The sequence below is a fragment of the Kitasatospora sp. NPDC004669 genome, from assembly GCF_040609455.1.
Taxonomy (GTDB): domain Bacteria; phylum Actinomycetota; class Actinomycetes; order Streptomycetales; family Streptomycetaceae; genus Kitasatospora.
Window position 1 is genome coordinate 77,589 of the sequence record NZ_JBEXKB010000015.1, and the last position, 41,382, is coordinate 118,970.

At 72.8% G+C, this 41,382-nt stretch carries 35 protein-coding genes, 3 pseudogenes and 1 riboswitch (1 of these 39 cut by a window edge); of the genes and pseudogenes, 17 read left to right on the forward strand and 21 right to left on the reverse strand.

The genetic code is table 11. The annotated features are described in order from the left end of the window. The 4 genes from ABZW30_RS15470 to ABZW30_RS15485 all read left to right on the forward strand — a co-directional run. On the forward strand, positions 1 to 194 hold the 3' portion of the coding sequence (locus ABZW30_RS15470; RefSeq protein ID WP_355671594.1) for a universal stress protein. 655 nt of this gene lie to the left of the window's left edge; the window shows 194 of its 849 coding nt (coding positions 656-849); the start codon falls outside the window, past its left edge; it ends in the stop codon at positions 192 to 194. A 104-nt stretch (positions 195 to 298) separates the two neighbouring features. Beyond that, the gene (locus ABZW30_RS15475; RefSeq protein ID WP_355671595.1) at positions 299 to 772 is read left to right on the forward strand and encodes a nucleoside deaminase; all 474 of its coding nucleotides are present in this window, start codon (positions 299 to 301) and stop codon (positions 770 to 772) included. Positions 773 to 966: 194 nt separating this feature from the next. Further along, positions 967 to 2,007 (forward strand): zinc-dependent alcohol dehydrogenase family protein, encoded by a 1,041-nt coding sequence (locus ABZW30_RS15480; protein WP_355671596.1) that lies wholly within the window; start codon positions 967 to 969, stop codon positions 2,005 to 2,007. Positions 2,008 to 2,163: 156 nt separating this feature from the next. Continuing rightward, positions 2,164 to 3,219, forward strand: coding sequence for an NAD-dependent epimerase/dehydratase family protein (locus tag ABZW30_RS15485; protein ID WP_355671597.1), 1,056 nt, complete (start codon positions 2,164 to 2,166; stop codon positions 3,217 to 3,219). A 58-nt stretch (positions 3,220 to 3,277) separates the two neighbouring features. On the opposite strand, the gene ABZW30_RS15490 is transcribed toward ABZW30_RS15485, so the two are convergent. Both ABZW30_RS15490 and ABZW30_RS15495 read right to left on the reverse strand, forming a co-directional pair. Next, on the reverse strand, positions 3,278 to 4,435 hold the full coding sequence (locus ABZW30_RS15490) for a HAMP domain-containing sensor histidine kinase (protein WP_355671598.1): 1,158 nt from the start codon (positions 4,433 to 4,435) through the stop codon (positions 3,278 to 3,280). Further along, positions 4,432 to 5,187, reverse strand: coding sequence for a response regulator transcription factor (locus tag ABZW30_RS15495; protein WP_355671599.1), 756 nt, complete (start codon positions 5,185 to 5,187; stop codon positions 4,432 to 4,434). Before ABZW30_RS15495 ends, ABZW30_RS15490 begins: the two co-directional genes overlap by 4 nt. Positions 5,188 to 5,346: 159 nt before the next feature. On the opposite strand from ABZW30_RS15495, the pseudogene ABZW30_RS15500 reads away from it, so the two are divergent. The 4 genes and pseudogenes from ABZW30_RS15500 to ABZW30_RS15515 all read left to right on the forward strand — a co-directional run. After that, a pseudogene (locus tag ABZW30_RS15500) lies at positions 5,347 to 6,024 on the forward strand (glycosyltransferase family 2 protein); the annotation flags it as partial. A 135-nt stretch (positions 6,025 to 6,159) separates the two neighbouring features. After that, positions 6,160 to 6,687: a DUF2064 domain-containing protein gene (locus ABZW30_RS15505; RefSeq protein ID WP_355671678.1), complete on the forward strand. Its 528-nt coding sequence runs from the start codon at positions 6,160 to 6,162 to the stop codon at positions 6,685 to 6,687. Further along, on the forward strand, positions 6,684 to 7,337 hold the full coding sequence (locus ABZW30_RS15510; protein WP_355671600.1) for a class I SAM-dependent methyltransferase: 654 nt from the start codon (positions 6,684 to 6,686) through the stop codon (positions 7,335 to 7,337). Before ABZW30_RS15505 ends, ABZW30_RS15510 begins: the two co-directional genes overlap by 4 nt. An 80-nt stretch (positions 7,338 to 7,417) precedes the next feature. Then, positions 7,418 to 7,600 (forward strand): hypothetical protein, encoded by a 183-nt coding sequence (locus ABZW30_RS15515; RefSeq protein ID WP_355671601.1) that lies wholly within the window; start codon positions 7,418 to 7,420, stop codon positions 7,598 to 7,600. Here the strand turns inward: ABZW30_RS15515 and ABZW30_RS15520 are convergent. The 8 genes from ABZW30_RS15520 to ABZW30_RS15555 form a co-directional block, all read right to left on the reverse strand. Beyond that, the gene (locus ABZW30_RS15520; RefSeq protein WP_355671602.1) at positions 7,558 to 8,202 is read right to left on the reverse strand and encodes a cytochrome b/b6 domain-containing protein; all 645 of its coding nucleotides are present in this window, start codon (positions 8,200 to 8,202) and stop codon (positions 7,558 to 7,560) included. The two genes, ABZW30_RS15515 and ABZW30_RS15520, sit on opposite strands and share 43 nt — an antisense overlap. Then, positions 8,186 to 8,899 (reverse strand): molybdopterin-dependent oxidoreductase, encoded by a 714-nt coding sequence (locus tag ABZW30_RS15525; RefSeq protein ID WP_355671603.1) that lies wholly within the window; start codon positions 8,897 to 8,899, stop codon positions 8,186 to 8,188. Before ABZW30_RS15525 ends, ABZW30_RS15520 begins: the two co-directional genes overlap by 17 nt. A 52-nt stretch (positions 8,900 to 8,951) precedes the next feature. Next, entirely contained in the window at positions 8,952 to 10,319 is a 1,368-nt protein-coding gene (locus ABZW30_RS15530; protein WP_355671604.1) for a glycosyltransferase 87 family protein, read from the reverse strand. An 11-nt stretch (positions 10,320 to 10,330) separates the two neighbouring features. Beyond that, positions 10,331 to 11,185: an S-methyl-5'-thioadenosine phosphorylase gene (locus ABZW30_RS15535; protein WP_355671605.1), complete on the reverse strand. Its 855-nt coding sequence runs from the start codon at positions 11,183 to 11,185 to the stop codon at positions 10,331 to 10,333. 162 nt (positions 11,186 to 11,347) lie between these two features. Next, the gene (locus ABZW30_RS15540; RefSeq protein ID WP_355671606.1) at positions 11,348 to 12,160 is read right to left on the reverse strand and encodes an ABC transporter permease; all 813 of its coding nucleotides are present in this window, start codon (positions 12,158 to 12,160) and stop codon (positions 11,348 to 11,350) included. 13 nt (positions 12,161 to 12,173) lie between these two features. Further along, positions 12,174 to 13,058: an ABC transporter permease gene (locus ABZW30_RS15545; RefSeq protein WP_355671607.1), complete on the reverse strand. Its 885-nt coding sequence runs from the start codon at positions 13,056 to 13,058 to the stop codon at positions 12,174 to 12,176. Positions 13,059 to 13,231: 173 nt separating this feature from the next. Beyond that, a complete protein-coding gene (locus ABZW30_RS15550) occupies positions 13,232 to 14,425 on the reverse strand; it encodes an ABC transporter substrate-binding protein (protein ID WP_355671608.1) in 1,194 nt (397 codons plus the stop codon). Positions 14,426 to 14,483: 58 nt separating this feature from the next. Next, positions 14,484 to 15,545 carry an ABC transporter ATP-binding protein gene (locus ABZW30_RS15555; RefSeq protein ID WP_355671609.1) on the reverse strand — a complete coding sequence of 354 codons (1,062 nt, stop codon included), beginning with the start codon at positions 15,543 to 15,545 and terminating at the stop codon, positions 14,484 to 14,486. Between the two features lie 169 nt (positions 15,546 to 15,714). On the opposite strand from ABZW30_RS15555, the gene ABZW30_RS15560 reads away from it, so the two are divergent. Beyond that, entirely contained in the window at positions 15,715 to 17,244 is a 1,530-nt protein-coding gene (locus tag ABZW30_RS15560; RefSeq protein WP_355671610.1) for a PucR family transcriptional regulator ligand-binding domain-containing protein, read from the forward strand. 44 nt (positions 17,245 to 17,288) lie between these two features. On the opposite strand, the gene ABZW30_RS15565 is transcribed toward ABZW30_RS15560, so the two are convergent. Together ABZW30_RS15565 and ABZW30_RS15570 are read right to left on the reverse strand one after the other, a co-directional pair. Beyond that, the gene (locus ABZW30_RS15565) at positions 17,289 to 18,002 is read right to left on the reverse strand and encodes an IclR family transcriptional regulator (protein WP_355671611.1); all 714 of its coding nucleotides are present in this window, start codon (positions 18,000 to 18,002) and stop codon (positions 17,289 to 17,291) included. A 198-nt stretch (positions 18,003 to 18,200) separates the two neighbouring features. Further along, positions 18,201 to 18,343, reverse strand: a riboswitch (SAM riboswitch). 180 nt (positions 18,344 to 18,523) lie between these two features. After that, positions 18,524 to 20,368: a glycoside hydrolase family 15 protein gene (locus ABZW30_RS15570; protein WP_355671612.1), complete on the reverse strand. Its 1,845-nt coding sequence runs from the start codon at positions 20,366 to 20,368 to the stop codon at positions 18,524 to 18,526. 446 nt (positions 20,369 to 20,814) lie between these two features. Here ABZW30_RS15570 and dnaE point away from each other — a divergent pair, with 446 nt between their 5' ends. Then, positions 20,815 to 24,381: a DNA polymerase III subunit alpha gene (dnaE, locus tag ABZW30_RS15575; RefSeq protein WP_355671613.1), complete on the forward strand. Its 3,567-nt coding sequence runs from the start codon at positions 20,815 to 20,817 to the stop codon at positions 24,379 to 24,381. Positions 24,382 to 24,502: 121 nt separating this feature from the next. On the opposite strand, the gene ABZW30_RS15580 is transcribed toward dnaE, so the two are convergent. After that, a complete protein-coding gene (locus ABZW30_RS15580) occupies positions 24,503 to 25,582 on the reverse strand; it encodes an inosamine-phosphate amidinotransferase 1 (protein ID WP_355671614.1) in 1,080 nt (359 codons plus the stop codon). A 449-nt stretch (positions 25,583 to 26,031) separates the two neighbouring features. Further along, entirely contained in the window at positions 26,032 to 27,858 is a 1,827-nt protein-coding gene (locus ABZW30_RS15585) for a hypothetical protein (RefSeq protein WP_355671615.1), read from the reverse strand. Between the two features lie 244 nt (positions 27,859 to 28,102). Here ABZW30_RS15585 and ABZW30_RS15590 point away from each other — a divergent pair, with 244 nt between their 5' ends. From ABZW30_RS15590 to ABZW30_RS15600, 3 genes are read left to right on the forward strand one after another with little or no spacing between them, the layout of a single operon-like run. Next, positions 28,103 to 28,996 (forward strand): CoA ester lyase, encoded by an 894-nt coding sequence (locus ABZW30_RS15590; protein ID WP_355671616.1) that lies wholly within the window; start codon positions 28,103 to 28,105, stop codon positions 28,994 to 28,996. Positions 28,997 to 28,998: 2 nt separating this feature from the next. After that, complete coding sequence (locus ABZW30_RS15595; protein ID WP_355671617.1) at positions 28,999 to 30,231, forward strand: aminotransferase class I/II-fold pyridoxal phosphate-dependent enzyme; 1,233 nt, start codon at positions 28,999 to 29,001, stop codon at positions 30,229 to 30,231. A gap of 20 nt (positions 30,232 to 30,251) precedes the next feature. Further along, a complete protein-coding gene (locus tag ABZW30_RS15600; RefSeq protein ID WP_355671618.1) occupies positions 30,252 to 30,782 on the forward strand; it encodes a MaoC family dehydratase in 531 nt (176 codons plus the stop codon). A gap of 51 nt (positions 30,783 to 30,833) precedes the next feature. Here ABZW30_RS15600 and ABZW30_RS15605 read toward each other — a convergent pair whose 3' ends face one another. Together ABZW30_RS15605 and ABZW30_RS15610 are read right to left on the reverse strand one after the other, a co-directional pair. After that, positions 30,834 to 31,805 (reverse strand): zinc-binding dehydrogenase, encoded by a 972-nt coding sequence (locus tag ABZW30_RS15605; RefSeq protein ID WP_355671619.1) that lies wholly within the window; start codon positions 31,803 to 31,805, stop codon positions 30,834 to 30,836. After that, positions 31,802 to 33,127 (reverse strand): peptide ligase PGM1-related protein, encoded by a 1,326-nt coding sequence (locus ABZW30_RS15610; protein WP_355671620.1) that lies wholly within the window; start codon positions 33,125 to 33,127, stop codon positions 31,802 to 31,804. Before ABZW30_RS15610 ends, ABZW30_RS15605 begins: the two co-directional genes overlap by 4 nt. A 63-nt stretch (positions 33,128 to 33,190) precedes the next feature. On the opposite strand from ABZW30_RS15610, the pseudogene ABZW30_RS15615 reads away from it, so the two are divergent. Further along, positions 33,191 to 33,574 (forward strand): annotated as a pseudogene (locus ABZW30_RS15615) (RNA-guided endonuclease TnpB family protein); the annotation flags it as partial. A gap of 330 nt (positions 33,575 to 33,904) precedes the next feature. Here the strand turns inward: ABZW30_RS15615 and ABZW30_RS15620 are convergent. The 4 genes and pseudogenes from ABZW30_RS15620 to ABZW30_RS15635 form a co-directional block, all read right to left on the reverse strand. Beyond that, positions 33,905 to 34,045: pseudogene (locus ABZW30_RS15620) on the reverse strand (aldo/keto reductase); the annotation flags it as partial. Positions 34,046 to 34,104: 59 nt separating this feature from the next. Further along, the gene (locus ABZW30_RS15625) at positions 34,105 to 34,524 is read right to left on the reverse strand and encodes a TOBE domain-containing protein (protein WP_355671621.1); all 420 of its coding nucleotides are present in this window, start codon (positions 34,522 to 34,524) and stop codon (positions 34,105 to 34,107) included. A 376-nt stretch (positions 34,525 to 34,900) separates the two neighbouring features. Continuing rightward, the gene (locus ABZW30_RS15630; protein WP_355671622.1) at positions 34,901 to 35,488 is read right to left on the reverse strand and encodes a protoglobin domain-containing protein; all 588 of its coding nucleotides are present in this window, start codon (positions 35,486 to 35,488) and stop codon (positions 34,901 to 34,903) included. Between the two features lie 126 nt (positions 35,489 to 35,614). Continuing rightward, positions 35,615 to 36,235 carry a MarR family winged helix-turn-helix transcriptional regulator gene (locus ABZW30_RS15635; protein ID WP_355671623.1) on the reverse strand — a complete coding sequence of 207 codons (621 nt, stop codon included), beginning with the start codon at positions 36,233 to 36,235 and terminating at the stop codon, positions 35,615 to 35,617. Positions 36,236 to 36,430: 195 nt separating this feature from the next. Between ABZW30_RS15635 and ABZW30_RS15640 the strand changes: the two genes are divergently transcribed. Both ABZW30_RS15640 and ABZW30_RS15645 read left to right on the forward strand, forming a co-directional pair. Beyond that, on the forward strand, positions 36,431 to 36,877 hold the full coding sequence (locus ABZW30_RS15640; protein WP_355671624.1) for a DUF4231 domain-containing protein: 447 nt from the start codon (positions 36,431 to 36,433) through the stop codon (positions 36,875 to 36,877). Between the two features lie 341 nt (positions 36,878 to 37,218). Then, positions 37,219 to 38,793, forward strand: a complete 1,575-nt coding sequence (locus ABZW30_RS15645; protein ID WP_355671625.1) for a sialidase family protein — start codon at positions 37,219 to 37,221, stop codon at positions 38,791 to 38,793. A gap of 31 nt (positions 38,794 to 38,824) precedes the next feature. Here ABZW30_RS15645 and ABZW30_RS15650 read toward each other — a convergent pair whose 3' ends face one another. Beyond that, entirely contained in the window at positions 38,825 to 39,976 is a 1,152-nt protein-coding gene (locus tag ABZW30_RS15650) for a citrate synthase/methylcitrate synthase (protein ID WP_355671626.1), read from the reverse strand. A gap of 139 nt (positions 39,977 to 40,115) precedes the next feature. Between ABZW30_RS15650 and ABZW30_RS15655 the strand changes: the two genes are divergently transcribed. Beyond that, positions 40,116 to 41,327 (forward strand): citrate synthase, encoded by a 1,212-nt coding sequence (locus ABZW30_RS15655; protein WP_355671627.1) that lies wholly within the window; start codon positions 40,116 to 40,118, stop codon positions 41,325 to 41,327. Positions 41,328 to 41,382 lie beyond the last annotated feature (55 nt).

Sequence of the window (41,382 nt, forward strand, 5' to 3'; positions counted from 1 at the left end):
AGGTGGAGGTGACGGACGAGCTGGTGCGGGGCAAGCCCGCGGTCACGCTGGTGGACGCGGCGGCGACGGCCCGGCTGCTCGTGGTCGGCCGCCGCACCCGGCACGCACCGCTGCGCCACCATCACCTCGGTCCGGTGGCACACGCGGTGATCCACCATGTGCGCTGCCCGGTCGCCGTCGTACCGTACGGCTGATCCAGAGGGAGGCGAGATCCCGTCCGCTACCCACGGCTGTTCGGCCCACCCTGGACGTCATACGTTTGACCTCCCTGTTTCGGCCCACCCCTGAGGAGTACGTCATGGCCGATCACACCCGCGCCCACCTGCTCGCGGCCATCGATCTCGCGGCCTCCGCCCGAGCGCACGGCAACCACCCCTTCGGCGCGCTGCTGACCGACCCCGACGGGAGCGTCCTGCTCACGGCCGAGAACACCGTGCTCACGGACCACGACGTCACCGCCCACGCGGAGACCAACCTGGTCCGACAGGCCTCCCGCGCCCTGGCCCCGGCACAGCTCGCCAAGGCCACCCTGTACTCCAGCACCGAGCCCTGCGCGATGTGCGCCGGCGCGATCTTCTGGAGCGGCATCCGCCGGGTGGTCTACGCGCTCGCCGCGACCGACCTGAACGCCATCGCCGGCGCGGACCCGGAGGAGCCGGTGCTCCACCTGCCGTGCCGCCAGGTCTTCGCGGCCGGCGGCAGCTCCGTGGAGGTCTCCGGGCCGCACCTGTTCGAGGAGGCCGCCGCGGTGCACACGGGGTACTGGAGCTGACCGGCCGAGCCGTCCGGGCAGCACCGTGGCCCGGTGCCCGGTACGGTGCCGGGCACCGGGCACCGGGCACCGGTCAGGCGAGGTGCCGCGCCCCGGGGCGTACGGCGACGGCGGAGCACGCCTGGGAGCCAGCGCCGACGACGGCACCGGCGCAGGCTGGAAGTAGCGAACCGGCGGACAGGCGGGAGCCCGCGATGGACACGACGCGACAGACGCCGGACGAGACCGGGGCATGGGTGGTCGCCCGCCCCGGCCCGGTCGGTACGGCGGGCCCGGGGCCGTTGCTCTGGGAGCGCCGGCCGCTGGCCGGGCCGGGGCCCGGGGAGATCCTGGTGGAGGTGGAGGCCTGCGGGGTGTGCCGCACGGACCTGCACCTGGCGGAGGGGGACCTCGTCCCCAGGACGCCGAGGTGCACGCCCGGGCACGAGGTGGTCGGCCTCGTCCGGGCGGCCGGATCCGGGGTCGAGGGATTCGCGGTCGGGGACCGGGCCGGGGTGGCCTGGCTGGCCCACACCTGCGGCAGCTGCACGTACTGCCGCACCGGGAGGGAGAACCTCTGCCCGGGCTCCCGCTACACCGGCTGGGACCGGCACGGCGGCTACGGCGAGCACGTGCTCGCCGACGCCCGGTTCGCCTACCGGCTGCCCGAGGGCCCGCCCGCCGAGGAACTCGCCCCGCTGCTGTGCGCCGGGATCATCGGCTACCGGGCCCTGGAGCGGGCCGACCTCCCGCAGGGCGGGCTCCTGGGCATCTACGGCTTCGGCGCGTCCGCGCACCTGACCGCCCAGATCGCCCTGGCCCGGGGCGCGCGGGTGGCCGTGTTCACCCGGGGTGCGGAGGCCCGACGGCTGGCCCTGGAGCTCGGTGCCGGTTTCGCGGGCGATTCCTACGACCCCGCCCCGGAGCCGCTGGACGCCGCCATCCTGTTCGCCCCGGCCGGCGAACTGGTGCCGGTCGCCCTCGCGGCACTGGACCGCGGTGGCACGCTCGCGGTGGCCGGCATCCACCTCAGCGACATCCCGGCGCTCGACTACCAGCGGCACCTGTTCCAGGAGCGCACGCTGCGCAGCGTCACCGCCAACACCCGGGCCGACGGCCGGGCGTACCTGGCGGAGGCGGCCCGGACCCGCCCGGCCGTGCATGTGCGCCGTTACCCGCTGCGGCAGGCAGACACGGCGCTCGCGGACCTCGCCGCCGACCGGGTGACCGGGGTCGCGGTGCTCGTCGCGGAGTGACGGAGCGACGGAGCGACGGAGCGACGGAGCGACGGAGCGACGGAGCTACCGAGTGACGCAGGAGCGGTGCCCGTCGGCTCCCCGTGTCTTACCGAAGCATGACGCGCCGACCGCTTCGGCCGGTCGGCCCGCCGCCGGGCGGTAGCGTCGCCGGTCATGAGGATTCTGGTCACCGGCGGCGCCGGGTTCATCGGTTCGGCGGTCGTACGGTCTCTGACGGCTGCGGGCCACGAGGTCCGGGTCCTGGACGCACTGCTGCCCGCCGTCCACCCCTCCGGGGCCGTGCCCGCCCTGCCGGCCGGCGTGGACTTCCGGCAGGGCGACGTGCGGGACGCCGTGGCGGTCGGGCAGGCGCTGGCCGGGGTGGACGCGGTCTGCCACCAGGCGGCGATGGTGGGCCTGGGGCTGGACCTCGACGACGCGCCCGCCTACGCGGGCTGCAACGACCTGGGCACGGCGGTCCTGCTCGCGGCGATGGCCCGCTCGGGCGTGCGGAGCCTGGTGCTCGCCGGGTCGATGGTGGTCTACGGGGAGGGCCGGTACCGCTGCCCGGTGCACGGCGACGTCTCGCCCGGTCCGCGCCGCCCGGACGCGCTGGACACCGGACGCTTCGAGCCGCCCTGCCCGCAGTGCGGCGCCGAGCTGCGCCCCGGGCTGGTGGCGGAGGACGCGCCGGCCGACCCGCGCAACGTGTACGCCGCCACCAAGCTGGCCCAGGAGCACCTGGCCGGCGCCTGGGCCCGCGCCTGCGGGGGCCGCGTCATGACGCTGCGCTACCACAACGTCTACGGGCCGGGGATGCCGCGCGACACCCCGTACGCCGGGGTGGCCTCGCTGTTCCGCTCGGCGCTGGCCCGGGGCGAGGCGCCGCGGGTGTTCGAGGACGGCGGGCAGCGCCGGGACTTCGTCCACGTCCAGGACGTCGCGGCAGCCAACCTCGCCGCGCTGGCCGCGGTCGCAGGCGGGCCGCCGGGCAGCTCCCGGGCGTACAACACCGGCAGCGGCGAGGTCCACACGGTCGGCGAGATGGCCGAGGCGCTGGCCGCCGCGTACGGCGGCCCGGCGCCGGTGGTGACCGGCGAGTACCGACTCGGCGACGTCCGGCACATCACCGCGGACTCCTCCCGGTTGCGCGAGGAGCTCGGCTGGCGGGCCCGGGTGGCCTTCGCGGAGGGCATGGTGGAGTTCGCGGCGGCGCCGCAACGCGTGTGACGTCGGGTCCGGGAGATCGGCTCCGGGCGGTCGACTCCGGTCGGTCGACTCCGGCCGGTCAGCTCCGGGCAGCCGGGAGGACGATCTCGAAGCAGCAGCCCCCGGCGGTGTTGCTGACCCGGGCACGGCCGGCGTGGGCCTCCACGATGCCACGGACGATGGCCAGCCCGAGTCCGGCACCGCTGCCCCCGCCGTCACCCCGCTCCCCCGGGGCGCCCGGGTCGGCCGGGCGGGGTGTGCGGGCGGGGCTGCCGCGCCAGCCCGTCTCGAACACCCGGGGCAGGTCCTGCTCCGGGATGCCGCCGCAGCCGTCGGTGACCGAGAGGACCACCTCGTCCGCCTCCCGACGGGCGGAGACGGCCACCACGCCGTCCTCGGGGGTCGAGCGGATCGCGTTGACCAGGAGGTTGCCGAGCACCCGGGTGATCTCCCCGCTGTCCACCTCGACGGGTTCGGCGGCGACCTGTCGGCCCTCCAGCCGGACGCCGCGCTGTCGGGCCAGCGGGTGGGCCCCGGCCAGCGCGTCGTCGACGAGGTCGTAGACGGACACCCGGGACAGCGACAGGGCCAACGCCCCCGCCTGGATGCGGGAGAGCTCGAACAGGTCGTCCACCATCCCGGTCAGCCGCTCGACCTCGGTGCGCATCCGCTGCAGGTACTGCTGGGGATGCTCGGCGACGCCGTCCTCCAGCGCCTCCGCCATGGCGCGCAGGCCCGCGAGCGGGGTGCGCAGGTCGTGCGAGATCCAGGCGATCAACTCCCGCCGGGAGCCGTCCAGGGCCTGGGCGCGGGCCCTGGACTCGGCCAACCGGGCGCTGGTGGCGGCGAGTTCCGCGCTGAGCTGGGCCAGCTCCAGGCCGAGCGGGGGCTCGGGCGCGGTGAACCCGGTGTCGCTGCCCACCGTCCGGGCGGCCGCGGTCAGCGCCCTTCCCCCGGCCGCGACCTGACGTCCGAGCAGTGCGGCGGTCGCCAGCGACACCACCGAGGCCATCGCCAGCACCGTGATCACCACCCCGAGGTCGTGCCGGGACAGGAACATCGCCTGGGCGACGGCGAAGGTCCCGGAGGTGACCGCCAGCACGGTGACGGCGGCGACGCAGAACAGCGACAGCGCGAGCGAGCGACGGCGCAGCAGCCGGACGGCCGCCCAGCCGAGCAGGCCCGCCCCGCCCGCGCCGAGCGCGGCGAACAGGGCGATCAGCAGCAGGTCCTTCACGCCGGGCCGCCCTGCTCCCCCGTCGCCGGGTCGTAGCGGTAGCCGACACCCCAGACGGTGGTGATCAGCGCCGGCGCGGCGGGGTCGTGCTCGACCTTCTCGCGCAGTCGGCGGATGTGGACGGTGACCGTGGAGAGGTCGCCGAAGTCCCAGCCCCACACGCGCTCCATCAGATCCTGCCGGGAGAACACCGTCTGCGGGTGCCGCAGGAGGAACGCCAGCAGGTCGAACTCCCGGAGCGTCAGGAGCAGTTCACGCCCGCCGCGGTGCGCCCGGCGGGCCTGCGGGTCGAGCGCGATGTCACCGGAGACCAGCTGCCCGGCGGGAGGCTGCGCGGGCGCGGACGCCCGGGAGCGGCGCAGCACCGACTGGACCCGCAGGACGAGTTCGCGCGGGCTGAACGGCTTGGTGACGTAGTCGTCCGCGCCCAGTTCCAGGCCCAGGATGCGGTCGGTCTCGTCGCCCTTGGCGGTGAGCAGCACCACGGGCAGGTCGGCGCCGTCCCCGCCGGTACGCAGCCTGCGCAGGATCTCCAGGCCGTCGATGCCGGGGAGCATGAGGTCCAGGACCAGCAGGTCCGGGCGGTGGGTACGGGCCAGGGCGAGCCCCTTCGGGCCGTCGGCGGCGCGGTCGACGTGGTGACCGGCCCGGGTGAGGTAGCCGGCGACCACCTCGGCCACGGTCGGGTCGTCGTCGATCACCAGGATGCGGCCGGGACGGGGTGGTCCGGCGGTGGCGGGGCTCTCGTTCACCTCGCCGAGGATACGAGGCGGCGACCGCGGCCGGGGCGCGCCGGGGGCCACGTCCGAATTCCGTAAGATCCCCCGGACGGTCCCGGCCGCGCGGACGTAGCACTTCCGTAAGGGCGCGGTTCGGCCCCGGTGGTACCCGCCACGGTTAGCGTGACCGGCGTGACTCCTTCCCTCCCCCCTCTTCCGATCGCCGACGTCGTCCTGCCGTGCCTCGACGAGTCCGCCGCCCTGCCGTGGGTGCTCGACCGGATCCCGGACGGCTGGCGGGCGATCGTGGTGGACAACGGCTCCCAGGACGGCTCCGCCGAGCTCGCCCGCTCGCTGGGCGCGACCGTGGTCGTGGAACCGCGGCGCGGCTTCGGCGCCGCCTGCCACGCCGGGCTGCGCGCCGCCACCGCCGACCTGGTCTGCTTCATGGACTGCGACGGTTCGCTCGACCCCGCCCAGCTCCCCCGGGTCACCGGCCCGGTGCTGGCCGGCGTCGCCGATCTGGTGCTCGGCCGCCGCCGGCCGGCCACCGCCGGCGCCTGGCCGCTGCACGCCCGACTCGCCAACACCGTCCTCGCCCGCGGGCTGCGGGCCCGCACCGGCGCTCCGCTGCACGACCTCGGACCGATGCGGGCCGCCCGCCGCGAGCGCCTGCTGGCCTTGGGCCTGGGCGACCGGCGCTCCGGCTACCCGCTGGAGATGGTCCTCGCGGCCTCGGCGGCCGGGCTGCGGATCGCCGAGATCCCCGTCGACTACCTGCCGCGCGCGGGCCGTTCCAAGGTCACCGGCACCCTGCGCGGCACCCGCCAGGCCGTCCGCGACATGCGGGCGGTGCTGGCCGCGCCGCCGCCCACGCTGCTGGTGATCGCCAAGGCGCCCGTCCCCGGCCGGGTGAAGACCCGGCTCACCCCGCCCTTCAGCCCGTCCCAGGCGGCGGACCTCGCCGAGGCCGCGCTCACCGACACCCTGCACACCCTGGCCGCGATGCCCGCCGGACGGCGCCTGCTGGTCCTGGACGGCGAGCCCGGCGGCTGGCTGCCGCCGGGCTGGGAGGTCGTCCCGCAGTGCGGCGGCGGGCTGGACCGGCGGCTGGCCGACGCCTTCGCGCACGCCGCCCGGCTCGCCCCGCGCTCCCCCGCGCTGCTGGTCGGCATGGATACCCCGCAGCTGGACGCGGCCGCGCTGGCCGAGCCGCTGTCCGCCGCCCGGCGGCACGGCACGGACGCCTGGTACGGCCCGGCGGCCGACGGCGGGTTCTGGGCGCTGGGCCTGGCCCGGCCGACCCCGGGGCTGGCCGCCCGGCTCCTGCACGGCGTGCCGATGTCCACCCCGGGGACGGGCCCGGCACTGCTCCGCCGCCTGGCACAGGCCGGTCTGACCGTCCGCCACCTGCCCCCACTGACCGACGTGGACACCGTCGAGGACGCCCGGCAGGTGGCCGTCGAGGCGCCGCGCAGCCGCTTCGCCGACCGGCTGCGCGCCGTCGACGCAGCGCCGGAGGTGGCGAGTTGACGATCGCCGCACCCTGGGTGGACGACCCCTTCGCCGACGCCGTCCGCAGCGGCCACGGCCCGCTCTGGCTACGCCGCGAGGACGGCCGGCGGCAGCGCCTGGACATCGAACGCTGGTGCGCGCCGGCGGCCGGCGCGGACTTCAGCCTGCTGCTGCGCTGCACCCGGCTGACCGCGCCCGTCCTGGACCTCGGCTGCGGCCCCGGACGGCTGGTGGCTGCGCTGCTCGACCTCGGTGTGCCCGTGCTCGGGGTGGACGTGACCGGGGCGGCGGTCGCCCGCACGGTGGGCCTCGGCGGCCCGGCGCTCCGCCGCTCGGTCTTCGACCGCCTGCCCGCCGAGGGCCGCTGGGGCGCCGCGCTGCTCGCGGACGGCAACCTCGGCATCGGCGGCGACCCGGACGCGCTGCTCCGCCGGGGCGCCGAACTCATCGCCCCGGACGGGCTGTTGCTGGTGGAGGTGGAGCCGGAGGAGGTGGACGAACGCGTCGTCGTCCGGGTGGAGGGGCCGGACGGCCGGCTCGGCCCGGCCTTCCCCTGGGCCCGCCTCGGCACGGCCGCCACCCTGCGAAGGGCCTGCCTCGCGGGCCTCGTCGAGGCGGAGCGCTGGGCCTCGCACGGCCGCCGCTTCCTCGCGCTGCGCAAGGGGTAGCCGACCGGAGGCCCCGGCCGAGGTGACCGGGAGACCGTCCGGCGCCGCAGGTGGCGGGGCACGGCGGGACAGCCGCGGGCATGGACGTCGTCAGGGAGTCGGGGACGGCGCTCGGCTGCGGCGACACGGCGGCGGTGCGGGTCGGTCCGGGCCACCCGCGGGGCGGCGAGCGGCGGGTCGCCCGGCTGGACCACCTCGGCATGCCGGCCGGCGTGGTCGCCTACTCCGCCGACTCGCCGGCGCCGATCCTCGCCGCCGGCTGATCCGGTCCGGTCTGCCACTGCGGGTGCTCGCGCTCGGCCCAGCTCCGCTCCACCAGCCCGGTCCGCATCCCGAGCCGCGCCTCCCGGTCCCGCCAGGCCATCCGGACGTGCCCGGCGACCACGACCGCGATGGCGGCGGCCAGCCAGTCGTGCACGAAGGTCGCGCCGGTCCGCCAGGACGGCGGGGCGAGGTGGGTGAGCCACATCAACAGCCCGGTGCCGACGATCACCAGCATCGATCCGAGCGTCCACTGCGCGTACAGCTTCTGTCCGGCGTTGAACTTCCCGGCCGGCCGGTGGACTGCCCGGGCGCGGACGGCCCGCAGCCACTGCCAGTCCGCCGGGGTGAACCGGCTCAGCCGGGCGACGTCCGCCCGCATCGCCCGGGAGGCGAGCCCGAGCAGCAGCGGCACCGGCAGCGCCAGGCCGCACCACACGTGCACGGTGACGACCAGCGGCCGGTTGCCGACCAGTTCGGCGAGCGGTGCGAGGTAGAGGCAGGCGGCAGTGGCCAGGCAGACGCCGGTCAGTGCGGCGGTGGTCCGGTGCACCCAGCGCTCGGCCCGGGTGAAGCGGAGGACCAGTTCAGCTCGTGGGCGCATCGTCCCTCCCGTTCGACCGGCCGACCCAGGCGTCGACGTCGTAGCCGTTCTGCTCCCAGTAGCCCGGCTCGACCGAGCCGGTGACGGTGATGCCGGAGAGCCACTTCGCGGACTTGTAGAAGTACATCGGCGCGACGTACAGCCGCACCGGCCCGCCGTGGTCGTGCGCGATCGGGTTGTCCTGCATGCGCAGCGCGACCAGCACGTCGTCCCGCCGGGCCTGCTCCAGGGTGAGGCTCTCGGTGTACGCGCCGTCGAAGCAGCTGAAGCGTACGGCCTTGGCTTCCGGCTTCACCCCGGCGGCGTCGAGGAGGTGGGCCAGCGGCACCCCTTCGAACGGTGTGTCCGGCACCCGCCACCCGGTGACGCACTGGACGTCCTTGACCAGCCGCCGCTGCGGCATCGCCTGCAGGTCGGGCAGTCGGTGGGTGGTGGGGCGCTCCACCAGTCCGTCCACGGTGAGGGCGTAGTCGCCCGCGTCGCGCTCGGGGACGGAGGTCACCACCGAGTAGTACCGGAAGCCGTTGTTGCCCGGCAGCAGCCCGGACAGGCCGCTCGGATCCCGTTGCGCGAGCGCCGACTCGGCCCGCTGCAGGTACGGCCCGGCGGCCACCCCGAGCGCGCCGAGCCCCAGCAGGCCGAGCACCACCCGGCGTCCGACCGGGGTGCCCCTGCCCTCTTCGTTTCCACTGTTCACGGGACGATTCGACCAGGTCGCCCCGGCGGCGGCCAGGGCCGGGGGCGTCCCGTCAGACTTTCGTCATCTCCGGCCGCGCCTCGCGGGTCGGGCGGGCCGGCGTGGCAGTCATGAGGCGGCGCAGCACCGGCACCACGAGCACACAGGCCAGGGCGGCCCCGTAGGCGACGCGCTGGGCGTCCTCCCCGCCGACCAGGTAGAGCACCTGGCCGGCCGCGGGAACCGCCAGCCACTCCCAGCGCCCGTCCAGCGCGACCAGGGCCACCACCAGCAGTCCGTACCACGGGTAGCCGGGCGCGACGAGCAGCAGGGCCGTCCCGGTGACCAGGAGCGCGCCCCGCCACGGCCGATGGGGGTCGCCGCGCCGCAGTACCCACAGCACCACGGCCGCCAGCACCAGGGCGGCCGCCCACGGGGCCCACCGGTCGGGCAGCACCGCCCGCAGCAGGCCGAAGCGGACGAGGTGGCCCTGCTCGTACCCCTCCTCCCGCAGGTAGCCGGGCAGGTACCCCAGCACGCCGACGCCGGAGGCCGCGACGTAGGGAAGGTAGGTCGCCGCGAAGGTCCCGAGGGCGGCGGCGACCAGGACCAGGTCGTCTTTCCTGGGCCGCCGGGCCAGCAGGCCGGACAGCGCTCCGGGCAGGGCGAGCGCCGGCAGCAGTTTGGTCGCGACCGCCGCTCCGAGCAGGGCGCCGCCGGCCCCGGCCCGGCGGCGGGCCACGCAGCCCGTTCCGGCCACCATGAGCAGCGCGCCGAGGGTGTCGACGTGTGCGTCGTTGACCGCCCACACGGTGATTCCCGGACACCAGCCCCACAGCGCCGCCCGCCGGCTGCGCCCGCCGACGGCGAGCAGCACACCGGTGGTGGCGACCGCCAGCAGGGCGCCGCCGACCTGCACGCCGCGCACGCCGCCGCCGAAGGGGTGTTCGGCGAGGAACCACGCCTCCGCGACCGGCGGGTAGACGGTGTGCACGGCGGGCCGGTTGATCCGGGTGCAGTCCCCGGCGGCGGTCCGCCGTTCGTCCCAGGCCGCACAGCCGTCCCCGAGGGGGAACAGGCCCGGGTCGCGCAGCCGGGCCAGCGCCGGGTCGTCCGGGGTGCGGGCGTACGGGGAGGTGCCGGCCGCCTGGACCCGCCCGTCCCACACGTACCGGTAGGCGTCGTCGCTCGTGCGCGGCGGGGCCAGCAGCCCGGCCCCGGCGACCAGGACGCTTCCGATCAGCACGAGCGGCGCCACCTGGCGGGCGCTCACCCTGCGCAGGAGGAGCAGCGCGAGGGCGAAGAGGGCGGCGTCGAGCGTGTACCAGCCGTAGAGCGGGGGCCGGTCGGCGAGCGTCCCGCCGCCGGTCACGGTCAGCGCGAGGGCCGCCACCAGGGTGGTGAGGGCGAGGGCGCAGGGCAGGAGGGTCCGGGTCGGCACGTGCTCTCCGGTCAGGAGCCCGGGACGCCGGGAAGGCCGGTGGTGAGGCCGTCCAGGGCGTGCGAGCAGACACAGTCCCGCTCGTCGGGCAGCGCCTCCAGGGCCTTGAAGAGCACGCTGCGCAGCCGGTCGACGTTGCCGGCGAAGACCTTCAGCACCTCGGCGTGGGTGACGCCCTCGCCGGTCTCCACTCCGGCGTCGTGGTCGGTGACCAGTGCCAAGGAGCTGTAGCAGAGCCCGAGTTCGCGGGCGAGGACGGCCTCGGGGTGGCCGGTCATGCCGACCACGGACCAACCGTTGGCGGTGAACCAGCGGGACTCGGCGCGGGTGGAGAAGCGCGGGCCCTCGATCACCACGAGCGTGCCGCCGTCCACCGGCTCCCAGGCGGCCCCGCGCGCGGCGTCCAGGACGGCCCGCCGCCCGGCGGGGCAGTACGGGTCGGCCATCGAGACGTGCACCACCTCGGGCACGGTGCCGTCGGGCAGCGGCTGCCCGTCGTAGTAGGTCTGCACCCGCCCCGAGGTGCGGTCGACGAACTGGTCCGGGACGAGGAGCGTGCCCGGGCCGTACTCCGGGCGCAGGCCGCCCACCGCGCACGGCCCCAGCACCTGCCGCACGCCGAGTGAGCGCAGCGCCCACAGGTTGGCGCGGTAGTCGATCCGGTGCGGCGGCAGCTTGTGGCCGCGCCCGTGCCGGGGCAGGAAGGCCACCCGGCGCCCGGCCACCTCACCCAGGAACAGCGCGTCACTCGGCGGACCGTACGGCGTGTCGACCCGCACCTCGACCACCTCGTCCAACAGCGCGTACAGCCCCGAACCGCCGATCACACCCAGCTCGGCCCGCGCGATGCCCTGATCGATCGTCACCTGTGCCACCTCTCGTCCGAAGAACGTCCCGGCCACTGTAGGAGCGGACCGGGGCGGACTCCGAGCATCGTGGTCTTACGATTCGCGAACGTCGCACGTAGAGGGCGCCGGCCCCGCGGTTGGCCCCGGCCGGGGGAGGCGCTCCGGCCGCTTCACCCCCGGTTACAGCCGCCCTCCGGGGCTGTCGGCGGACAGCCGCTGGGCCAGGTGGACCGGCACCACGGAGAGCAGCACCAGGACCGCGGCCACCACGTTGACCACCGGGGCCTGGTTGGGCCGGGCCAGGTTGGCGTAGATCCAGATCGGCAGCGTCCGGACGCCGGGGCCGGCAGTGAAGGTGGTCACCACGATCTCGTCGAAGGAGAGCGCGAACGCCAGCAGCCCGCCCGCCAGCAGCGCCGACCGCACTGCCGGGAAGGTGACGTACCGGAAGGTCTGGAAGGTGTGCGCGCCGAGGTCGGCCGAGGCCTCCTCGGCGGAGGGCGACATCCGGCGCAGCCTGGCGATGACGTTGTTGAAGACCACGACGATGCAGAAGGTGGCGTGCCCGATGACGACGGTGAGCATGCCGAACCCGATGCCCGCCGGGCCGAGCACGCTGCGGAACGCGGCGTTGAGCGCGATGCCGGTGACGATGCCGGGCAGCGCGATCGGCAGGATCACCAGGAACGACACCGTCTGCCGGCCGAAGAACCGGTACCGCTGGACCGCGAATGCGGTCATGGTTCCCAGGACCAGGGCCACCAGGGTGGCCCCCGCGCCCGCCTGCAGTGAGGTGACGAGCGCACTGCGGGCGCCCTCGGACCGCCAGGCCCGTACCCACCACTCGGCGGTGAGTCCGGTCGGCGGCCAGGCGAACGAGCGGTCCCGGTTGACCGAGTTGAGGAGGATCAGCAGCAGCGGCAGGTAGACGACGGCGAGGCCGGCGGCCATGGCCGCACGCAGCGCGATCCGGGCACGGCGGGAGAGGATCACTGGCGTTCGACTCCTAGAGAGAGTCCAGGGCGCCGGTCCGGCGCACGGCGAGCAGGTAGCCGACGATCATCACCACGGGTATGCAGGACAGTGCGGCGGCCAGTGGCAGGTTGAGCGTCACGTTGTCGGCGATCGCGGTGCCCAGCACCTGCGTCTTCCCGCCGACGATCCGTACGGCGATGTAGTCGCCGAGGCTCAGCGAGAAGGTGAGGACCGACCCGGCGAACACCGAGGGCAAGACCTGCGGAAGGACCACCGAGCGGAAGGTCCGCCCGGCCGAGGCGCCCAGATCGGCCGAGGCGTCCAGGAGGTCGGTCGGCAGGTTCTCGAGTCCCGCGTAGACCGGCAGGATCATGTACGGCAGCCACAGGTAGGCCAGGACGGCGATGACCGCCGCCGTACCGTACCCGGGGCTCGACAGGCCGAACGGCTTGCCGAGCCAGTCGAGCACGCCGTCCCGGCTGAAGATGACGCGCCAGGCGTACGCCTTGACCAGGTAGCTGGCCCAGAGCGGGGTCAGCACGGCGACCACCAGGAGCTTGCGGGTGCGCGGCCGGGCGATCCGGGCCATGTAGAAGGCCATCGGGAACGCCACCACGGCGTCGATCACCGTGACCGCGGCGGCGATGCCGAGGGTGCGCAGGGCGATCGTCCGGTAGACCGGCTCGGTGAGGACGGTGTGGAAGTTGGCGGTGTTCCAGACCCGGACGATGTCGTAGGTGAAGTCGTCGACCGCCCAGAAGGCCGAGAGGAACAGGACGGCGAGCGAGCCCAGGTAGGCGAGCACCAGCCAGGCCATCGGCGCCGCCAGCAGCAGCGCCAGCCGCAGCCTGGCGTGCCGGTGCAGGACGGAGGCCGCCTGCCGCACGCCACCCCGCCGCAGTGGCGGGGCGGCCACGTCGTGATTCGCCCGCTCGCCTCCGGGCGCTGTCGGCCCGCTGCCAACGCTCTTCACTTCGGCGTTCCCTCGTTCCTCGGGCTCTTGTCGCTCGCCCTCCTTGCCCGCCGACGGACAGGAAGGGCCCAGCTTTCGGCAGCGGCGCGCCCTTCGACTCGGGGCGGGGCCATCCGTCAGCCCTTGATCTCGGTCCAGGCGGCGGTCCAGGCGGCGTAGTCGGTGCAGGACGCCCCGCGGCCGTCCAGGCAGTTCTTGACCGGGGTGGTCCAGTAGTGGACGTTCTTCCAGTACGCCTCGTCGGTGGCGTGGAAGGTGGTGCAGAAGTTCTTGTCCGAGGTCTGGTCGCAGGCCTTGGAGTTGGCCGGGGCCTCGCCGAACCACTCGGCGACCTGGGCGTTGGCCTTCGGCGAGACGATCCAGTTCATCCACTGGTAGGCGCAGTTGGGGTGGGCGGCCTTCGCCGACACCATCCAGGTGTCCGACCAGCCGGTCGCGCCCTCCTTCGGCAGCACCGCCTGGACGGGCACCTTGTCGGCCTGCGCCATGTTGGCGATCACCTGCCAGGTGGTACCGACCACGGTGTCACCGGTCTTGAAGGAGTTCTCCGACTTCTGGAAGTCGCTCCAGTACTCGCCGACCGCCTTGTGCTGGGTCTTCAACAGGTCGACAGCCGCCTTGAGTTGGGCGTCGTCCAGGGCGTAGGGGTTCTTGATCCCCAGGTCCGGCTTGGTCTTCATCAGGTACAGCGCCGCGTCGGCGATGTAGATCGGGGAGTCGTAGGCGGTGACATGGCCGGTGTAGGCCGAGGCGCCGTCGAAGACCACGCTCCACGAGTCCGGCGCCGGGGACACCTTGTCGGTGCGGTACATCAGCAGGTTGGCGCCGCGGCCGTGCGGGATGCCGTACATCCGGCCGTTCACCGAGTTCCACGGCTGGTTCTTCAGGCCGTCGAATACGTCCGCGTAGTTCTGCACCAGCGCGGTGTTGACGGGGGCGACATCGCCGGCCGCGATCAGCCGGAGCGTCGCGTCGCCGGACGCCGAGACGGCGTCGTACTGGCCGGTCTTCATCAGCGAGACCATCTCGTCCGAGGTGCCGGCGATCTTGGTGGTGACCTTGCAGCCGGTCTGCTGCTCGAAGGGGTGGACCCAGTCGACGTTCTTGTCGTCCGAACCGTCCTCGGCGTAACCGGCCCAGGCGACCAGATTCACCTGCCCCTCACCGGCCCCCAGGGACTGGAGCATCGGCAGTGTCGGAGGGTTCAGTCCCTGGGAGCCGGTCGTTCCGGCGCTGCTGCCGCAGCCGGCGGCCAGCAGGACGGCGGCCGTCGCGCCGGCCGTCGTACGGGCGATCGCGGGGATGCGCATTCGGCGTGTTCCGATCTTCGAGGAAGTGGAGGAGACGGTGAGGACTGTGGGGAGTGGGCTACCCGCCGACGCGGACGGTGTGCTTTCGCTGCCAGGCCAGCACGACGTCGGCGCCGCGATGGCGGACGACGTCGGCCGATCCCTCGTCGAGGTTCTGCCGGACGGCGGTCAGCCGCCCGCCGGCCTCCAGGTCCACCAGGAACCGGGTGTGACCGCCCGCGTAGACGACCTCGGCCACCCGCCCCGTCGCCGACAGTTCGTCCGGTCCGGCCGGATCGTCCGGATGCGCTATCCGGATCTTCTCCGGCCGAACGCTGAACAGCCCGGCCTCGCCCACGACCTGCTCGGCCGCCGAGCCGTCCAGCAGGTTGGAGATGCCGACGAAGCCGGCGACGAAGGGCGTGGCCGGGTGCTCGTACACCTCGGCGGGCGAGCCGACCTGCTCGATCCGCCCCGCGTTGAACACCGCGACGCGGTCGCTCATCGTCAGGGCCTCGTCCTGGTCGTGGGTGACGAACACGAAGGTGATCCCGACCTCGCGTTGGATCCGCTTGAGCTCCACCTGCATCTCATGGCGGAGCTTCAGGTCGAGTGCGCCGAGCGGCTCGTCGAGCAGCAACACCTTCGGGCGGTTCACCAACGCCCGGGCCAGTGCCACCCGCTGGCGCTGGCCGCCGGAGAGCTGGGTCGGCCGCCGCCGCTCGAAGCCCTCCAGCCGCACCATCGCGAGCGCCGCGCGCACCCTTCGAGCCCGTTCGGCCTTGGGCACCCGGCGGACCATCAGGCCGTAACCGACGTTCTGCTCGATCGTCATGTGCGGGAAGAGGGCGTAGTCCTGGAACACCGTGTTGACGTCCCGGTCGAAGGGCGCGAGAGCGGTCACATCGGCCCCGCCCAGCAGGATCCGGCCTGAGGTCGGCGACTCGAAGCCCGCGATCATGCGCAGCACCGTGGTCTTCCCGGACCCGGACGGGCCGAGCATCGCGAAGAACTCGCCCTCGCCGATCTCCAGGTCCACGCCGTCGACCGCGCGGACCCGGCCGTCGAAGGACTTCGCCAACGCTTCGAGCCGGACCGCCGCGGGGGCCGGAGCCGGTCGGGGCGAATGGTCGTCGCTCATCAACTCGTGCGGCCCTTCTGATCGGTGTCGCGTGAACGATTCGCATGGTCGGTGTCGTGCACGGGACACATGGCTCGGCACACGAAAACCTAAGAGGATTCCCTCGATTCGGCCATGGACGCCTGCACGGTCTTCCGCTGCCGAGTTGTGCGGCGCTACAGTCCGGCGCATGTCCGTGACGCTGCGCGATCTGCTTCGGGACGAGGGCCTTGGCCTGCGGCTGTGTACCAGCCCGGCCGGTGTCGACCGCGTCGTCCGCTGGGTCGCGGTGACCGAACTCGCCGATCCGACACCGTGGATGACGGGCGGCGAGCTGCTCCTCACTACGGGCCTGCGGCAGCGGACCGCCGCCGCACAGACCGCCTTCGTCCAGCGGGTGGCGGCCGCCGGCGCGTCAGCGGTGGGCTTCGGCACCGGGCTGAGCCACCCCACCGTCCCCAGGGCGACGGTGGCCGAGGCCGAGCGGTTGGGCCTGGCGGTGCTGGAGGTCCCGTACGAGACGCCTTTCATCGCGGTGAACCGCCTGGTCGCCGAACGGGTCGCGGCCGAGGACCACAGCGCGCAGCGGCGACTGGTCGATCAGCACGATCTGCTGGTCCAGGCCCTGCTGACCGGCGAGGGCCTGACCGCGCTGCTGCGGGTGCTGCGGCGGGCCTGCGGGTCAGAGGTCGCCGTCCTCGACCGCCACGGCTCGGTCCTCGCCACCGCCCCGGAGCGTTCCGGCGCACTGGCCGAGGAGGTGCGGGCGGCCGGGCTGAAGTCCTCGGACGAGGCCGGTCACGTCGGTCCGCTGTGCCTGCCGGTGCAGGTCGACGGGATGGTCGCGGCGTTCCTCTGCCTGCGGTCGGCCGGCCCCGCGGCGGACGTGCTCCCGTACGCGGTTCGGCTGGTCGGCCTGGAACTGGCCCGTCGACAGGCCCACTTGGCCGGGCGGCGGGAACTGGTCGGCCAGGTCGTCGAGGACATCGTGCGGGACGTGATCGCACCGGCGGCCGCCGAGCGCAGGCTCGCCACGTTCGGGCTGGACGCCAAGGCCGCCCACCGGGTCGTCCTGGGCCGCCTGGCACCGGACGGCGCGGGGGCGGCGGCGGACCGGCGGCTGGCGCGGCTGCCCTGGCTGACCGCGGGCCGCCCCGAGTCCCCCGAGCCGGTGCTCACCGCCGTGGTCAACCGGTACCTGGTGGCGGTGGTCCCGCAGTCCGCGCCCGTGGACAAGCTGGCCCGGCGCTTCGGCACCGCGCTGACCGGCCTCGACACCCGCGCCGCGGTCGGGATCGGCGGATGCTACCGAGGCGTCGACGGCCTGCGCTGGAGCTGGTTCGAGGCCCAGGCGGCCCTCACCCGGGGCCCCGGGGTCCACGCCGGTGACCCGCTCAACCTTCCCCGGCTGCTGCTGTCCAGCCCCGATCTGCCGTTGAAACAGCTCGCCGCCGAGGTGCTGCGCCCGCTCACCCGGTTCGACGAGACCAACAACGCCGATCTCATCACGACCCTGCGCGCCTACCTGGCCGCGGACTGCTCGGTCCAGGCGGTCGCCGACCGGCTGTACGTCCACCGCAACACCGTCCGCTACCGGCTGGACCGGATCGAGCGCCTCACCGGCCGATCACTGCAGTCCATGCAGGACCGCTTCCAGCTCTGGCTCGCCCTCCTCGCCGCCTTCCCCGACCGGACATCGGCGATTCCCCAGCATGATTGACCGTTTCCGACGATCAGCCGGGAGCCGGCGGGGCGACGGGTCGGTCAGGGATGGCGCAGGGCTTCGGTGAGGCGGTCGGCCGCCTCGACGACGGCCTGGGAGACGCTCGCGCCGGGGTGGCGGGTGAGGCGTTCGATCGGGCCGGAGACGGAGACGGCGGCCACGACCCGGTTGGACGGGCCGCGGACGGGGGCGGAGACGGAGACCACGCCGGGCTCGCGCTCGCCGGCGGACTGGGCCCAGCCGCGGCGCCGTACGCCGCTGAGGGCGGTGGCGGTGAAGCGGGCGCCCAGGAGGCCGCGGTGGAGGCGCTCGGGTTCCTCCCAGGCGAGCAGGATCTGGGCGGCGGAGCCGGCCTTCATGGGGAGGGTGACGCCGACGGGGACGGTGTCACGAAGGCCGGAGAGCCGCTCGGCGGCGGCCACGCAGATGCGGACCTCGCCCTGGCGGCGGTAGAGCTGTGCGCTCTCGCCGGTGACGTCGCGCAGGTGGATGAGGACCGAGCCGGCTGCCGCCAGCAGCCGGTCCTCACCGGCCGCCGCCGAGAGCTCCCCGAGCCGGGGGCCGAGGACGAACCGGCCCTGGAGGTCCCTGCCGACCAGGCGGTGGTGTTCCAGTGCGACGGCGAGCCGGTGGGCGGTCGGCCGCGCCAGGCCGGTGGCGGCGACGAGTCCGGCCAGCGTGGCGGGACCTGCCTCCAGGGTGCCGAGGATCGAGGTGACCTTGTCGAGCACGCCGACGCCGCTCGTGTTCTCCATGGATGGGTACTCCAGTCTCAAACCCCGTGAGCGACGGGTGGGTTCCGCTCACGGAGGCTCCCCGCGGGGAGCGGGGGGTGGTCAGCGAGAACGGGCCGGAGAAGTCGGCCGATTGCCTGCGCCGGGCACGAGACGGGTACGCGAAAGGGCCGGGGCGGGAAGCGCCCGGGCGAAGGACAGCGCAGAGAGCACCGTGTCTCCTCATCTTTCCCGCGCCACGTTGGCGACAGGCCGGAGTTGGCACTGATCCCGGACGGCGCGGCGCGTACTTCGGACGCCGAGTCGACCGGGGAGTTGCCGGGGCTTCGTAGGGCCGGTCCCTCCACCCCTCTGGATGATTCGCGAGGAACGATACAAGACTCCCCGGCCGGCCCGCCAAACCTCCCCCATCGCGTGCGGACGCTCCGCATCATCCGGTCAGGGGGTTGGCCGCCGGTTGGCCGCCGCTAAAGGCGAGCGCTGAAGGTTCCACCCGATCCGGCCCATCCCCGACCGGCTCGTCGGCGTGGGGACCGCCGTCGTCAACCCAGGGTGCGGTCGAGGTTGTAGGCGGCGCTGATCAGCGCGAGGTGGGTGAACGCCTGTGGGAAGTTGCCCTGTTGCTCGCCGGTGTGGCTGATCTCCTCGGCGTACAGGCCGAGGTGGTTGGCGTAGGTGAGCATCTTCTCGAAGGCGAGCCGGGCCTCGTCCAGGCGGCCGGCCCGGGTGAGGGCCTCGACGTACCAGAAGGAGCAGATCGAGAAGGTGCCCTCCTCGCCGATCAGGCCGTCCGGGCTGGCCTGCGGGTCGTACCGGTAGACCAGTGAGTCGGAGACCAGGTCGGCGCTGAGCGCGTCCAGCGTGGAAAGCCACTTGGGGTCCGTGGGTGCGATGAACTTGGCCAGCGGCATCATCAGCACCGCGGCGTCCAGCACCTGGTCGTCCTCGTGCTGGACGAACGCCCTGCGCTCCGCGGACCAGCCCCGGTCCATGATCCGCCGATAGATGGCATCACGCGCGGCACCCCAGCGCACCAGGTCGGCCGGCAGGCCACGGCGCCGGGCGATCCGGACGGCCCGTTCGATCGCCACCCAGCACATCAGGCGGGAGTAGAGGAACCTCTTGCGACCGCCGCGGGTCTCCCACACGCCCTCGTCGGGCTGGTCCCAGTTGGCACAGACCCAGTCGACCACGGCGCACACGGCGTCCCACTGCTCGCTGGAGATCGGCTGACCCCACTTGTCGTACAGGTAGACGGAGTCCAGCAGGGCGCCGTAGATGTCGAGCTGGAGCTGGTCGACGGCCGCGTTGCCGACCCGCACCGGAGCGGACCCCCGGTAGCCCTCCAGGTGCGGAAGCTCGCGCTCGGGCAGTTCGCAGCGGCCGTCGATGCCGTACATGATCTGCAACGGGCCGGAGGGCCGGGTCTCGTCCCGGTCGATCCGGGCGGTCAGGAAGCCCATGAACGCCTCGGCCTCACCGGTGAAGCCCAGCCGCAGCAACGCGTACACGCAGAACGCGGCATCCCGAACCCACAGGTAGCGGTAGTCCCAGTTGCGTGCGCCACCGATCCGTTCCGGCAGGCTGGTGGTCGGCGCGGCCACCATCGCGCCGGTCGGGGCATAGGTGAGGAGTTTGAGCGTCAGCGCCGAGCGGTGCACCATCTCCCGCCACCGCCCTCGGTACCGGCTCTGCGCCAGCCACCCCCGCCAGAACGCCACCGTGGCCTTGAACTCCACCTCCGCCTCGCGGTGGGCGCAGCCCCTCGGCGGCACGGCGCCGTCGACCCGGTCGAGCGCGAATACCGCCGTCTCGCCCTGGCTGAGCTTGAACTCGGCGGTCACGTCCAGCTCGTCGCACTCGACCGCCACCGTGGAGGTGAGCGCGAGTGACAGCGCAGCGGACTCGAAGATCGCCAGGCAGTCCCCCTGCCGCCGCACCACATGCGACTGCGCCCCGTAACCGAACCGCGGCGCGACCCGCACCCGGAACGGCATCGAGCCCCGCACACACACCACCCGCCGGATCAGCCGGTGCCGCCCGGTCTCACCCGCCACATGACCGCCGACGATCGGCATGAAGTCCTGGATCTCACCGACGCCGTCCTCGGTGAGAAAGCGGGTGATCAGCACATTGGTGTCGGGGAAGTAGAACTGCCTGGTCCGGCACGGCACGGCCGCCGCCAACTCGAACGCCCCGCCCCGATCCGCGTCCAGAATCGCCCCGAACACACTCGGCGCGTCGAACGACGGACAGCAGTACCAGTCGATCGTCCCATCCGTGCCCACCAGCGCCACGGTCCGCAAGTCGCCGATCAGCCCGTGCTCGGCCACCGACAGATACCGCTCCGTCTCACCCGGCGCCCGGGGTCCCAATCCTTCACCCATCGCGGCACACCTCTCCTCACCCAGTCTGCCGCGAGCCCGGACCACGCGGCCACCGGGCCCGTCCGGTGGCACCTCCACCCAGCGGGATGGCCGGTACCGGTACGGCCGGGTTCGGTGACCGTGACGTGACCCCGGATGACCTCAAAGTGACCCCGCCGGCCGCCACGAGGACCAGAGCGGCAACCGCCGGGCCTCGCCGGTTCGGCCCACAGCAGCCCTTCGGGCGCGGAGCAACAAGGTGTACCCGATCGGACACGGGAGAACGACCGGCGCGAGTCGGTCGTGGGCGGAGAAGCCCGGCCGGAGCAGGGGCAACACCCCGTCAAGAAGACGGGAAGGACGCATCAAGGTCGTCAACACGGGCCTCCGACGCGGCGCGTCGTCCGCGCCGACCCGCTAGCGTGGGCGACTTCCTTTCCCGCGACCCGTCCGAGGAGCACAGTCCCGTGTCCGCCAGCTTCACGCACCTGCACGTCCACACCGAGTACTCGATGCTGGACGGGGCGGCGAAGAACGGCAAGCTGTTCGCCGAGGCGGAGAGACAGGGCATGCCCGCCATCGCGATGAGCGACCATGGCAACATGTTCGGCGCGTACGAGTTCTTCCACGCGGCCGCGAAGACCGGCGTGAAGCCGATCATCGGCATCGAGGCGTACGTCGCGCCGGGCTCGCGCTTCGAGAAGAAGCAGGTGTTCTGGTCGCCCGGCGGCCAGCGCCCGACCGGCGCCGACGGCGAGGGCGGCAAGGACGTCTCCGGCGGCGGCCGCTACACCCACATGACGATGTGGGCGCGGAACCCGACCGGTCTGCGGAACCTCTTCCGGCTCTCCTCGCTCGCGTCGATGGAGGGCTACTACATGAAGCCCCGGATGGACCGCGAGCTGATCGCCACGCACGCGGACGGCATCATCGCCACCACCGGCTGCCCCTCCGGCGAGGTGCAGACCCGGCTACGGCTGGGCCAGTACGAGGAGGCGGTCAAGGCCGCGGCCGCCTACCAGGACATCTTCGGCAAGGAGAACTACTTCCTGGAGCTGATGGACCACGGCCTGGACATCGAGCGCGAGGTCCGCGCGGACCTGCTCCGGCTCGCGAAGCAGCTGAACATCCCGCTGCTGGCCACCAACGACTCCCACTACGTGACCGCCGACCAGGCCGACGCCCACGACAGCCTGCTCTGCGTCGGCGTGGGCAAGAACAAGGACGACCCGAACCGGTTCAAGTTCCAGGGCACCGGCTACTACGTGAAGACCGCCGCCGAGATGCGCGAGCTGTTCCGTGAGCTGCCGGAGGCCTGCGACAACACGCTCGCGATCGCCGAGCGGATCGAGTCGTACGAGGAGGTCTTCACCTACGTCGACCGAATGCCGCAGTTCGACGTGCCCGAGGGCGAGACCCAGGCCTCGTACCTGCGCAAGAAGATCGAGATCGGCCTGAAGCACCGCTACGGGGACAGCCCCAGCCAGGAGGTGTTGGAGCGGATCGAGCTGGAGATGGGCGTGATCACCCCGATGGGGTTCGACGCCTACTTCCTCGTGGTCGCCGACATCTGCCAGTACGGACGGGACAACGGCATCCCGGTCGGCCCGGGCCGCGGTTCGGCGGCCGGCTCGATGGTCGCCTACCTGACCGGGATCACCCAGCTGGACCCGCTGGAGCACGACCTGCTGTTCGAGCGATTCCTCAACCCCGAGCGGATCAACCCCCCGGACGTCGACATCGACTTCGACGACCGCCAGCGGGACCAAATGGTCCGTTACGTGACCGAGAAGTACGGCGCCGCCTACACGGCCCAGGTGAACACCTTCGGCACGATCAAGGCCAAGGCCGCCGTGAAGGACGCCAACCGCATCCTCGGCTACCCGTTCTCGATGGGCGACCGGATCACCAAGGCGATGCCCCCGGACGTCATGGGCAAGGGCGTGCCGCTGGCCGACCTGTTCGACGAGAAGCACTCCCGTTACAACGAGGGCACCGAGATCCGGGCGCTGTACGAGAACGAACCGGACGTCAAGAAGATCATCGACACGGGCCGGGGCATCGAGGGCCTGATCCGCGGCACCGGCGTGCACGCCGCGGCCGTCATCCTCTCCTCCACCCCATTGCTCGACCTGATCCCGCTGCACATGCGGGACAAGGACGGCGTGATCATCACCGGCTTCGACTACCCGTCCTGCGAAGCCATGGGCTTGATCAAGATGGACTTCCTGGGTCTGCGGAACCTGGGCATCATCGATCACTGCATCAAGATCATCAAGGCCAACCGGGGCGTCGACGTCTCCATCGAGGACGTCCCGCTGGACGACCCCACCACCTACCAGCTGCTCGCCCGAGGGGACACCCTCGGCGTCTTCCAGCTCGACGGCGGGCCGATGCGCGCCCTGCTGCGGCTGATGAAGCCCACCGAGTTCGCCGACATCTCCGCCGTCTCGGCGCTGTACCGGCCGGGCCCGATGGGCATGAACTCGCACACCAACTACGCGCTGCGCAAGAACGGCCAGCAGGAGATCGTCCCGATCCACCCCGAGCTGGAGGCCCCGCTCGCCGACGTCCTCGGCCCCACCTACGGCCTGATCGTCTACCAGGAGCAGGTCCAGCGCGCCGCGCAGGTGCTCGCCGGCTACTCACTCGGCCAGGCCGACCTGCTCCGCCGGGCCATGGGCAAGAAGAAGAAGGAGGTCCTGGAGAAGGAGTTCATCCCCTTCCAGGCCGGCTGCCGGGAGCGCGGCTACTCCGACGAGGCCGTCAAGGCGGTCTGGGACGTCCTGGTCCCGTTCGCCGGCTACGCGTTCAACAAGTCGCACTCCGCCGCGTACGGCCTGGTCTCGTACCAGACCGCCTACCTGAAGGCCAACTACCCCGCCGAATACATGGCCGCGCTGCTCACCTCGGTCGCCGACGACAAGGACAAGATGGCGGTCTACCTGGCCGAGTGCCGGCAGATGGGCATCAAGATCCTCTCCCCCGACGTCAACGAGTCGGTGGTCGACTTCACCGCCGTCGGCAGCGACGTCCGCTTCGGCCTCAAGGCCGTCCGCAACGTCGGCGTACCGGTGATCGACTCGCTGGTGCGCACCCGCGACGAGAAGGGCAAGTACACCTCCTTCGCGGACTTCCTGGACAAGGTCGAGCTGGTGGTCTGCAACAAGCGCACCGTCGACTCCCTCGTCAAGGCCGGCGCCTTCGACTCGCTCGGCCACACCCGGCTCTCGCTCAGCACCGTGCACGAGAGCGCGATCGACGCCGTCACCGGGGTGAAGAAGCAGCAGGCCATCGGGCAGGACGACCTGTTCGGCGCCCTGGACTCCGGCGACAGCGGCGGCCCGGGCATCGGGCTGGACTTCCAGCTCACCGACCAGGAGTGGCCCCGCCGCCAACTCCTCTCCCTGGAACGCGAGATGCTCGGCCTCTACGTCTCCAGCCACCCGCTCGACGGCGCCGAGCACATCCTCTCCCAGAACCGCGACACCTCGATCGCCGAGCTCCTCGGCTCCGGTCGCTCCGAGGGCGAGGTCCGTCTGTCCGGCCTGATCACCGCGGTCGACCGGCGGATCAACAAGGCCGGCAACGCCTGGGCGATCATCACCGTCGCCGACCGCGACGGCTCGGTCGAGGTGCTGTTCTTCCCCGCGACCTACAACCTGATGGCCGAGCAGATGATCGAGGACAACGTGATCTCGGTCCGCGGCCGCCTCAACGAGCGCGACGGGTCGCTGAGCGTCTTCGGCCAGGAGATCACCACCCTCGACGTCTCCTCCGCCGAACTCGGCACCAAGCCACCGGTCCAGATCACCGTCCCGGCCGCCCGGATCACCCCCGAGACGGTCGCCGAACTCAAACTCGCCCTCCAGGCCCACCCCGGCGACGTCCCGGTGCGACTGCTGACCACCAACTGGGACAAGAACACCCTCTACGAGCTCGGCTACCTGGTGAACCCCGACAACGGGCTCGCCTCGGACATCAAAACCCTGCTCGGCAACCGCGCCTGGGCGGGCACGGCCGTCCGCTCCTGAGCCGCGGCCGGCGCCGGCGCCGGGCGACGACATCACCGCCCGGGCCCGGGCGGGATGACGGGGCCGGTGCCGTCCGGTCGCGACGGCCACCGGACGGCACCGGCCTCACGGCGTCGACGGATCAGGACAGGTAGTCCTCCAGCCCGCCGTCGCGCCGGATGTCCAGGGTGACGCAGTGGAAGCCGCCTCCGAGCACCCGGGAGTGCCGCAGCCGGTGCGGCAGGACGGTGATCCCGGAGTGCTCCAGCAGCTTGATCAGGCTCTCCTGGCCCGACTCGACGATCGCCGTGTCCGGGGAGACCATCAGCAGGTTCATGCTGATCCAGCTCTCGCTGAGCGCGTGCTCGGGCATGTCGCCGGAGGGCTCGGCCGGCGGACACCACAGGATGTCCCAGCGCCGCAGCGGCTCCGGGACGGTCTCCGGGCTGATCCGCTCCGGGTTGAGCAGCACCAGACCCGGCCGCAGCAGCGCGATGGTGCTGTCGATGTGGGTGTAGCCGTAGATGTCGCGCAGCGGGTGCAGTCGCAGGCCGCCGTCGCCGAGCAGGCCGAGCGTGGACTCCAGCCACTGCAGGCCGAGTTCGTTCCCGCTGCGGGAGACCTGGTAGAACACGTCCCGGCCGAGCCGCAGCACGTTCGCGGCGTCGAAGACCGGCTCGGCCTCGCCCAGCAGCGGGAGGCCGTCCGCGTCGAACTCGAAGAGTTCGTCCCTCAGTTGCGGCCGGGGAGCGGCCAGCCAGCGCGCGCCGCGGCGCAGGTAGTCCTGGAAGAGCCCGCGCAGCCCGAAGACCTCGAAGTAGCGCTGCCGCATCGGGCTCGCCACCTCGATCACCGTCTCGCCGACCACCAGGGTCAGGTCCCGCGGGCAGTAGGAGTGGAAACCGCCGTCGGCCTTCCACAGTGGGGAGGAGAACTCGGCCGCGTGGTCGATCACTTCGGGCTGGTGGACGGTGACGCCGAGGCCCCGCAGGGTGGCCACCAGCGCGTCCAGGTCCTCCTCGGTCTCCTCCACGACCTGCTGCGAGTAGGGGCCGACCTCGATGGAGGCGAGGTCGGCGGCGCCGGTCTTCGGGAAGCAGGACAGCCAGGAGGACGGCTCGGTCTGCTCGGGCAGCCGGGCGCCGACGGCGGTGCCGACCACGACCTCCCGCAGTGCGGTGAACTCGTCCCAGCTGTGGACCGGACGGGCCGAATTGGACATGACTCCCCCTTGACACGGGTTTAGGGAAACGCGGATACGGCGACGAACGCTACGGCTTTTGAAGTGCACAGGACAGCCGGGCGGGGTGAGCGCCGAACAGCCGCCGGCCTCCGACGGAGCGATATCCCCCGAACAACGCGGAACCGGCAACGAAAATCGGTACGGATTAATCGCCGGACCGCCTCCGGGCCGATCACGGCGTACGGGAAATCACCGACCGGGCAGCCGAATTCGCCTTTCGACGGGCCGGGATCGACCGTCAAGCTACCCGCCCGGCCGACGGCGGCGCAAGGACCGTGATCGGCACCGAATACGCCGCCGCGACGAACCGACGGTCGATCCTCCCGTTGTTCAACTCCGCCATTCCGGCGCTGATCAATACCCGGGTGACGGCCCGAACGAGGCGCTCGCGGGAACGACCGGCCGCCGCACCGCGCGCGGCCCGGCGCTCACCACCGCCAGGCCCGACGGATCCGGCTCCCGCCCGCCAGGGCCAGCAGCGCCCCACTCGCCATGGCGACCCCGGCCACCGCCAGGTTCTGGCGCTGCGCCCGGCGCCGGTCGGCGGCGGCCGCCCGCGCCGAGGCCGCCAGGAAGGCCCGCTCAACGCCGGCCGGAGCCAGCTCGCCCGCCGCCACCCGCCGCCTGAGCCGGTCCAACCGGACGCCCCGGTACAGCAGTTCAGGGTCCCGGTCGGCGGCCGCCCAACCCCGTGCGGCCGCGGTGAGCCTGCGCCGCTCCCCCAGCCCCTCGCAGCCCTCCGCCAGCCATCCGCGCAGCCTGGGCCAGGCCTGCGGGAGCGCGTGGTGGGACAGCTCGACGGTGTCCCGGTCCACCACCACGAGCCGCGCCCGGACCAGCCGTTCCAGCACCGCCGGTACGCCGGGATCGTCGAACTCGGTCCGCCTCACCGGCCTGCGGGTGCCCTCGTCGCCGCCCGGCAGCAGCTCACCGCCGGGCGTCAGCGCGTCGCCCAGGGCCGTCCCGCCACCGGCGGGGTCCTCACCGGCACCGAGCAACTCCCCGCCGAGCCGCAGGAACACCGCCTGCGCCCGTGCCCGGTCGGATGCCTCCAGCCCGTTGTACAGCGCCTCCGCCGTCCGGGCCAGCGCGCCCTCGAAACCTCCCGTGGCCTGGAACCCGGCCAGGGTGAGCGCGTTGCCGCTGCGCCGCCGCCAGGTCTCCAGCAGCGCCGCGGACAACAGCGGCAGCGCGCCCGGCTGTTGCGCGGCGGTCGAGATGAGGACGGCCAGCAGGGCGCCCTCGACGGTGCAGCCGGCCCGCAACGCCGGTTCGGTGATCGCCCGCCGCAGCTCGTCCGGCGCCGGACGCCCCACCGACAGCACCCCGTGGCGACCGGCGTCGGCCAGCCCCGGGTGCTCGGCGAACAGCGGCCCGCTCTGGTCCGAGCGGACCACCAGCACCACCCGGCACCGGGCCGGCGCCGCCACCGGCAGCTCGGCCAGGGCCTCGCCCGAACCGCCCGAGACCGTCGCCACCAAGGCGTCCAGGAAGCGCGCCCGCTCGGCGGCGTCCCGGCAGCGGGTGCGCAGTTGCTCCCCCTGGTCCACCACCAGCACCGGGTCGCCGGCCGTCGCTCCGGACGCGCCGCGCGTCACCTCCCCGACTCGCTGCCCGAGCCGGGCGAGCGCGAGCGCGTACGCCTCCATCGGTCGTTCGCCCGGCGTCAGCAGTGCCACCGGGGCACCGCCCCCACCGGCCGGGGCCCGCCGCGTTCCGCCCCCGGCCCCGCTCCTCCCGGCAGCCGCGCCGGCGGCGGGGGCCCCGCCGAGCCGGTCCAGGAGACCGGCTCTGACCAGCGAGGACTTCCCCGCCCCGGACGGCCCGGTGAGGATCACCAGCCGCCGTTCGGCCAGCAGGGCGACCAGCCGGTCCAGCATCGCCTCCCGGCCGAAGAACCGCTCGGCGTCGGCCGCCTCGAACGCCGCGGCTCCGGGGTAGGGAGCCCGTCCGGCGTCCTGGGCGCGCCGCCGGGCGGCACTGTCGGCGGCCAGTTCGGCGGCGAGCAACTGCCAGCGGTGCCGCCACTCCCGCACGTCCCCGCCGCAGGCCTGCACGTAAGCGAGGGTGACGGCGAGGCTGGGCAGCCGCCGACCTCCCGCGGCCACCGACAGGCTGGCCGCCGAACAGTGTGCCCGAACGGCGAGTTGGCGGTACGGCGGACTTCCGGCGCGCTCCCGCAGGGCCCGCAGATCGCCCGCGAACCGCAGCAGCGGCCCGTCCCCAGGGTCCAGTGGACTTTCCCGACGCGGCACTACAGCCCCCTTCTTCGTTGAAGCGGTGTCCTGACACCCTTGCGTGCCCACGCGCCCACGCGCGTCGCGCGTGTCTCGTGTCCATCCCCCGGTAATTCATCATGCACAGCGCAGTTGGCGTCAAACAATGGTGCGTGCGGGTCGGTTGTTCCGAGTTGATGTTCAATGTCCAGCCGCACGGCGCCGAACAAAGCCGGTGGGATAGAACCGGGACCCGCAGCCTTCGCTGACTTCGGAGATATCCATGAAGTTCACGCGGTACTGCCGTTCCCTACTGTCCACACCCGCGATGGCGGTGGAGCGGTACAGCAAGAGCCACCAGTCCGGGGCCGACATCGCCATGGTCGACCTGGAGGATTCGGTCCCACCCGCCCGGAAGGAGGAGGCCCGCCGACTCGCCGAGGAGTTCTTCACGCTCCCGTCCACCAAGCTCGCGCGCAGCGCGGTGCGCATCAACACCCTTTCCGGACCGGACGGTCTGCGCGACCTGATCGCCATCACCCGGTACCGCGTCAAACCGGACCTCGTGCTGATCCCGATGGCGGAGTCCCCCCGGGACATCGAGATCGCCGCCGGCGCGCTCGGTCCGGACTGCCCGGAGACGGAGTTCCTGGCCGTCGTGGAGACCCCGCTGGGCATCGAGCACGCGCCCGCCATCGCGGCCGCCGGGCACCGGTTGCGCGGGCTGGTCTTCGGCTCGGCCGACTACGCCTTCGCGGTCGGCGCCCGGCTCTCCTGGGAGGCCCTGGCCCATGCCCGCGCCCGGGTGGTCAACAGCGCCCGCGCCGCGGGGGTGGAGGCCATGGACGCGCCGTTCTTCGAGGTCACCGACCTGACCGGGCTGCGCCGGGAGGCCGGGCTCGCCCGGGACTTCGGGTTCAGCGGCAAGATCGCCGTCCACCCGCGCCAACTCGCGCTGATCAACGAGACGTTCAGCCCGGACGAGGAACTGCTGGCGCGGGCCCGCCGGGTGGTCGCGGCCGGTCTGGAGAACGGCCGATCGGTCACCGTGGTGGACGGAGTGATGGTCGGCATGCCGTTCTTCGAGGCCTCGCAGCGCCTGATCGAGCAGTTCGACCCACCCCGGCCCGAAGGCCATCTGCCCACCGACCCCCCGAACCACGCGACGGAGAAGTGACCATGACCGAAGAATCCATCCTGGGCCCGCGCCGGTACCGCAACGCCGAGACCATGCTGGCCGCCGCCGACCCGGTCTGGCAGGCGGCCGCCGCCAACGGCCTGATCGGCATCACGGTGGACTCGGAGTCCAACAACCGGCTGATCGTCCGCGAGACCGGCCACGAGTTCGCCAACATGGTTTCCTGCGCCTACCTGGGCCTGAACAACCACCCCTCGGTCGCGGCCGCCGCGGTGGACGCGCTGACCGAGTCCCGCAGCACCTGGCTGGTCACCTCCACCACCCGAATCCGGCACAACCTGCTGGTCCGCCTGGAGGAGGAGCTGGGCGAGCTGTTCGGCGCGCACATCCTGCCGGGAGCGTCCTGCACCTCGCTCACCGCCGGCATCCTGCCGCTGATCGCCTCCGGCCACCTGGACGGCATCTGTCGGAGCGGCGGCGGGCCCCGGGTGATGGTCTTCGACCGCTTCTGCCACTTCTGCATGGCGTACGTGAAGCCGATCTGCGCGGACGAGTCGCTGGTGCTGACCTGCCCGCACAACGACCTGAACTACCTTGAGGACATCTGCCGCAAGTACCCGCGGGTCGCCTACGTGGCCGACGGCGCGTACTCGATGGGCGGCGCGGCGGCCCTCGACGGGCTGCTCGAACTCCAGGACCGCTACGGGCTGTTCCTCTACATCGACGACTCCCACTCGCTGTCCATCATGGGCGAGCGCGGCGAGGGATTCGTCCGCTCCCGGCTGGAGATGAACCCGCTGACGGTCATCGTCGCGAGCCTCGGCAAGGGCTTCGGCACCGGCGGCGGCGTCGCGATGCTCGGCAACCGCGAGCAGTTCGAGTTCCTGCACCGGCACGCCGGCCCCGTCGGCTGGTCGCAGAACGTCGCCCTGCCGCTGGTCGGCGCCTCGCTGGGCAGTGCCGCCATCCACCGCTCCCCGGAACTGGGCGAGCTTCAGGCCAAGTTGAACCGCAACATCGACCTCTTCGACGAACTGCTGCCGACCACCTTCGCGGGCAACGGCCTGCCAGTGCGCCGGGTCGACGTCGGAGACGCCGAGCGGGCGGTCAAACTGTCCGCCCAGCTCTTCGAACGCGGCTTCTACAGCTCGGCGGTGTTCTTCCCGATCGTACCCAAGGGCGAGGCCGGGCTCCGGCTGATGATGCGCGCCGACATGGACGAGCGACTGATCCGCGAGTTCGCCGGCCACGTCAAGGAACTCACCGCCGAATAACAGGAGTCGGGGGAACCGCAATGGACGGAACCGAACCCGCCGGCTACCGGCGGATCGGCGAGCGCCGCTACCGCGAGGTGGTCGGGCGCTACTACGAGGAGTTCGAGGTCGGCGAGGTGGTCGAGCACCGCCCCGGGCGGACCGTCACCGAGCTCGACAACGTGCTGATGAGCATGCTGAGCATGAACGACGCCCCGCTGCACATCGACGCCGCCTACAGTCGGCACACCCCCTGGGGGCGGCCGATCGTCTCCAGCCTGGTGACGCTCAGCATCGTCGGCGGGATGACCGCCCGCTCGACGAGCGGGCGCACCATCGCCAACCTGGGCTGGGAGAACATCCGGATGACCCACCCGGTGTTCGCCGGCGACACCCTCTACGCGGAGACCGAGACCCTCGCCAAGCGGCTGTCCAAGAGCCGCGCCGGGCAGGGCATCGTCAGCTGCCGCACCACCGGGACGAAGTCCACGGGAGAGGTCGTGGTGGAGTTCGAGCGCAGCTTCCTCGTCCCGCTGCGCGGCCACGGCCTGGACGAGGTCGCCGGGTACTGACCGGACACCGGGCCCGACAGCGGACTGTCGGGCCCGGTGCGCTCGCAGGCTCTAGCGGCGGACGTCCACCAGCACCTTGCCCATGGTCTCCCGCGCGGCCAGCGCCCGGTGCGCCCCGGCCACCCCGGACAGCGGCACGGTCCGGTCGATCCTCGCCACCAGCCGCCGCTCGGCCGCGAGTCGGAAGAGGCGATCGGCGATGCCGGCGAACAGCGCCCGGTCCTCCAGCACGTGGTGGAGCCAGAAGCCCACCAGCCCCGCCGAGCGGTCGGCCAGCTCGTCCACCGAGAAGCTCTCCTCCGGTCCGCCGCGGGCCCCGACCGACAACAGCCGCCCGAACGGCGCCAGTCCGGCCAGCCCGGCGCGCAGCACCCGGCCGCCGACCAGGTCCACGAACAGGTCCACCCCACCCGACTCCGCGAACCGCCCGGCCAGGTCGGGATCCTCGGGGTCGAGGGCCGGATCCGCTCCCAGCCACCGCGCGAACTCCCGCTTCGCCGGGGTGGAGGCCACGGCGAGCACCCGGCCCGCGCCCAACTCGCGTGCCAGCTGGACCGCCAGGTGGCCGACCCCACCGGCGGCGGAGGTCACCGCGACGGTCTCGCCCGGCCGCAGCCGCCCCGCCAGGGTCAGCGCGCCGTAGGCCGTCGCCCCCTGTTCCAGCAGCGCGAGCGCCTGCTCGTCGCCCACGGCGTCCGGCACCTCCACCGTGTACGCCGTCTCGGCGCAGGCCACTTGGGCGTACCCGCCGCCGGCGCGCAGCAGGGCGGCGACCCTCTGCCCGTCCCCGCGCCGCCGCCCGACCACGTCGGCGCCGAGCACCGCCGGCAGCGGGTAGCGCGCGTACTCGCCGGTGCGGCACTGCAGGTCCGCGTAGTTGAGCCCGGCCAGGGTGACGTCGATCAGCACCTGACCCGGGCCGGCCACCGGCTCCGGCACCGTCTCGGTGCGAAACTCCTCCGGCCCGCCGTAGCGGTGGATCACCGCCGCGCGCATCCCGCTCACGACCGCGTGGGGGCTCATCCGGCGAAGAGCGCGAGCAGCCCGGCCTCCAGGGCGCGGGTGGCCTCCGGGCTCTCGGCGATCACGCAGTACATCACCGAGCCGTCGGCGGGCGCGAAGTCGCAGCTGTACACCACACCGGTGCCGGTCTCCGGGTCGAAGGCCAGGCCGGCCGCGTCGATCGCCGCCACGGCCTGCGCGAAGGACGGCACCTTGAGGCCGGCGAGCTCCAGGATGTAGCGCGAGTCGCGGTGCTCCTCGCGCAGCAGACGGCCGAAGTAGGCGTCGTGCAAGTGGCTGGAGCCGGTGAGCCGGCCGTTGGTCTCGTGGAAGTAGATCTCGCCCTTGGGGGTCAGCACGGCGTCCGCGCTGACCGTGCCCCGGTAGCCGATCACCCGCAGCGACTCGCACAACCGGGCGGCCTGGCCGACGAGTTCGGCCGTGACGTCGGCGTCCGGGGTGACCGGCGGGGTGATCTCCCCGATCACCACCGGCCGCATGACCATCTCGCCGCAGCCGGAGAGCACCACGGCGGCGTCGTCGATGACGAACTGTGCGTACAGCGGCGCGGAGTCGGCGAAGTACCGCTCCACCACCACCCGTTGGCCGCGCCCGCCGGTCAGCCAGGTCCACCGCTCGGCCACGTACGCGGCCACCGACGCCCGGTCCGGTAGCGGCACCACCCGTTCGGCGCCGACCGCGTCCACCTGCTCGTCCCTGGCGAGGATCTCGTTGCCGAAGCCGCCCGCCTGGTACTCCACCTTCACCATCACGCTGTGCCCCTGCACCAGCAGGTGCTCGATGGCGGCCTCGACCTCCGCGGGCGAGCCGGCCACCGTCCCGGGTGGGATCGGCACCCCGGCGCCGGCGGCCAGCGCCCGGAACCCCGCCTTGCTGTTGACCAGGGCGTTGCCGCCCTGTGCGGCGAAAGGGTGGCCGGACATGGCGTGCGCCATGCCGAGCGCGGCCGCCAACTCGGCCACCGCGCCGTTCGGCGAGATGGCCAGCACCTCGTCGACGGTGCGACCGTCCAGGGCGCGACGCAACTCCGCGCGGAAGCCCGGGTCGACCAGGCGGTCGGTGGTGAGCATCTGGTCGCCCTGCTCGCCCGGCGGCGGCACCACGAAGGTCAGACTGTCGGCCCGCACGCCGGTGAGCCCGGTGACGTACGCCAAGTACTCCGGGTCAGGGCCCCAGGGCAGCACCAGGACGTCACCGTCCTCGGCCCACCACAGCATCCGCTGCGCCCCGCACCCGGCGAACCGCTGCTCCAGCGGCGTCATCCCGGTGAGGTCCCCGACCATCTCCTCGGTGCGGTTGTTCGCGATGCAGAGCGTCGTCATCTGAGGCCTCCAAGGAGATCCCGGCCCTTAGGCCGGGGAGGAATTGGATTGCCCGCGTAGCGGGTCGGGGATGGACAGACCGCCGTCAAGTCGGATCTGGCCGTCCGGAACATGCTCGGGAACCGGCGGCCGGCTCGCGCCATCAGTGACGCGAGCTGGACCGAGACGCGGTCCATGCTGGAGTACAAGTGCGAGTGGTACGGGCGGGAACTGGTGGTCGTGGACCGCTGGTTCCCCTCCTCCAAGCCGTGCTCCCACTGCGGCACCCTGCGAAGCAAGATGCCGCTCAACGTCCGCGAGTGGACGTGCGGCTGCGGGACGACCCACGACCGGGACGTGAACGCGGCACGCGACATCCTGGCCGCCGGGCTGGCGGTTACAGCCTGTGGAGACGGTGTAAGACCCCAACGGAGCACTCCGGGCGGGCAGTCGTCGATGAAGCAGGAAGTCGTCCCACCGCCGCGCACACGCGCAGCGGCTCAGCCGCGAGACCGAGGGGAATCCCCCTCGTTCACGAGGGGGAGGAAGTCAACTGGTGAACTCTCCCGGCGGCGTTCGGCGCCGTTGGGGCGCTGGTTCGACGCACGACACGAGTGTGGCGTGCGCTACCGGTGTAGCGCACCGGGATTGTTCTGGTTCGGCCCTCGGTCATTGAACAAAACGCCGAACAACCGGCCTCCCGCCGCACTCCCCCGGTGACTGGTCCCGACCTGCGCCGATGTGCGGGGCGTTCGGCCTCCCCCGACCACGGCGCAGCCGCCTCGCCCGGTGTCGCCGTCACCAGCGGTCGTGCACCTGCGGGCGGATCCGGCCGTCGGACAGCTCCCGGACGGCGTCCAGGGTGGTCGACGGCAGCGGCGCCGGCGTGGCGGCGGCCGCGTTCGCCCGGGCCTGCTCCACGTTGCGGGTGCCGGGGATCGACCACGCAGGGCGGCCGGGAAACGGCGAAGGCTCCCGGCCGCCCGCATCGAGGTGGGTCACGCCGTGGCGAGCGAGACCTCGGTGGACTTGATGAGCGCGACGACCGACGATCCGGCCGACAGGCCGAGCTCCGTCGCGGCGTCCTTGGTGATGGCCGCGGTGAGCTCACCGCCTTCGACGGACACCTTCACCGTCGCCATGGCCGCCCCCGCCGCCACATCGACCACCGTGCCGGGGATCTGGTTGCGGATGCTCAGACCGGCCACCGGTCCGGTCGCGAGCGAGACCTCCGTGGACTTCACCATGGCACGCACGGCAGCGCCCTCGGCGAGGCCGAGGTCCTTCACCGCGTCCGCGGTGACGGCGGCCGTGATCTCCTGACCGCCGTCCAGGCGGGCCTTCACCGTCGCCATCGCCTCACCCGTGGTGACGGAGGTGACGGTACCGGGGAACTGGTTGCGGATGCTCAGGCTCATGGAAACCGACCTCACGAGAGGGGGAGCAGGAACTCTGCCTGCCTTGCGTTGACCACCGTAATCACCTGGTCGGAAGCCTGCAGAAGCCTGGTCGCGCGTGCGAGTGAGCGACACCGGATCCGCCCGCAGATCGGAGGGCACGCATCCGCTTCCGATTCCCCGACAGGGCGGCGGCGTCGGTCCCACCCTGCCGACGGCGCCGCTGCCGGGCGCGCCCTGGAGCGTCGCCTCGGCCTACCGGTCACGTAGGGCGAGCACCCTGTGGAACCCAGGGGGATCACTCGAATGCTCACGTCAACCGACCGGGTCGACCGCTCGATCCCACGCGCAGGTCGACCCGGCCGGCCATCGGATCCGACCGTCAGGCCCGGCCTGCCTACCAGGCAGCTCCGGCGTACGGGCGGGACCACAGCGACACCTGGAGCGTGACGGCCTTGAACCACGCCTGGTGCATCGCCTCGACCTCCTCCTCGGCGTGCCCCTTGGCCGCGAGGAACGGCCGCATGGTCGCCGTGATCGGGTAGATGAACGCGATCAGGTAACGCAGCGGCACGTGCGGGACGGACCGCGCGCCGTCGGTGACGTTCTTCTTCGCCGTCGTGTGGCGCAGCGCGATCTCCTCCTGCTGGGCGAGCCAGCGGGCGTCGTAGGGGCGGGTGCAGGTGTCGGCGATCCACTGCCCGAACCGGCGGCGCACGGCGGCCAGATACTCGTCGATGGGTGCACCCTCGGGGGTGGCGAAGTAGGCGAGCAGGTGGGGGTGGGAGCCGACGAAGCCGTACCAGACGTCCAGGATCCGCTCGGTCTGGTCGGCCAGGACCTCGCCGGCGAGTTTGAGTGCCGCGACGTCCGCGTCGGAGAACAGGGTCGCCGCGGCGAGGCCGTCCAGGTCGTCGGCGGTGACCGGGGAGGCGGGCTGCCCGGGATCGTCGTAGTGGTAGCCGGGAATGGGTGCAGGCGTCATGGCCGTCCTCGAATCCTTGGGTCTGCGGACTCTGAATTAGGAGTCCTAACTACCGTGAAGCTACCGACTCCCCCGGGTGTCGCGCAAGGGCTGATCGGCGCCCTCCGAGCGGAACTTGACGAAAGGTCAGTGCGGCACGGGCTGATAGTCCGGGCAGTCGACGCGCAGGTCGGCCGCGCCGAGCGGGGCCTTCAGCAGCCCGCACCACTCGCCCGCCCGCCCGTCCGGGTCCTCATCCCGCAGGAAACGGCAGGTCAGGCAGGTGCGCGCGACGGTGATGCGCCCCGTGCGGTTCAGCGAGGCGACGGTCTCCAGCAGGACCCTCAGTGCGGTGGCCCGCTCCTGCGTCGAGCAGGCGGACAGACCGGCGACGAGCGGATCCCGCCAACCGTGCAGCCGTTCGGCGGCCTCCCGGCCCGGGCCCGTCGGCACCCAGGACGACCGCCGGGTGTCGGTGACGTCCGGTACGGACTCCAGCAGGCCCTTGCGGACCAGGGCGGAGGCGGCGTCGCTGACGGTCGGCGCGGAGACCTCCAGCCACCGCGCGAAACTGCCGGTGCTCTGCGGTCCCGCGGTCGGGGTGGTGACCCGCAACAGCAACTGCGCCTGGGTGACGGAGAGCCCCTCTCGCTTGGCCGCGTCGCGCAGCATCGCCCGCCCGGCGTCCCCGAGCCGCTCCACCGCGTCGATCAACCGGACGTCAAGAGTGTCGAACCCACGCTCCGCGCTGCCGTTCTCGGCCGCCACAAGGCCCCCCTCCTACCGGCGCCCCAACGGACGGGGCCCCGACGGCCACCCAGTCTATTCGGGCAGGGTCTGCCGTTGACCGCACGGTCCTGCAGTGTGAGAGCCTACGGTCGGTAGTCGCCGGGGGCGTCGGACACTGGAAGCGATGGGGGCACAATGGCATCTAGCGGGCCCGTGGGGGCGGGGCTGGCTCCGTTGGAGACCGCCGGTCACCTCCTGGAGAAGATCCGGCAGGGCAACGAGTACGCCCGAGGGAGGAAGAAACGTTTCCGGCTGACCTCCTCGGCGTTGAAGGTGCTGACGCTCTCGCTGTCCGCCGCCTCAACGATCATCCTCGGCCTGCAGAGCCTGAACTTCTGGGCCGGCCTGGCCTTCGCCCTGGTCGCAGTGGTCACCCTGCTGGGGGCCGTCGAGTCGTTCTTCAACTGGCGGTCGCGCTGGGTGTTGATGGAGGAGACCCAGTACCGGTTCCAGCGTCTCGCCGATGAGCTCGAGTACCTCATCGCCTCGACGCCCGCCGCCGATCTCACCCACGATCGGATCCAGCCGCTCTTCGATGAGTACCAGAGCGTATGGGCGCAGCTGAGCGAGGGTTGGCTGCAGGAGCGCCGCACGCTCGCCGCCTCGTCCGGGGGCCAATGAGCCGTCGGCTCCCCGGGATCACCTGACGCCGGAGGCGGTGGCCACCCACGACGAGGGGTTCACCGTACGCGTGACTACCCGGCCGGGATCCGGTAGGCGGTGACGTACCGGCGGGGATCGCGCCGGAGGCCGGTGTCCCAGCGGGCGAGGCACCGTTCGGCGAAGGTCCGCTGCGTGGCGAACCCCGCGACGTCCCCTGAATCCGACCTGTCCAGATCGTTGGCGCGGCCCCCGTGGCTGTATAGACTCCCCCGGCTGACCGGACATCAACTTCCGTTCGGGCAGGAACATCACAGCATCGCAGCACCACCCAGGACACCAGGCACAATCCGCCGACGACCATGGGGGTCTCCATGCAGTTCCGCGCCGGAGCACCGCTCGCCACCGCGACCGCAGTACTCGTCCTCGCCGTCGTCGCGGGCGGCACCCCGGCCGGCGCGAGTACGGGCGGTGCGCCGCTCGCCCTGATCTCGCCCGGCGATCCGTACGCCGCCTGCGACATCAGCGCGGACGGCCCCGGCACCAACCACCCGTCCGCGGAGGACGAACCGTACGCCGCCGCCAACCCCCGCGACCCGGCCAACACGATCACCATCTACCAGCAAGACCGCTGGTCCAACGGCGGTGCCCGAGGCCTGAGTTCGAGCTACAGCACGGACGGCGTCCACTTCACCCAGACCGCCCTGCCGTTCACCCACTGCGCGCCGGGCGGACTGCCCTACCAGCGGGCCTCCGACGGCTGGGTGAGCTTCGGTCCGGACGGCGCCGCCTACGCCAGCGCCCTGATCTTCGACGCCACCACGGCGCGCAGCGCAGTGGCCGCCGCCACCTCGACCGATGGCGGGCGCAGCTGGCAGCACGTCACCGAGCTGATCAGCGACGACGACCCGGCGATCACCGACGACAAGAACGCGGTCACCGCCGACCCGGTGCACCCGGGCGTCGCCTACCAGGTCTGGGACCGGATCGACCAGGCCACCGACCCCACGCCGGTCTTCGACGGACCGGGCTACATCTCCATCACCCGCGACCACGGCCGCACCTGGTCCCAGGCGAAGCCCTTCGTGATCACCGGAACCACGCCGAACACCCAGACCATCGGCAACCAGATCGTCGTCGATCCCCGGACCGACACGCTCTACGACTTCTTCGACTCGATCACCTTCACCGACGCGACCGCCAACACGGTCAGCGACGTGCACTACGCCATGGTCAGCTCCACCGACCAGGGCCGCACCTGGAGCCAGCCGGTCCGGGTCACCGCCGACACCTCCGTCCCCGAGGTCCACCCGAACGCGCCCACCGACGCCACCAAGTCCCTCCGGGCCGGCGCCGGTCTGCCCAGCGTGGCCATCGACCCGCAGACAGGCGAGCTCTATCTCGCCTACGAGGGCTCGGAGTTCACCGGAGGCCAGTACGACGCGATCCAGCTGGTGCACTCCACGGACGGCGGCCGGACCTGGAGCGGCCCGACCCGGCTCAACCAGGCGCCGGGCACCCCTGCGTTCACCCCGTCCATCACCGTGACCGCCGGCGGCACGGTCGCCGTCAGCTACTACGACCTGCGCTACCTCACCCCGGGCGACACCGCCACCCTGCCCGCCGCCGCCTGGCTGCTCAGCTTCCCCCGCGGCGGCGAGAACAGCCCGGTCGAGCGGCAGATCTCGCCGGTCTTCGACTGGCTCCAGGCGCCCTACGCCGGGGGCCACTTCCTCGGCGACTACCAGGCGCTGATCAACGACGGCCACCAGATCCGCCCGGTGATGGTGACCGCCGGCACCGACCCGTTGAACTCGACCGACGTGTACAGCGGTCGCTTCCAGCCCGACACCCTGCGCAACCCCGCCGCCGGTTCGCCGGCCGCGCGGACCGCCCACGCCGCCGGCCCGCGCACCGTCCAGCACCTGCGGCGCTGAGCCTCTTCGGTCGGCCCCCAGGGACCGGTGTTCAGACCGTCGGCAGCGGCTGCGGGGCCGTCGGTCCGGTGTAGCGGGCGGACGGGCGGATGATCTTGGGGTCGGCGGCCTGCTCCAGGATGTTGGCGCTCCAGCCGATCGCGCGGGCCGCGGCGAAGGTGGGGGTGAACATCTCCCTGGGCAGACCGCACAGGTGCATCACCACACCGGCGTAGAACTCCACGTTGGTGTGGAGTTCGCGGCCCGGCTTCAGCTCGGCCAGGATCGCCTCCACCCGGGCCTCCACCTCGACGGCGAGGTCGACCAGCTCGCCGCCGAAGGACTCGGCGACCCCGCGCAGCATCCGGGAGCGCGGGTCCTCGGTGCGATAGACCGCGTGACCGAAACCCATGATCCGGTCGCCGGCCAGCACGTGCTCGCGGATCCAGCCGTCGATCCGCTCCGGGGTGCCGATCGCGTCCAGGGTGTCCAGCGCTCGGCTCGGCGCGCCACCGTGCAGCGGCCCGGAGAGCGCGCCCAGCCCGCCGACCAGACAGGCCACCAGGTCGGCCCCGGTGGAGGCGATCACCCGGGCGGTGAAGGTGGAGGCGTTGAAGCCGTGGTCCACCGTGGAGATCAGGTACTGCTCGATCGCCCTGGCCTTGGCCGGCTCGGGCTCCTCGCCGGTCAACATGTAGAGGTAGTTGGCCGCGTAGCCGAGGTCGTCGCGCGGTTCCACCGGCTGCTCGCCCCGCTGCAGCCGGTGCAGCGCGGTCAGGATGGTGGGCACCAGCGCGGTGGCGAACAGCGCGTCCTCGACCCGCTGGTCGGGCGCGGTGTCGTAGAGCGGCCGGATGCCGCGGTCGGCGGCGGCGATCGAGAGCGCGGCGCCCAGGGCGGCGAGCGGGCCGCCGTGCGCGGTGCTCGCCGCCAGCGCGGGCAGCAGCGGGCGCAGCGCGTCGGGCAGTCGGCGCAGCGGTGCGGTGCGGGCGAGGAAGGCGGCGCGGTCGGACGCCCCGGGCAGCTCGCCGAGCAGCATCAGCTGCCAGACGTCCTCCAGGGTGCGCTGCTCGGCGAGCTCGATCGCCGAGTACTGGCGGTAGCGGTAGAAGCCCTCCAGCCCGTGGACGTCACTGAGTTCGGTCTCGGTGACCACGACGCCCTTGAGGCCGCGCGGGACCTCGATTTCGGTGGTGCTCGGCATGGCGGCAGCCCTCCTGATGGGTGCTTCGGGTGACGTTCTGTACTCTCCGATCATGGATCCACGTTGTCAACGTTGATTGAAATCAATGTGGAATACTATGGATCATCATCGAGGCGCGGTACGAGGACGAGGGCAGACCATGGCCGAACGCTTGACCACCCAGCAGGTCGCCGAGCAGCTCGGGGTCAAGGTGGAGACGGTGTACGCCTATGCCAGCCGCGGCCAGCTCAGTAGCGAGCGGGCGCCGGGCGGCAAGGGCAGCACCTTCGACGCCCGCGAGGTGGCCGAGCTGGCCACCCGCGGCCGCCGCACCGCGGTGCGCCCGGCCGCGGCGGGCGAACCCGTCACGGTGCGGACCGGGCTGACCCTGATCGAGGACGGCCGGCTCTACTACCGCGGCCGGGACGCCATCGAGCTCGCCGCCCGGCACGGGTTCGAGGCCGCGATCGGCTGGCTCTGGGGGCTGGGCACCGACGCCCCGGTGGCGCTGCGGGTGCCGCCCGCCACCGCCGAGGCGCTGGCCCGGGCCGCCGCCGCGCTGCCCGACGGGATCCGGCTGCCCGACCGGCTGCGGATCTCGGCCACCGTCGCCGCCGCGCTCGACCCGCTCCGCTTCGACCTGCGCGAGCAGACCGTGCACGCGGCCGGGGCGGCACTGATCGCCGGGATGGTGGAGGCGCTGCCGCGCACCGCGCCCGACCCCGGGCTCGACGCCTCGCTGGCGGCGCGGCTGTGGAGCCGGCTGGCCACCTCCGCGGCCACGCCCGAGGCACTGGCCTGCCTGGACCGCGCCTTGGTTCTGCTCATCGACCACGAGCTGGCGGTCTCCACGGTGGCGGCCCGGGTGGCGGCCTCGGCGCGGGCCCATCCGTACGCGGTGGTCTCCGCCGGGCTCGGCGCCACCGACGGCCCGCTGCACGGCGCGGCCAGCCCACTGGCGCACCGGATGCTCGACGAGGTGCTGGTCGGCGGCGCCGTGCCGGTGGTCTCCGACTACCTGCGCACCGGCCGACCGATCCCGGGGCTCGGCCACCGGCTCTACCCGGAGGGCGACCCCCGGGCAGTGGCGCTGCTCGACGCGGTGGGCCGACTCGACGGCGGTGCGGCCGTGGTGACGGCGGTCGCCGAGGTGGAGGCGGCGGCGGGCCCGGCCGGGCGACCGGCGCTACGGGCCAACATCGACCTGGCACTGGCCGCCATGGCGCTGGCCACCGGGCTGCCGGCGGAGGCCGGCGAGGTGGTCTTCGCGGTGGCCCGCACTCCGGGCTGGCTGGCCCACGCGGTGGAGGAGTACCGCGAGGAGCCGCTGCGGATGCGGGCCCGCGGCAGCTACACCGGGCCGCGCCCCTGAGGTCTGTCGTGGGGGGGCCCCCGCGGGGGGGGCGGGGGGCAGACCAGGGGGGAGC

What these genes read in the sequence shown, in the direction of transcription:
- ABZW30_RS15590 (WP_355671616.1), top strand. Translation starts at nt 28,103, where the DNA reads ATGAAGTTCACGCGGTACTGCCGTTCCCTACTGTCCACACCCGCGATG.
- ABZW30_RS15650 (WP_355671626.1), bottom strand. Translation starts at nt 39,976, where the DNA reads ATGCCGAGCACCACCGAAATCGAGGTCCCGCGCGGCCTCAAGGGCGTC.
- ABZW30_RS15580 (WP_355671614.1), bottom strand. Translation starts at nt 25,582, where the DNA reads ATGTCCAATTCGGCCCGTCCGGTCCACAGCTGGGACGAGTTCACCGCA.
- ABZW30_RS15560 (WP_355671610.1), top strand. Translation starts at nt 15,715, where the DNA reads ATGTCCGTGACGCTGCGCGATCTGCTTCGGGACGAGGGCCTTGGCCTG.
- ABZW30_RS15630 (WP_355671622.1), bottom strand. Translation starts at nt 35,488, where the DNA reads ATGACGCCTGCACCCATTCCCGGCTACCACTACGACGATCCCGGGCAG.
- ABZW30_RS15485 (WP_355671597.1), top strand. Translation starts at nt 2,164, where the DNA reads ATGAGGATTCTGGTCACCGGCGGCGCCGGGTTCATCGGTTCGGCGGTC.
- ABZW30_RS15645 (WP_355671625.1), top strand. Translation starts at nt 37,219, where the DNA reads ATGGGGGTCTCCATGCAGTTCCGCGCCGGAGCACCGCTCGCCACCGCG.
- ABZW30_RS15605 (WP_355671619.1), bottom strand. Translation starts at nt 31,805, where the DNA reads ATGAGCCCCCACGCGGTCGTGAGCGGGATGCGCGCGGCGGTGATCCAC.
- ABZW30_RS15555 (WP_355671609.1), bottom strand. Translation starts at nt 15,545, where the DNA reads ATGAGCGACGACCATTCGCCCCGACCGGCTCCGGCCCCCGCGGCGGTC.
- ABZW30_RS15475 (WP_355671595.1), top strand. Translation starts at nt 299, where the DNA reads ATGGCCGATCACACCCGCGCCCACCTGCTCGCGGCCATCGATCTCGCG.
- ABZW30_RS15600 (WP_355671618.1), top strand. Translation starts at nt 30,252, where the DNA reads ATGGACGGAACCGAACCCGCCGGCTACCGGCGGATCGGCGAGCGCCGC.
- ABZW30_RS15565 (WP_355671611.1), bottom strand. Translation starts at nt 18,002, where the DNA reads ATGGAGAACACGAGCGGCGTCGGCGTGCTCGACAAGGTCACCTCGATC.
- ABZW30_RS15610 (WP_355671620.1), bottom strand. Translation starts at nt 33,127, where the DNA reads ATGACGACGCTCTGCATCGCGAACAACCGCACCGAGGAGATGGTCGGG.
- ABZW30_RS15570 (WP_355671612.1), bottom strand. Translation starts at nt 20,368, where the DNA reads ATGGGTGAAGGATTGGGACCCCGGGCGCCGGGTGAGACGGAGCGGTAT.
- ABZW30_RS15520 (WP_355671602.1), bottom strand. Translation starts at nt 8,202, where the DNA reads ATGCGCCCACGAGCTGAACTGGTCCTCCGCTTCACCCGGGCCGAGCGC.
- ABZW30_RS15505 (WP_355671678.1), top strand. Translation starts at nt 6,160, where the DNA reads ATGCCCGCCGGACGGCGCCTGCTGGTCCTGGACGGCGAGCCCGGCGGC.
- ABZW30_RS15550 (WP_355671608.1), bottom strand. Translation starts at nt 14,425, where the DNA reads ATGCGCATCCCCGCGATCGCCCGTACGACGGCCGGCGCGACGGCCGCC.
- ABZW30_RS15595 (WP_355671617.1), top strand. Translation starts at nt 28,999, where the DNA reads ATGACCGAAGAATCCATCCTGGGCCCGCGCCGGTACCGCAACGCCGAG.
- ABZW30_RS15655 (WP_355671627.1), top strand. Translation starts at nt 40,116, where the DNA reads ATGGCCGAACGCTTGACCACCCAGCAGGTCGCCGAGCAGCTCGGGGTC.
- ABZW30_RS15480 (WP_355671596.1), top strand. Translation starts at nt 967, where the DNA reads ATGGACACGACGCGACAGACGCCGGACGAGACCGGGGCATGGGTGGTC.
- ABZW30_RS15625 (WP_355671621.1), bottom strand. Translation starts at nt 34,524, where the DNA reads ATGAGCCTGAGCATCCGCAACCAGTTCCCCGGTACCGTCACCTCCGTC.
- ABZW30_RS15515 (WP_355671601.1), top strand. Translation starts at nt 7,418, where the DNA reads ATGGACGTCGTCAGGGAGTCGGGGACGGCGCTCGGCTGCGGCGACACG.